The 57,671-nt window shown below is 65.6% G+C and carries 26 protein-coding genes (2 of these 26 only partly in view); 7 read left to right on the top strand and 19 right to left on the bottom strand.

The genetic code is table 11. The annotated features are described in order from the left end of the window. Window positions 1–463 carry the 5' end (the start) of an NADH:flavin oxidoreductase gene (locus FDZ84_RS26505; RefSeq protein ID WP_168588086.1) on the bottom strand. 1,577 nt of this gene lie to the left of the window's left edge, so only the first 463 of its 2,040 coding nucleotides appear in the window; the start codon lies at window positions 461–463; its stop codon lies off the left edge, out of view. Window positions 464–473: 10 nt separating this feature from the next. Beyond that, complete coding sequence (locus tag FDZ84_RS26500; RefSeq protein WP_168588085.1) at window positions 474–1,832, bottom strand: MFS transporter; 1,359 nt, start codon at window positions 1,830–1,832, stop codon at window positions 474–476. Window positions 1,833–2,030: 198 nt separating this feature from the next. Between FDZ84_RS26500 and FDZ84_RS26495 the strand changes: the two genes are divergently transcribed. From FDZ84_RS26495 to FDZ84_RS26485, 3 genes are all read left to right on the top strand, one after another. Further along, the gene (locus tag FDZ84_RS26495) at window positions 2,031–3,971 is read left to right on the top strand and encodes a GntR family transcriptional regulator (protein ID WP_246868440.1); all 1,941 of its coding nucleotides are present in this window, start codon (window positions 2,031–2,033) and stop codon (window positions 3,969–3,971) included. A 571-nt stretch (window positions 3,972–4,542) separates the two neighbouring features. Next, entirely contained in the window at window positions 4,543–4,818 is a 276-nt protein-coding gene (locus tag FDZ84_RS26490; RefSeq protein ID WP_246868439.1) for a GntR family transcriptional regulator, read from the top strand. Window positions 4,819–4,842: 24 nt separating this feature from the next. Then, window positions 4,843–5,676 (top strand): SAM-dependent methyltransferase, encoded by an 834-nt coding sequence (locus FDZ84_RS26485; RefSeq protein WP_168588084.1) that lies wholly within the window; start codon window positions 4,843–4,845, stop codon window positions 5,674–5,676. A gap of 596 nt (window positions 5,677–6,272) precedes the next feature. On the opposite strand, the gene FDZ84_RS26480 is transcribed toward FDZ84_RS26485, so the two are convergent. The 10 genes from FDZ84_RS26480 to FDZ84_RS26435 form a co-directional block, all read right to left on the bottom strand. Further along, window positions 6,273–7,304 (bottom strand): hypothetical protein, encoded by a 1,032-nt coding sequence (locus FDZ84_RS26480; RefSeq protein WP_168588083.1) that lies wholly within the window; start codon window positions 7,302–7,304, stop codon window positions 6,273–6,275. 78 nt (window positions 7,305–7,382) lie between these two features. Beyond that, window positions 7,383–17,528, bottom strand: coding sequence for a hypothetical protein (locus FDZ84_RS26475; RefSeq protein ID WP_168588082.1), 10,146 nt, complete (start codon window positions 17,526–17,528; stop codon window positions 7,383–7,385). Between the two features lie 2,075 nt (window positions 17,529–19,603). Further along, entirely contained in the window at window positions 19,604–20,785 is a 1,182-nt protein-coding gene (locus FDZ84_RS26470; RefSeq protein ID WP_210435120.1) for a hypothetical protein, read from the bottom strand. 35 nt (window positions 20,786–20,820) lie between these two features. Then, window positions 20,821–24,564: a hypothetical protein gene (locus FDZ84_RS26465; RefSeq protein WP_168588080.1), complete on the bottom strand. Its 3,744-nt coding sequence runs from the start codon at window positions 24,562–24,564 to the stop codon at window positions 20,821–20,823. Window positions 24,565–24,965: 401 nt separating this feature from the next. Further along, window positions 24,966–31,958 carry a hypothetical protein gene (locus FDZ84_RS26460; protein WP_168588079.1) on the bottom strand — a complete coding sequence of 2,331 codons (6,993 nt, stop codon included), beginning with the start codon at window positions 31,956–31,958 and terminating at the stop codon, window positions 24,966–24,968. A gap of 32 nt (window positions 31,959–31,990) precedes the next feature. Continuing rightward, window positions 31,991–41,092, bottom strand: coding sequence for a hypothetical protein (locus tag FDZ84_RS26455; protein WP_168588078.1), 9,102 nt, complete (start codon window positions 41,090–41,092; stop codon window positions 31,991–31,993). 287 nt (window positions 41,093–41,379) lie between these two features. Next, window positions 41,380–42,672, bottom strand: coding sequence for a YrhB domain-containing protein (locus FDZ84_RS26450; protein WP_246868438.1), 1,293 nt, complete (start codon window positions 42,670–42,672; stop codon window positions 41,380–41,382). Window positions 42,673–42,922: 250 nt separating this feature from the next. Next, window positions 42,923–46,267: a molybdopterin-dependent oxidoreductase gene (locus tag FDZ84_RS26445; protein WP_168588077.1), complete on the bottom strand. Its 3,345-nt coding sequence runs from the start codon at window positions 46,265–46,267 to the stop codon at window positions 42,923–42,925. Window positions 46,268–46,406: 139 nt separating this feature from the next. Beyond that, the gene (locus tag FDZ84_RS26440; RefSeq protein ID WP_168588076.1) at window positions 46,407–47,780 is read right to left on the bottom strand and encodes a phenylacetate--CoA ligase family protein; all 1,374 of its coding nucleotides are present in this window, start codon (window positions 47,778–47,780) and stop codon (window positions 46,407–46,409) included. A 5-nt stretch (window positions 47,781–47,785) separates the two neighbouring features. Further along, window positions 47,786–48,451, bottom strand: a complete 666-nt coding sequence (locus tag FDZ84_RS26435) for a TetR/AcrR family transcriptional regulator (protein WP_168588075.1) — start codon at window positions 48,449–48,451, stop codon at window positions 47,786–47,788. 1,464 nt (window positions 48,452–49,915) lie between these two features. Here FDZ84_RS26435 and FDZ84_RS41035 point away from each other — a divergent pair. Together FDZ84_RS41035 and FDZ84_RS26425 are read left to right on the top strand one after the other, a co-directional pair. Continuing rightward, window positions 49,916–50,131, top strand: coding sequence for a winged helix-turn-helix domain-containing protein (locus FDZ84_RS41035; protein ID WP_371812683.1), 216 nt, complete (start codon window positions 49,916–49,918; stop codon window positions 50,129–50,131). Continuing rightward, on the top strand, window positions 50,074–50,580 hold the full coding sequence (locus FDZ84_RS26425; RefSeq protein ID WP_168588073.1) for a transposase: 507 nt from the start codon (window positions 50,074–50,076) through the stop codon (window positions 50,578–50,580). Before FDZ84_RS41035 ends, FDZ84_RS26425 begins: the two co-directional genes overlap by 58 nt. Here FDZ84_RS26425 and FDZ84_RS26420 read toward each other — a convergent pair. The 6 genes from FDZ84_RS26420 to FDZ84_RS26395 all read right to left on the bottom strand — a co-directional run bounded on the left by FDZ84_RS26420 (window position 50,567) and on the right by FDZ84_RS26395 (window position 54,912). Beyond that, complete coding sequence (locus FDZ84_RS26420; protein WP_168588072.1) at window positions 50,567–50,734, bottom strand: hypothetical protein; 168 nt, start codon at window positions 50,732–50,734, stop codon at window positions 50,567–50,569. The two genes, FDZ84_RS26425 and FDZ84_RS26420, sit on opposite strands and share 14 nt — an antisense overlap. Window positions 50,735–51,661: 927 nt before the next feature. Then, complete coding sequence (locus FDZ84_RS26415; protein ID WP_168588071.1) at window positions 51,662–52,300, bottom strand: Imm1 family immunity protein; 639 nt, start codon at window positions 52,298–52,300, stop codon at window positions 51,662–51,664. A gap of 328 nt (window positions 52,301–52,628) precedes the next feature. After that, window positions 52,629–52,868, bottom strand: a complete 240-nt coding sequence (locus FDZ84_RS26410) for a hypothetical protein (protein WP_246868437.1) — start codon at window positions 52,866–52,868, stop codon at window positions 52,629–52,631. Between the two features lie 129 nt (window positions 52,869–52,997). Beyond that, window positions 52,998–53,834, bottom strand: a complete 837-nt coding sequence (locus FDZ84_RS26405) for a transposase family protein (protein WP_168584616.1) — start codon at window positions 53,832–53,834, stop codon at window positions 52,998–53,000. Between the two features lie 84 nt (window positions 53,835–53,918). After that, on the bottom strand, window positions 53,919–54,515 hold the full coding sequence (locus FDZ84_RS26400) for a hypothetical protein (protein WP_168588070.1): 597 nt from the start codon (window positions 54,513–54,515) through the stop codon (window positions 53,919–53,921). A 76-nt stretch (window positions 54,516–54,591) separates the two neighbouring features. Continuing rightward, on the bottom strand, window positions 54,592–54,912 hold the full coding sequence (locus FDZ84_RS26395; protein ID WP_168588069.1) for a helix-turn-helix domain-containing protein: 321 nt from the start codon (window positions 54,910–54,912) through the stop codon (window positions 54,592–54,594). Between the two features lie 259 nt (window positions 54,913–55,171). Here FDZ84_RS26395 and FDZ84_RS26390 point away from each other — a divergent pair, with 259 nt between their 5' ends. Then, window positions 55,172–55,342, top strand: coding sequence for a hypothetical protein (locus FDZ84_RS26390; RefSeq protein WP_168588068.1), 171 nt, complete (start codon window positions 55,172–55,174; stop codon window positions 55,340–55,342). 602 nt (window positions 55,343–55,944) lie between these two features. Beyond that, the gene (locus tag FDZ84_RS26385; RefSeq protein ID WP_168588067.1) at window positions 55,945–56,694 is read left to right on the top strand and encodes a VIT family protein; all 750 of its coding nucleotides are present in this window, start codon (window positions 55,945–55,947) and stop codon (window positions 56,692–56,694) included. Window positions 56,695–56,787: 93 nt separating this feature from the next. On the opposite strand, the gene FDZ84_RS26380 is transcribed toward FDZ84_RS26385, so the two are convergent. After that, on the bottom strand, window positions 56,788–57,671 hold the 3' portion of the coding sequence (locus tag FDZ84_RS26380) for a type III PLP-dependent enzyme (RefSeq protein WP_168588066.1). Its footprint extends 310 nt past the window's final position; 884 of the gene's 1,194 nt are visible here — the last part of the coding sequence; its start codon lies off the right edge, out of view; it ends in the stop codon at window positions 56,788–56,790.

Below are 57,671 nucleotides of genomic sequence, written 5' to 3'. Positions count from 1 at the left end.
CGGCCGCGTAGTCGGCTGCAATGCGTTCCAGGTCGGCGATCTCGGCCTGCTTGGTGAACGCGCGGTGCGCCGGTTCCCGGAGGTTGCCGACCGACACCGTGGGAAGCCACGACTCGGTGTAGTTGCTGGTGCGGTGGCCGAGGTGCGTGATCTGGCACATGACCGCCGCGCCCTCGGCATGCACCTCGTCGGACAACTGCCGCAGCCACGGCACGATCTCGTCGGAGTACAGGTGCAGGTTGCCGAACGACGGCGGACTGTCAACGCTCACCACCGAGCTGCCGCCGATCATGGTCAGGCCAACCCCACCGCGCGCCTTCTCCACGTGGTATGCCCGGTACCGCTCGGTGGGCATCCCGTCCTCGCCGTAGCCGGGCTCGTGCGAGGTGCTCACTATCCTGTTGCGCAGGACGAGGTTCTTGATCCGGAACGGGGTCAGCAGCGGGTCGCGGGTGACTGACATCGATTCCTCCTTAGCCGGCTCGTGCTTCGGACTGCTGCGGGACGGCAGCGGATTCGTGCAGCGCCTGCCCCTTGGTCTCCGGGGCCCAGGCCACGCACATCGCGGTTCCGATGACCGAGAGCCCGGCCCCGACGAGCATGGTCGGACCGAGCCCGATCGCTTCCAGCCCGACCGGGAGCAGGTAAGTGCCCGCGGCCGCACCGATGCGGCTGATCGCGCTGGCCACGCCGACCGCGGACGCCCGGATGTCGGTGGGGAACAGCTCTGTCGGATAGATCCACTGCAGGATGTTGCCGCCGCCCTGGGCGAGCGCGTTGACGACGAACATCAGGATGGCCAGTGCGGCGGCCATACCCGGGAACGAACCCAGCGCTGCCAGCGACACGGTCACACCCACGAAGGTCCAGATGATGACGGGTCTGCGCCCGTAGGTCTCCACCCACCTGATGCACGGCACGCAGCCGGCCAGGGTGACCAGGCTGACCACCATGGACCACAGCAGCGCGGTGTCGCCTGCTTCGAACCCGTAGGCACCGAGGATCACCGGGTAGAAGGTCCAGATGGCGAACGCGGGCGCGACCTGGCAGAGCCAGAACCCGCCGACGAACAACGTGCGCCGCAGGTAACCTCCGGTGAACACATCGGACAGTCGGGAGCTCTTCGCCGGTTCGGTCTCCGCCAAGCGCGCGAGTTCCTGCTCCGTCGGGTAGCGGCCGAGCGCCGTGCGAATCGCTTCCGCCGCGTCCTGCGGGCGGTCGTGGCGCAGCAGCCAGCGAGGGGATTCCGGTGTTCCGATGCGGGCCAGCAGGATGATCAAGCCCGGTACCGCCGCACTGGCCAGCACCCAGCGCCACAGGTCCTCCCCGCCGGCGGCAGCCACGAGGTAGCCCACCGCGTAGGACGCGGATGCACCCACGAACCACGCGGCGACCAGGGCTCCCATCGTGCGGCCCCGTCGGTGCGCGGGCAGCCATTCGGCGAGCAACGACGTGGCAATCGGGTAGTCGGCCCCCACCGCCACCCCGGCGACGAAGCGCAGCAGGACGAGTTGCCACGCCTCAGTCACGAACAACGACAGCGCCGAAGCGGCGACGAGGGCGATCAAGTCGATGGTGTACATGACCTGCCGGCCGACCCGGTCGGTCACCCAACCGAACACGAACCCGCCGAGCAGCACGCCGACCAACGCCGCGGCACCGACCAAGCCCTCGGCGAAGGACGTCAGCCCCAGCTCGCGCGTCGCCCCGGTGATGGCCACGCCGATGACGCTGAGGATGTAGCCGTCTAGGAACGGCCCGCCAGCGGAGAGGAAGAAGAGCTTGCGGTGGAAGCGCCCGTAGGGCTGGTCATCAATGATGGAACTGCTCACGAAGAGCTCCTACATCGCAGGCCTGCCCGGGCGTGGCGGACGCGCAGGGCACCGACTGCGGGGTCCGGGACCTCCGGACCCCGCAGACTGCGTCCCGTGCCTTCGCACCGCCGGAGCGGGCGGTGTCGTTGTTACCGAAGCGAACTCGCGGGTGCCTTGTGGGGCGTCGGCGGCGTGGCCACCGGATAGCGACGAAGTATGCGAACGGTCCGAGTTGTCAACAATGCCCGTGGACATCTGCTGAGCACGGCCGTTTACCTGAACCAGAAGTCCGCCTACTCTTCTGCCATGGTCGGCAGGCCCCGCAACGCCGTGGTCCTCACCGATACCGAACGGGCCGCACTGCTGAAGTGGACCCGCAGCCGGACCTGCTCGCGGGCCCTCGCGCTGCGGGCCCAGATCGTGCTGTGCTGCGAGCACGAGCGCACCAACACCGCGGTGGCCCAAAGCCTCGGCATTTCCCGCGGCGTGGTCGGCAAGTGGCGGTCCCGCTTCCTCGACCAACGGCTGGACGGCCTGCACGAGCAACCCCGTCCAGGACGGCCCCGTGCGGTCGACGACGACGCGGTCGCGACCGTCCTCATCCGCACGCTCGCCCCAGCCCCAGGTGCCAGACACGCCTGGTCGACGCGTTCGATGGCGGCCGAGACCGGTCTGAGCCAGACCACCGTGAACCGCATCTGGCGCGCCCACCGCATCCACCCGGCGGCCGGCTCCTCGCCGCGGCGCGCCGACCAGGCTTCGCTGCTGCCGGCGGAGATCCACGACGTGGTCGGCCTGTTCCTCGACCCCCCGGTGCGGGTGCTCGCCGTCTCGGCCACCCCGCATCGCACACCCCTTCGCGATCGACGGCCGGCCGGACGCGGCGCGGACCGGCGGAGCGCCGAAACGCGCAACCTGTTCGCCGTGGCGAACGCCTTCGCCTCGCTCCGGGGCATGACCGCCGGAATGTCCGGGGAGGGCGTTCCTCTGCGCGCATTCCTCGGGCACCTCGACCGCACCGTGGCCGCCAGCATGAACGTCCACCTGCTCGCCGGCGGCCTGGACGAGCCGGCTCTGCGAACGGTTGACGAGTGGCTGCACAGCCAGCCGCGCTTCCGCTGCCACAGCGCACCCGACCAATCGTCGTGGATCGATGAGATCGATTTTCTCCTGGCGAACAACCCGCTGCCCGGCCACGAGAACCTGTTCGGTTTCGCCGCGTCGCTGACCAAGGTCCGCAACGACGTCCGGGCCTGGTGCCGCACCTGGACCCCGCGCACAAGCCCGTACTCGTGGGCGAAGAGCCCTCGCGCCCTGTGGAGCGGCGACGCCGCCAACCGCCGCCTTAATAACGACTCGAAATCCGCGAGCGAGACCACGCCGGAGCAACCCGGACGCGACCTGGAGCCCACCAGCGCAATACCAGACGATCCGGCCACGGCGTCCGGAACCACCGACCGGGTCGTGCATCTGGTGCGTGAAGCACTCGCCGCGGGCCAATACCACGCCGGAGAGCGCGTCAAGGAAGCGCCGCTGGCCGCCCGGCTGGGAGTTTCGCGGGGCCCGATCCGCGAAGCCCTGCGCATCCTGGCCGAGGAAGGAACGCTCGAGCGGCTCCCAAACCGCGGAGCCGCAGTCCCCGACGTCAGCGCGACGAACATCCTCGACCTCTACGCGGTGCGCGCCTCGCTGGGAGCGCTGGTGATGCGCCGGGTCGCGGTGCTCGGCCAGGCCCACCTCCAACCGGTCAACACGGCCCTCGCCGAGGTCCGCGCCGCGGCGCGGAACAGCGACGACGTGCGCATCGGCGAAGCCGACCTGTGCTTCCAGGACGCGATCGCACGGACCGCGAACTTGCCGCAGGCTTCCTCGTTCTTCGAACGCCTCACCATGCGCCTGCGGATGTTCATCTCCGTGCTGCGACTGGGCTATGCCGAAGCCGGGGACTTGATCGCCCGCGAGAACGCCGCGATCTTCGACGCGCTCCGCAACGGCGACGGCAACGAAGCCGCGCGCCTCTGGCGCGTGAAAGTCGAACGCAGCGTCCGCTACATGGTCGCGCAGCTACCGCGGGACCACTTCGACCCGGACCTCTGGATCACCATCGCGGGCAAGCCGAACCCGCGCCCAAGCGACCCGCGAAACCTGCCGCGCTGACGCCCCGCCGACCGGCCCAGCCCCGACGATCGCCGGTGGGCTCGCACCGCTCCGCTTGATCAGCACCGTTGCTCGTTCGAACCCACGGCTTCAGGGAGGGCTGGCCGGGACCTAGTCCGAAAATCAATGGTGAGTGGGCAGGCGGTAGCACCCGGCGGAGCGCAGCGGAGCCGGGTTCGTGGTGATGTGCTGGGTCAGGCGGCTGGGGTGAGGGTGACGGTGTAGCCCAGGGCTTCGAGTTCTAGATGATTGATTCCGTGAAGATCACGTGAAGGGAGGGGTCGGTGAGTGGGTAGCGGAGAAGGGTGTTCAAGATCAATGTGTGAATAAAGAACTAAACACCCCCCTGACTGCACTCGACGTGCTCGTCGACGACCACGTTGTTCCCGCCCGCACAGGGACTCGGACGCCGCGTCGTTGCCGGCGACAGCCCTGGTGTCGACGAGAAGCAGACCCACGACCCATTGCGGCGCCGCCGCGGCGAAGGTCGCCACCTGGCCGTGAGTGATTTTGGGCGCCATAGCACCGAAAAACGCTCACGGTCCCTGGTCCTGCACCACGCTCGAAATCCGTGAGCGAGACCACGCCGGAGCAACCCGGACGCGACCTGGAGCCGCCGCTGGCCGCCCGGCTGGGAGTTTCGCGGGGCCCGATCCGCGAAGCCCTGCGCATCCTGGCCGAGGAAGGAATGCTCGAGCGGCTCCCAAACCGCGGAGCCGCAGTCCCCGACGTCAGCGCGACGAACATCCTCGACCTCTACGCGGTGCGCGCCTCGCTGGGAGCGCTGGTGATTGCTCGTTCGAACCCACGGTTTCAGGGGGAGGCTGGCAGGGACCTAGGCTGGTAATGGCGAGAGGGGGCAGGAGGCGGGATGAAGCGACCGAGTTGGGCACCGCTGGACGTCGACATGAACCAGCCGAGCATCGCCCGGATCTGGGATTGGTTCCTGGGCGGCGCGCACAACTTCGCGGTGGATCGCCAGGTCGCCGAGGAAATGCTGCAGCTCATGCCGGAGGGGCCGCAGATGGCCCACATCAACCGGATGTTCCTGCGCCGGGTCGTGCAGTTGTGCGTCGCGGAGGGCGTGACCCAGTTCCTCGACATCGGCTCCGGGATCCCGACCGTCGGCAACGTCCACGAGACCGCGCAGCAAGCCGACCCCGAATGCCGGGTGGTGTACGTGGACATCGACCCGGTGGCCGTCGCGCACACCCGGCGCTTGCTCGCCGACAACCCGCGCTGCGCGGTCATCCAAGCCGATCTCCGCGAGCCGGAGGAGATCCTGGCCGCACCGGAGCTGCGAGACCTGCTCGACCTCGACCGGCCGGTGGCCCTGCTGATGATCGCGGTTCTGCACTTCGTGCACGACGAGGAGGATCCGCTTGGCTTGATCGCCCGCTACCGGGACGCGCTGGCCGGCGGCAGCTTCTTCGCCATCGCGCACGGCAGCCGGAGCACCGAACGGATGCCTTCCGAACACCTGTACGCCGCGCGCAGCAAGTACGAGCGCTCCGTGGCCCAGGTGAGCCTGCGCTCGCAGCCGGAGGTCGAGGCGATGTTCGCCGGTTTCGACCTGGTCAGCCCCAGCGTGGTCTGGCTGCCGGTTTGGCGCCCCGCCAACGGCGAGACCCCCGAGGACAGCGCGGCGCCGAACGCCGGCTACGGCGGAGTCGGCCGCAAGCCCCGGACGAATCGTCCACAGTAGCCAGCCCGTTCCCGCTGCAGCATTTCGTCGTCGCGAATGATCAGCTGGGACGCCTCGCCGTCCGCTGCAACCACGAGGTGCGCGGTGTTCGCCATGCCTCGTCCTCCACTCGGGTTTCCGTGCACGTTCGCCGTTCGGTGTCGCTCCGCAGGGGAGGGAAAGCACACCTGCGGAGTGACACACGTACCTGTACCCAGGTGCGCCAGTTCCCGAACCACCAGCCCGATGGCAGCGCAGCTCCACCCGGACTGTCCTCACGGCGGTAACTGCTCTCGCGCCAAGAACAGAGCCCCCAGCGGCAGCCACCATGACGATCACGGCGCCACCATGAAGATCCCAGTCCCATCGGCACCTCGCGGCTGGGCTCAGGTAGCGGGATCAGCCGTCTTCCCCGTGCCAGCGCATGCACAGTGCCGCTGCGAGACAGCGGGTCAGCAGACCGAAGGCGACGGGGTTCAGGCAGGGGCACCAACGGGCACGGCCCGCTCACACGATCACGTGAACTGCGCAGTTCACGTGATCAACAGGAGCCGTGCCCGCCTCTGCCCAAGGTGTCAACAGACTCTGCCGGAGTCCCTCACCTCGTCTGATCCGGCTCAGCGGGTCCAGACCGGTTCGGTTTCCGGGGGTCGGCGTAGTACGTCCATTGCTCGGTGTATGGCCACCGTGTCCAGTTCTGGGGGAAGTAGGCCGGCGTCGCGGATGTGGGCCAGTAGGTCCGGATCTGGCGCCAGGTGGTGGTGTTCCAGGTAGTACGCGATGGTGTCCGGCCAGATCCAGGTGCCGTCGGTGCGGAAGCTCATTGGGACGACCGCTCCGCGGGTAGGATCGACGACGTCCTCCAGGGTGGCCGTCGTGATCATTAGGGCAGTGCCGGCGCGTAGGTAGTCGAGGATCTGGCCACGTTCGGCTTCATTGTCCATCCGGGGGTGGTCCGGGGCGAAGCTCGGGCCGGAAATCGGGTCCACCGCGTCGAAAACCCGCGCCACCGTGATTTCCGGCGCCTCGGTAGCGGCCCACAGGAGCGCACCGTAAGCTCGGGCCGCCTGCTGGTACGTGGGCACTGGGCCGACGGCCGGGGTGACCTCGACCTGCGGAGCCGCTTCACCGGCGGCGACGAGCGCTTCCTGCAGCCGAGCGGTGAGCGCGGGTAGGTCGTCATCGTCGGCTTCGACGACGTAGACAGGTCGCGGCGGCGGATACGGCGCGCCATCCGGGACCATTCGCCATGCACGCCACATTCCGTGCGCGGCCGGCTCTTCACCGAGGACGTCGATCAATGCCGCCACGGCGGAATCGTCTGTGGAGTCAACGGAATCCGGCGGTTGGGCGCTGAACCGCCACACCAGAGGCGGATCGTCGATCGTGGGCTCGATGCTTTCCAGGACGTCCAGCGATACACCCTCCGCCTCGGAGACGGTCACGAGCACATCCAGATCCTCCACCGTGAGCGGCAGGACGTAGCGCGCGACGGTGGAGACTACCGCGCGGGCAACCTCGTCGAACCGGTCGTCCGCGAGCCAGGCACGAGCCTGCGTGACCAACTCATCCGGTGCGAATCCGGCCTGTCGTAAAAGTACTTCGTGCAAGGCGGCCCTTACGTCCGCTTTCTGGTCAGGTGTGGTCATTTCCTTCTCCTCGAAACGTTGTCGGTACGAAAACTTGGGGGACCGCCCGGTCGCTAGCCATCAAAATCGGAACCGAGCTCAGGGGTTTCGATCCATCGCGTCCGGGGCCGTGTCATCCGGCTGGGCGCTGGGGGCATCGCTTAACCTCCCCCGGCGAAGTCTTTGGTTTGCCGTTTTGCGTTGGCGTTGCTCGTCGGTTAGCTTCGGCCTACCCGTCCATCTGATCACCGGGGTCGGATGGGTTCCGTCGGGATAGCGCGGCGGCGCCGAGCCGCCCAGCGTTACCGCGGCACCCAGGTCCGGCCCGGCCGTCCACAGTGATTCACCCTCGGAGCCCAGCAGGTCCCAGTGTCCGGTGCCCAGCCCGTTTTCGAACCGCGGCAGCAACGTGCCGTCCCCGGTGACCGTGACCTGGGTGGCGTGCACACGCTTGTCCTTGGTTTGAACCACATCGTCGGTTGTTGTCCACACCCATGTGCGCAGCGCTCGGGCGAACCGCTGCGCGAACGTCAATTCACCCGGCTCAAGTTCTCGGTTGGCGGCGCATCCCAGCAGCGCGATTGTCAGTCCCGGGACGAAACGCGGGTCTTGTCGCACCTCGTCGGCGAAGGCTTCGGGTGTCACCTTCCGGCCATCGGGCAACACCGCCAGTCCGTCGGGTGTCACGTGCACGCCGACGGGCTGGGTGCCCGGCAGGTCGGGTGCCGACCGCTCGGCCTGTGCGATCGTCTCAGCGGAATCACCGGGCCCGGCGAACAGCAGCGGTTGCGGTCGTGGCGGGTGGGTCACCTCGATGGGCGGGTCGACCGGCCACGGCCGGCTTCCGTCCTGAGCGGTCCTGGCCCCTCCCTCATCTATAGCTCGCCTGGAGTCGCCGTCCCGCGCCAAGCCCAGCCGGTAATTCCGCAAAGACTGCTCCATTTCCAGCATCCCCCCCAGCTTCGACGCGATCTTGTACACCTGCTCCAGGGGCCAACTTCCCTGCTCCGCCGCCGCCTTCGCAAGTGCGAACTGGGCCCGCACCTTCGGAAGGGAATCCGCGGGCAACGCAGCCAAATGCCCGTCCAGAAGCCCGACCAACCTCTTCAACTCAACAACCACGTCCCCCGTAATCTCGTCTAACTGCCGTTGCAGCTCCTCCCGCTCGTCCCGCATAGCCTCATCCAACGTCGGCAACTCCTGCCCCCACTGCAGAACAAAATCCCGATCCTGCAACGCAAACCAATCCTGCCGAGACTTAATCCCCTTCAGCGACGCCCGCACCTGCGCAACCCAGTCCGCCAGCGACGCCCGCGCCTGCTCATCCGACGCCGCCTTCTCGCGGGCCCCACTCTCCGTCATCTGTGCTGCATCCGGCACGCTCGCAGCAACACGCCCACCGACGGACGCCACATCAGACGATCCCGAGTCCTCCTCGATCGCCCAAAGCTCCGCTTCCTTTCTGCGGATTACCGGAATTTCCTCCTTCCGCAGGTCGTCTAACACTCCCTGCAGATCCTCGATACACCGAAGCTCCTCCTGTCGAGCCCGCTCGAGCTCCTCCTGTCGAGTCTTATCGGACCATGGCAACGCCGCCAGCCGAGCCTCAACTTCCGCCAGCCGAGCCTCAGCTTCCCCCAGCAACTTCTCCGCCTCGTCAATCAGCTTGTCCCGCTCCCTCTTGAGCCTAGTCATTTCCCGATTGTTCCGCTGTTGATCCTCTCGCTGGGCATCGCCGAGCCCCGCCCGGTAACGTTTGTCGTATTCCCTCGCCCTCTCGCGCTCTTTCTCTCGCTGGGCAGCGCTTAACCTCCCCCGGCGAAGTCTCTGGTTTTCCGTTTTGGTTTCCTTCCTTCTCTGTTCGCGTTCCTCCTCGGTCTGTGCCGCTGACGCCCGAGCCGCCTCTTCATCTCTAAGTATTTGCGCACTCGTCTCCTTCCGCAGGTCGTCCAACACCCCCTGCAGATCTCCAATACGCCCAAGCACCGCCTGCCGAGCCCCATCCCCCACCGGCAACGCCGCCAGCCGAGCCTGAGCGGCTCCCAGCAACACCTCCGCCCCCAGAACCAGCTCATCCCTCTCCCTCAGGAGCACTGTTCTGTCCCGCCGTACCTGAGCCTTTTTCTCCCTAAAGCTGGGATCCGCGGCATAACGTTGTCTCTCTGTCGCCGAGTATTTTTCCTTCTGTTCCGCAGTCTTCACGTACGAGCGCTTGCCGTTTCTCCCTGTCCATCTGATCACCGGGGTTGGGTGGGTTCCCTCGGGATAGCGCGGCGGGGCGGTGCCGTCCGGTGTGACCGCGGCAGCCAGGTCCGGTCCGGCCGTCCGCAGTGGTTGGCCTTCGGGGTCTAGCAGGTCCCAGTGGCCGGTGCCCTGCCCGTTTTTGAACTGCGGCAGCAACGTGCCGTCCCCGGCGACGGTGACCTGGGTGGCGTGCACACGCTTGTCCGTGGTTTGAACCACATCGTCGGTTGTTGTCCACACCCATGTGCGCAGTGCTCGTGCGAATCGCTGCGCGAACGTGGGTTGGCCCGGCTCTGGTGGTCGGTTGGCGGCGCATCCCAGCAGTGCGATTGTCAGTCCCGGGACGAAACGCGGGTGTTGTCGTACCTCGTCGGCGAAGGCTTCGGGTGTCACCTTCCGGTCATCGGGCAGCACCGCGAGTCCGTCGGGTGTCACGTGCACGCCGACGGGCTGGATGTCCGCCGGCAGGTGGGGTGCCGACCGTGCGGCCTGTGCGATCGTCGCGGGGGAATCCTCGGGGCCGGCGAACAGCAGGGGTTGCGGTCGTGGTGTGGGGGTCACCTCGGTGGGGGGGTCGACCGGTCGTGGCCGGCTGCCGTCGGCGCGGTGCAGCATCCATTTCGGGCCCCGGCCCCGGTTGACCCGTGCCAGCACGTCCGCGCCGGTATGGTCGCGCAGGGTGGTGACCTCGGTGTTGGGGATGATGGTGTCGTCGTGCCCGAGGACCAGCAGTGGTTTGCTGCCCTCTGGGCGGGCGGCGGCGTGATACGGCGAGCGGGTCCAGGTGGTGTAGTCGGCGGTGTCGGTGGCCCCGTGGATGGCCAGAGCTACCGGCGCGCTGCGTGCGCCCCAGCGGAAGTCGGATCGTGGCGCGGTTCCCGCTTGTGCCGGGGTGCCGGTACTGGCCAGTGCTGCGACGAGATCCGCGCCGGGAAGCCGGCGGGTGCCGCCCGCGGCCGACAGCAGGTGCCAGTGCCCGGCGGTGGCGGAGCGGACCTCGCCGCCGAGTATCGCTTCGGCGCGTTCGCTCCATGTCGGCGCCCCGCCGCGAACGAAAGACAAGTTGCCGGTGACCACTCGGCCGTCGGCGGCATGCCAGACCTCGTGATCGGCCGCGATCACGTCGACACCGAGGGTGTCGCGCAGCCGGGCCGCATCAGCGAGGTCGAAAGATCCGTCGGTTCCCACCAGCACGATCGGCCGTCTGGCCCAGCCCGGGAGCTGCTCGATCCGCGCGGCCAGTTCGGGCACGGTGAGGGTGCCGCCGGAGGCGGTCAGCCCGACCACCAGGTGGCCACGGATCTTGGGCAGCAGCCCGGCTGCGTGCTCATCGCCGGTGTGGGGTGTCCAGACCGCGGGCAGCGCGGCCGGGCCCAGGGCCGCGGCCGGGGCCGGTGCGGTAGCGGGTGTGGTCGGCTTGGGTGGGGGTCCGGGCAGGTTCTTCGCCGCGGCCTGTGTGGATTCCACCGCGAAGTACCCGCCGTTGGTGATGGTCACCTCGACCTCGGCCGTTTTTCCCGGCAGGGCAGCAGAAAAGACGCGACGCTTGGTCAGGCCGGTGATCGTGTAGACCGCCTCGGCAGCCCGGTAGACGTGGTAGAGGCCTCTCCTCTCGGTGGTGACCTCCCGGGTAGTGCCGCCGGTGAATTTCTGGACGCGCGGGTCCGACCAGGTGGCCGATAGCCCGACCGAGGGATCAAGCGTGCTGGTCTCGCCGGGAAAGAGCATGTCCCCGGTGAGCTTGCCGTGTTCACCACTGGCCCCGGGTCCGCCGCTATCGACCGTGGCCTGCCCGATCACAGCCGCGCTGGTCTTGCCGCCTTCGGACTGGACGAGCTCCTGCTCGGTTTTCTGTTCCTGGGTCAGCTCGCCGGTCGCGGTGAAAGAGTCGACGTACTCGATCCCGGTGAACCGCAGGCGCACCGCGAGACCGTGCTCGTCGTCCCAGACCATCCCGGTCTCGACCATGGCGGGGAAGACCACCGGGTCGGCCAGCAGGTCCGGCATCATCGCGGTCAAGCCTTCTTCCCCGCCGAGTTGCCACAGCATCTGCGCCGGCAGGGTGGCCGGGCGGACCCAGCCGTTGCCGGCGGGCGCCCGCATCGACCCCTCCGAGGTCTGCGGGTCGGCGTCATCGGCTGGTTCGGGTGCGGGATGCGCCAGCACCGCGGCCAGCCACGGGAACAACCGCTCGCTTCCGGGCAGTGCCAGCGGGATCACGTCCACCCCCCGCAGATCCTGCGGCAGTGGCCCCAGCCGCTGCGCACCTCCGGCGGGCACCAGCCGGCCGCCGATACGCACCGGGCGGGGGAGCGGCGGCGTGGTCGTGGTCAGGCCCCCCGGGATGATGTAGCGGGCCGTGCCCTCGCTGGTGAACCCCCGCTGGAGCGGGGTCCGGGTGTCCTCCCGCATCGCCGCCCACATTTCGATACCCTGCCTCGGCTTGTTCAGCAGCAGGGTGTTCAGCATCGCGTTCGGGGTCCACGTCCGGTACATCTCCACCTGGAACCACGTCGGCCAGGTGTAGGAGTAAGAGATCGCCTCGGTCCCCAGCACCCGCGACTTGAACGTATCGCTTTCGGAGTCGCGTTGGATCCGTGACGATTCGTTGTCGTAGCCCACCTGGGGGTGCGCGCCCCCCCGGCGCAGGTTCCCGCGGCCCTTACCGGCCACGAGCACGCTCGCGCCGCCGCCGACGGCCCGCGACCGGGCCACGGTGTGCACCCGTTTCTCGGAATGCAAAAACGACGTGTCGGACTTGGTGTCCTTATCCGGGGTGGCCACAGCGTCCGGCGCGTACCGTGCGCGGATGACGAACTCGATCGTCTCGGTGCCGCCCCGATACGGCCGGGCCGCCAGCAACGGCACCCCGGACGTCGCTTCCTGCCCGAACCGGGCAGCCAAGGCGTTCACCGACGCCAGTGTGTCCACCGACCCCGCGATCCCGGTCGGTACCTCCAGCCAGCGACCCGACCGGAAACCGGGAGCATGCTCGGAGATCATGCTCTTGATCAGCGGAGCGACCTCGTGTGCGTTGGAGATCTCGGTAACGAGGGTCGGGCCCAGCGCGGCACCGGAGAACACGAACTCCGGCGGATACCGCACCTCGGTCACCGGTGCCGGTTTCGGCTCCACCCCCGCGGGCAACTCAAGGTGCCGGGTCCGCGGGGGCCGTCCCTGCGCTGCCGGTTCCCGGACCGGGTGGGTGCGCAGCCGCTGCGCGACGATGTCGGACAGCAGGAACTCCACACCACCACCGACCACGACCGTCTCGGTACTCCCGGCAGCCCCGGACTCCCCGTAGCTGGTGATCTCGAACACCCCATGCGCCCGGTACAGATGCGTGGCCCCGGTCGTCCGGCCGACCCGCCGGCGTTGGGTGCCACGACCGAACGTGGCTCCTTCCTCCTCACCGAACCTGCCCCGCCCGGTCAACGACGGAGCCACATAGGCCCGGCTCGATTTACCCCCGAACAACATCCACGCCGAACCACGCAAACGCCCCTCGAAACCTCTGCCCCTCATCTCCTGACCGTCCAGCTTCAGCCCGCCCTCGGTACCCACTTCCAGATTCAGCTTTTTCGCGGCCGTCCCCACCGGATGAACATCGAACAGCCGCAACCGCACCCGGCTCCCCGCGATCACCACCCCACCCGGCGACACCAACTGGTCGAATTGCGCTTCCAGCGAATCCGGCGAGTTCTCACCAGCCGTGGTCAAGTCCTGCCGCTGCCCACCCGCACGGTCCTCCAGGATCGCTTCGATAGGCTCACCCAACACCGTGGACGGCGTCGCCACACCCTGCGGCATCACGAACTCCACATGCACCTGGAACGGGTTACCGTCCTGGTCGTCGTAGTCGAAGTCCCTGATGACCGTACCCAGATTCCTCAGATCACCCTGCTCGGTGATGGGTGCCAACGGCTCCGGAACCAGCACCCGCGTCCAGCCATCGACCGTGGAACCACTGACCGTCGTGGCACTGCTGGACGCCGAGGCACCACCAAAACTCCCCACACTGTCCGAGTCACTGCCCGCCGTCACGGTATCCCCGGACAACGTGTCAAGCTCGATACCACCGCTATCAGCCTCATCAGACCGCCTCCCCCACCCCCCCAACAGCCCCAGTCCCCGGTACCACGACCCCGACTGCCCGGCCTGCGACCCCTGCTGCCCGGCCTGCGACGGCTCCGGCTGCCCGGCCTGCGGCTCCGGCTGCCCGGTCTGAGACGGCTCCGGCTGCCCGGTCTCGGCAGGGATGGTCTTCGTCGACACGGAAATCGACCAGGTCACCCGCCGGTCGAAGGTGACCGCGGGCCCCACGAACCTCGCGCGCCGGTGGACCTTGTGACTTTGCCCGACAGTGCCGGTATAGCTGTGCGAGAACTGGACCGACCCGGTGGCGAGGAAACCCAGGGTGCGCCAGAAATCCTTGCGTTTGGTGCCGACCGTGGCACCCGACTCGACACCGATCCGCTGCTTCGTGCCCGCTTTCGCCTTGCCCTCGCCACGGATCGCGTTCCTCGCGGTGACATCCACATTGGCCTTCTCCACCCGACCGGTCCCGACCAGCGCACCCAGTCGCGGCCTGACCTCGATCGTCACCAACCGGTCACCGACCCGGATCGTCTCGGTCGCCCCACGCAACTCGCCACTGAACTCCCGGAACAACCCCGGCGCACCGAAAGCCGAGGACAACAAGCTCTCCACGACCGACCGCAGGTCATGGTCCAGCGACGCCAGCTCCTCACCCACCGACTCCCGCAGCAACCGCCGCACTTCCGGAAGCACCCGCTCGATCCCCGGCGCCCGATCCACCACACCACCACCGGTGCTCTTACCCGCCGCCAGCATGTCGGGCTGCCGGCGCCCACCCACCGGAATCGTGATCTCCGGACGCTTACCGTAATCAGCCAAGATCGACAAGGCGAGCTGCTCGGCCCTGTCGTTTCCCAGCCGGGCATCCCCTCCCCCGGCTTCAGCTTCGGTTACGGCTTCGGCTTCGGTTACGGCTTCGGTTACGGCTTCGGTTACGGCTTCGGTTACGGCTTCGGTTACGGCTTCGGTTTCGGTTTCGGCCGGCGTGCGGGTGACCTCTGGACGCACACGATCCACCAGGTCACGGAAGTTCTGGCTCTGCCGCAGCCTCTCCGGAACCGCGGGGGGTTCGTGCGGCCCGTCGTGCTCCTCGGCGACCCGCAGAGCGGAGTGTGCCGCGGAAATCTCCTCCAGCCGCGCGAATTCCTCCACCGGCATCCACAAAAACACCTTCTCCGCCACGGTATCCGAGCCTTCCAGCGCCGGATCCGTGGAATACCGCTGCACCCGCATGTCCAGCGTCGCCTCCACCAGAACGGAATCGCCCTCGATGCTCGCGACGGTCTTCTTCCCGGAACTCGTGCCCACCACCTGCGTCAGCGTCTCACCTGATTCCGCCGCACCGGACACCGTGAACGGTGTGATCACCGTATACGCGCCGAGACCGCGTCGTTGCTCCTTCAGTTCGGTGACCAGTGCAGGCCCCACACTCGCCGAGGCTTCAGCACTCGCCGACTGTGCCACGCTCGTGTCGGACTTCGTGTCACCGCCGGCGATCTGCCGCAGGTTCACATCCGGCACAACACGGTCATCGACCCGCCGCACCGACCGCAGTGCCGCGGACACCTCCAACGACAACGTGTTCAGCGTCGCACCCGGCAACCGCAACGGGCTCGACCGGTAACCACCACCGGTGATCTCCCCGAACTTCACGATCGCGGCGTCTTCCGCCAACTCACGCGACACCGCATCACGGACTTCCACACCCACCTTCGGCAATGGCAACCCGGCCAGAACCCGCTGACGGATCCGCCGCACCGCCGCGGCTTGCGGCACCACGAACACCTCATGCAAGGCGGAAGCGGGCACAGGCAGCACCGGCCCACCCGGGCCCGGGTTGATGGTCGCCGGTGGCACATCCTCCCCGTAAAAACGCACCAATGCCACATCACGGATCACGTCGCTGCGGTACGTCCGCGGCGGCTCCTCCCCCACCCGCACATCGATCACGAAACGACCATCGACGACGAAATGCCGCTCCGGAACCTGGATACTATGCCGCTCCGCGGGCCGGCTGTTGATCCCGCGGGAAAACTCGGTCGTCGACACCAGGTTGCGTTGCTCGTTGGTCCCCCACGACGGCCGCACCGACGGATGCAACAGCCAGCTACGAGCCACCCCTTCGGTCGCCGCACCCAGCATGTTCGGGATACCAGCGGGCAGACTGTACTGCGGGCCCCCTTCCCGCGTGATAGTCCGGCTCGCATCGGCCGAGCGAATACCCCACTCCGTGAAACCCTCACCCTTGGGCACCTGCACCGGCGTCGCCGCGGTCCGTTCGAACTTCACATGCAGCTCACGGGAATCGACCTCGACCCGGATACCTTCATCGGCAAGACGCCGCAGCGTGTCCCCGATCTTGGCCTCGGAGAACAACTCCTCGACCACCGCCCGGGCGCCCTCGCGCACACCGACCGGCAACGCCGCAAGAACCTGCTCCGGATCGATCTCGCCGGGCCTCCAGATCTTCCCGCTGCCCATCGCACCATCGCCCGTATACGACGGCAGATCGACCTGCCGGACCGTCACATCCGCGCGATCCGCCGCGATACGGGCCTGAGCCACCGCCTTGGTGGCCGTCCTGGCCGCGTCCACAGTGAAACCACGCTCGGATTCCACCCGGGCAACCGCCACAGCGATATGCTCACCCGCTTCCCGATCCGCCCTGGCCAGCCGATCAACCCGCTCCTGCACAGCGGTCAGCGCCGCTTCAGCGGTCTTCACCCGCGCTGCCGCGGCAGCGTGCTGGGCACGCAACTTCTCCCGCACAACCCCCTGGTCCTCGTCCTCGTTTCCCAGCAACTTCACCCGCTCCCGGGCCACCCTCTCCTCCGCCTGCTTCTGAACCAGGTCCTTTTGTGCCGCACCAAGATCCTGCGCTGCCGCCTTGAGTTCGGCACGCACTTCGCCCTGCCGCTGCGTGGCCGCCGTCAACTCTTGCTGCGCGGCCGTCCACTTCCCGGCTTGCCGCGCAGCACGCTCGACACTCGCCGCGGCCGAGGTAGTGACATCCGTCGCCGCCTTGACCAACACGTCGGTCTCGGCGGAACCGGCCGCCGTGACAGTCGTGGCCGGCTCCTCCGGCACCGGCGCATCCACCATGCTGTAAACCTGGGTGAGCCGGTCATCAGCCGCCGTGATCGCACTGCGAGCCTGAACCACCTTCGCGGTCTGACCGGACTCCCGCAGCCACGCCAGATCCGGCTGCGGCCCCGTCCGGAACCGCGCCGTCTCCGCACGCAAATGCACCCAGCGAGGACTCAACCCGCGCCGGCCCGGCGGCAAGGAAACATCAGACGGGGACTGCCCCGGTGGCCAAGCCTCCGGCCGGGTCGTAACCCACGGGACCTCCTCCGTTAAGTCAGGACGCAACGTGAAGTACTCATCCAAATACCAGCCACCGACCATGGATGAAAACCCCTTGGTATCCGGACCGAACCACACAAGGCCCCGCGTCCAGATCACCTCAACACCCGACGCCCCATCCAGCGCCGTCGCGAACTCCTCCGAGACCTCACAGGCATACAACCGGATCTTCCTCTTCCCGCGCAGCCCCCCTTGAATCAAACTAGCCAACCGCTGAGCATCCACACTCTTGCCGCCGAGAAGCACTCCACCGTGCCCATCACCTTTCGCCACCACCGCCAACACGCCATCCTCAACCGGCAAAGCACGCGCTACAGCAACGAGATCCTCCCCCAAATCCGACGGCGACACCATAATCCCCGCCGGAATCTCCTCAACACCCGCACCCAACACCTGCCCAGACACAGACGAAGGAAACCGCTCCGGCACCTCTGACCGTTGCTCATCGGAATCGCGAACGTTGTAATCCTCATCGAACTCCGACTGCATGTCCTCATCGGTCTCCGCCCGCGCATCGTCAGCGGACGGCGTCGGCATGTCCCCATCCTGCTCCGGACTCGCGACCGTACTGCCGGCCGTTATCGCTGCCGAAATTTCGGCCAGCTCCCCCCACAACGCGTCGACAGACTTCTCGCGTTCACTCGGTGGCAAATCAGGAGACACCGTGCTCAAGTAATCGGCCATCACGTTCACGAATTCCGGATTGGAATTCAGGGGCCACCCCAACTTCCTGGACGCGTCCTCCAAGAAACGGAGCTCGGATTCATCACCCAGCTTCTTCAACCGCGATGCGGCCGCACCGCTCAATCCCCCCAGATTCTTCAACGTCACAGCGCGAGGGTCAACAGTCGCGGCAACAACAGCCCGCCCACCAGCAGACGAAGCGCCTTCCCCACCAGACGATCCCGCAACGCGCCCCTGATCCTCCCCCAAATCCGACGGCGACACCATAATCCCCGCCGGAATCTCCTCAACACCCGCACCCAACACCTGCCCAGACACCCCACTGTCATGAGGCGCCGACACAACCGGCGGCAACGGAACATCAAAGGGGGGCTGTTCTGGTGGCGAATCGCCCCTCCGGGTCGAATTCCAGGTGCCATTGAATCCCGGAACCATCATGAGTAGATCATCCAAGTACCAACCGGAATCCGTAGCGGCAAACCCATTGACCTCAAAATCGAACACATTGTCGGGCGTCCAAATCACCTCAATACCCAACGCCCTATCCAACGCCTGCACGAACGCTTCCGAGACCCCCCGGGCATACAGCCGGATCGACCTCTTCCCGCTTGCTCTGCCCCGAATCAATCTAGCCAACTGCTGGGCATCCGCACTCTTGCCGCCGAGAAGCACTCCACCGAGCCCATCACCTTCCACCACCACCGCCAACACGCCATCCTCAACCTGCAAATCACGCGCTACAACACGAACATCCTCCCCCAAATCCGACGGCGACACCATAATCCCCGCCGGAATCTCCTCTTGCAACTGAAAATTCCGCAAATACTCCTCGAACGCCGTCCGCATCGCATCCAGCTTCGGCCCGATCCGCTGCAATTCCTCTTGAGTCCAACCCTCCTGCTGCACCGCATCCCTCACCGCCGCGACCCCGGCACGCACATCCGGAGGGAAATCCGCCGGCAACGCCGTCAAATGCTCCTCTACACGCCCCACCAACCCCGCCCGCTGAGCCATAAGCTTCCTCTTCTTGCGGGCCCTAGATTTCCTCATTGCCCTCTGGTGCTGCTCCTTGTTCGCAATCGTGGCCAACTCCTTCCGCACCCCCTCGATAATCGCATCCCACTCCGCCCTCTGATCCGTATCCGGCACCGTCAACTCCGTGAACGGCGCCCCCTCTTCTGCGGCATGCTGTGCCTGCTCTTCCGCAGTCCTGCTGGTCCGGCTTGGTCTTGGTGTGCCCGCCCACCTGAACACCGGGGCCGAGTGTGCTCCTTCCGTATGACTCGGCACAGCCCAGTCGTTGACCGCCGCCCGCAACTCCGAACCACGCGCCTCCACCTCCCTGCCGCGCAGCTCCGGCAACGCCTTCCACGCCGCCTGCCGAGCGTTGACCGCCGCCCGCAACTCCGAACCACGCGCCACCTCGCTGCCGCGATAACGGAGGGACCAATAGCCGGTTCCCTTGCCATTGTCAAACACCGGAAACATAAGACCATCCTGCGTCGCAGCCGTTTCCGTAGCGTGAATCGCAGCATCAGCGGTCTGCCACACGTCGGCCTCGGTGGCCCACATCCACTCCACACCAGACGCGTCCTCGAACAGTTTCGCAAACGAGTCCCCTCCTCCCGGCGGCTGCCGCAACGCACCACAAGCCAAAAACGCCACCGGCACACCCGGCACAAAACGCTCGTCCCTCAGCACCCGCGCTGCGAAGGCCTCAGGCGTTTCAAACACGCCATCCGCCGACTCCGCCCACCCATCCGGCGTCACATGCACACCCACCACCTGCACACCCCGCAAACCGCTGGCCAACTCCACCGCCCGCGCAACCAACCCGAGATCATCATTTTCGCCCCCGAACACAACCGGCTCCAGACGCAACCACCGCTCGAACTTCCGCATCCACCCCAGGTTCGAGGCAATCAAGCTCAGCTCCTCCGGGTCCAGTTCCCCTTCTGCGCCATCGCCCTCGCTTGCACGACCCCGGCACGCACATCCGGACGGAAACCCGCCGACAACACCGACAAATGCCCTTCCAACCGCTCAACCAACCCCACGAACTCAACAACCCCAGGCGAGCTGACAACCTCGGCCAACCACCGCTCGACCTTCCGCATCCCCGCCAGCCTCCGATCCTCCGGTGTCCAGCTCCCCTGCTGCGCCATCGCCCTCGCTTGCACGACCATGGCACGCACATCCAGAAGGACATCCGCCGGCAACACCGACAAATGCCCCTCCACACGCTCGACCAACCCCCCCAACTCAACAACCCCAGACGACCTAACAACCTCATCCAACCACCGCTCGCGCTCCCGCATCCGCTCCAGTTGCGAATTAATCAAGAGCAGCTCCTCCGGGGTCCAGTTCCCCTTTTGCGCCATCGCCTTCGCTTGTGCGACCCCGGCACGCACATCCGGACGGAAACCCGCCGGCAACTTCGACAAATGCCCCTCCAAACGCCCAACCAACCCCACGAACTCAACAACCCCAGGCGAGCTGACAACCTCGGCCAACCACCGCTCGACCTTCCGCATCCCCGCCAGCCTCCGATCCTCCGGTGTCCAGCTCCCCTGCTGCGCCATCGCCCTCGCTTGCGCGACCATGGCACGCACATCCGGACGGAAACCCGCCGGCAACTTCGACAAATGCCCCTCCAAACGCCCAACCAACCCCACCAACTCAACAACCCCAGGCGACCTAACAACCTCACTCAACCACCGCTCGAGCTCCCGTATCCCCGCCAGCTTCGAATCAATCCGGGGCGGATCCCCCCGGGTCCAGCTCCCCTTCTTCGCCATCGCCCACGCTTTCTCAACCTGGTCATGCAAATCCGGACGGAAATCCTCCGGGAACAACGACAAATGCCCCTCCACACGCCCAACCAACCCCACCAACTCAACAACCCCAGCCGGCGCCTCCCGATCCGCACCCTCATTTCCCCTGGCCGTTGCGCCGCTCCCCATATCGTCGTTCTCAATCGCGGCCAACTCCGCCTCCACGGCCGCGATACTCCCCTCCACCTTCTCCCACTCTGTCCCCGGAACCGCACCCGACTCCTCCAACTTCGCCCGCTGAGTCATGAGCGTCGCCAGCAACGTATTCGCCTTCATGCGGGCCTTATTCTTCTTCTCTATTTCCGCATTCTTTACCTTCCGCTCCGCCTCCAGTTTCGCAATCGCGGGCAACTTTGCTTGCACCTCCGCGATACGCCCCGGCAACTCCTCCAACTCCTCCAACTCCTCCCCCGAGTCTCGTTACGCGCCGTCAACGCCTCCAACTCCGCCTGCCGAGCCATGAGCTCCCTCAGCGACTGACTCTCCTGCGCCCACTCATCCTGGTAGCGTTTGTTGCTTCTAGTGTTGCGTGCGTTCCGCTGGTTGCGCGTTCGCTCGTGTTTCTGCAGCACCTCCTGCGAGGCCGCTTCATCCTCGAGCAACGCCTCCCACTTACTCCGGGACTTCTTAAGGGACTCCGGCAACCTAACCGGATTCGCCTCCAGAACCGCCGTAAACCCCGGCAACTCCTCCAACTTAGTTCGGCCAGCCCGAGCCGCCGCCAGCAACTCCTCCGCATCCGCAACCTTCCGCTTCTTCCTTTCCTCGTAGCTTTTCTGATAACCTGCACGCTTTGCCCTCCTGGCCGTCCGGTCGTCCGCGATCTTCTTCAGCTCCGCCTGCGCATCCTGTACCTCCCGCTGCAGCTCCCCCCATTGCCTCGGCTCAGTCGCATCCGGCTCCTGCGACGCCGCCAACGAAGCCTGACCAGAGTTAGCCCGCTCCACAAACGCCTCCAACTCCGCAACCCGCGCAGCCTCCTTCTTCTCCTCCTCCTTGTTGCGAGCCCTCCTCGCCCTCTCTTTTTCATTCCTTTCCTCGTTTTTCGCAGGCCTGATGGTCCGGCTTCGTCCTCGTGTGCCCGCCCACTTGTATACCGGGGCCGGGGGTGCTCCTTCCGGATGACGCGGCACGGCCGAGTCGTTGACCGCCGTCCGCAACTCCGAACCACGCGCATCCACCTGCCTGCCGCGATAACGGTGGAAGTCGTTGACCGCCGTCCGCAACTCCGAACCAAGCGCACCTACCTCCGTGCCGCGATTACGCAGGGACCAATAGCCGGTTCCCTTGTTATTGTCAAACACCGGAAATATACGACCATCCTGCGTCACAACCGTTTCCGTAGCGTGAATCAAACCATCAGCGGTCTGCCACACGTCGGCCTCGGTCGCCAACATCAACTCCACACCAGACGCGTCCTCGAACCGTTTCGCAAACGAGCCCTCTCCTCCCGGCGGCTGCCGCAACGCACCACAACCCAAAAACGCCACCGGCACACCCGGCACAAAACGCTCGTCCCCCAGCACCCGCTCCGCGAAGTCCTCAGGTGTTTCAGACACGCCAGCCGCCAACTCCGCCTGCCCATCATCCGGCGTCACATGCACACCCACCACCTGCACACCCCGCAAACCGCTAGCCAACTTCACCACGTCGGGATGAACTCCGAACACAACCGGCTCCAGACGCAACCACCGCTCGAGCTTCCGCATCCGCCCCAGGTTCGAGGCAATCAAGCTCAGCTCCTCGGGGGTCCAGTTCCCCTTCTTCGCCATCGCCTTCGCTTGCACGACCCCGGCACGCACATCCGGACGGAAACCCGCCGACAACACCGACAAATGCCCTTCCAACCGCTCAACCAACCCCACGAACTCAACAACCCCAGGCGAGCTGACAACCTCGGCCAACCACTGCTCGCCCTTCCGCATCCCCGCCAGCTTCGAATCAATCCAGGCCCGGTCCTTCGGGGTCCAGCTTCCCTGCCGCGCCATCGCCTTCGCTTTCACAACACCGGCACGCACATCCAGAAGGACATCCGCCGGCACCATCGACAAATGCCCCTCCACACGCCCGACCAACCCCTCCAACTCAACAACCCCAGGCGACCTGACAACCTCACCCAACCACCGCTCGAGATCCCGCATCCGCTCCAGTTGCGAATCAATCCAGGCCCGATCCTCCGGGGTCCAGCTCCCCTGCTCCGCCATCGCCCACGCTTCCTCAACGTGGCCATGCAAATCCGGACGGAAACCCGTCGGCAACACCGACAAATGCCCCTCAACACGCCCAACCAACCCCACCAACTCAACAACCCCAGCCGGCGGCTCCCGATCCGCACCCCCGTTTCCCCTGGCCGTTGCGCCGCTGCCCGTATCGTCGTTCTCAATCGCGGCCAACTCCGCCTCCACGGCCTCGATACTCCCCTGCACCTTCTCCCACTCTTCCCCGTGAACGTCAACCGACTCCACCAACTTCGCCCGCTGAGTCCTGAGCGTCGCCAGCGACGTATTCGCCTTCTTGCGGGCCCTATGCTTCTTCACCTTTTCCGCATTATTTGCCTTCCGCTCCGCCTCCAGTTTCGCAATAGCGGACAACTTCGCTTGCACCTCCGCGATACGCCCCGGCAACCCCGCCAACTCCGCCAACTCCTCCCCCCGAGTCTCATCACGCGCCGTCAACGTCTCCAACTGCGCCTGCCGAGCCATGAGCTCCCTCAGCGACTTACTCTCCTGCGCCCACTCATCCTTATAGCGGTCCCTGAACTTACGCTTTCGTACGGCAACCTGGTCGCGCATCCGCTCATGGTCGTGCAGCACCTCCAACGCCGCCGCTTCCTCCCGCTGCAACGCCTCCCACTGACGCCGGGGCTCCTTATAGAAGTCCGGCAACGTAGCCGGATCCGCCTGCAGAACCTCCGTAAACCCCGGCAACTCCTCCAACTTAGCTCGGCCAGCCTCAGCCGCCGCCAGCGACGCCCGCGCATCCGCCTGCCCCCTCTTTTTGCGGGCCCTTTGCTTCCTCATTCTTTCCGCATTCTTTTCCTTCCGGTCCTGCTCCTCGTTCGCAATCGTGGCCAACTCATTCCGCACCTCCTCGATACTCGCATCCCACTCCTCCAACTCCGCCCTCTGATCCGTATCCAGCACCGTCAACTCCGCCAACACCGCCAACGGCGCCCTCTGAACCATAAGCTGTTCCAGCAACTCGACCAGCTCATTCGTTTCCCTCTTCGTGCGTCCGTACTTCCTCTTGTGCGATGCCAGATTCCTTGCCTTCCGGTCCGCCTCCTTTTGCTCCACCGCGGCCACATTCGCCTGCACCTCGGCGATACGCCCCGGCAACGCATTCCACTCCTCCGCCTGCTCCGCATCCAGCCCCGGCAACGCCTTTAATTCCGCCTGCCGAGTCGTGAGCTGCTCCAGCAACGCCCGCCCATCCGCGACCAGGGCAGCCTGCTTCTCCTTGTCGCGAGCCCACCTCGTCCTCCCTCTTGCATTCCCTTCCTCGTTTTCCGCAGTCCTGCTGCGGCTGGGTCCTGGTGTGCCCGCCCACTTGAATACCGGGGCCGGGGGTGCTCCTTCCGGATGACGCGGCACGGGCGTGTCGTTGACCGCCGTCCGCAACTCCGAACCACGCGCCTCCACCTGCCTGCCGCGATCACGGTGGAAGTCGTTGACCGCCGTCCGCAACTCCGAACCAAGCGCACCTACCTCCCTGCCGCGATTACGGAGGGACCAATAGCCGGTTCCCTTGTTATTGTCAAACACCGGAAATATACGACCATCCTGCGTCACAGCCGTTTCCGTAGCGTGAATCAAACCATCATCGGTATGCCACACGTCGGCCTCGGTCGCCAGCATCAACTTCACACCAGACGCGTCCTCGAACCGTTTCGCAAACGAGTCCTCTCCTCCCGGCGGCTGCCGCAACGCACCACAACCCAAAAACGCCACCGGCACACCCGGCACAAAACGCTCGTCACTGAGCACCCGCGCCGCGAAGTCCTCAGGTGTTTCCAACACGTCATCCGCCGACTGCGCCTGCCCATCCGGCGTCACATGCACACCCACCACCTGCACACCCCGCAAACCGCTGGCCAGCTTCACCACGCCGGGATCAACTCCGAACACAACCGGCTCCAGACGCAACCACCGCTCGAGCTTCCGCATCCGCCCCAGGTTCGAGGCAATCAAGCTCAGCTCCTCGGGGGTCCAGTTCCCCTTCTTCGCCATCGCCTTCGCTTGCACGACCCCGGCACGCACATCCGGACGGAAATCCGCCGGCAACACCGACAAATGCCCCTCCAACCGCTCAACCAGCCCCACGAACTCAACAACCTCAGGCGAGCTGACAACCTCGGCCAACCACCGCTCGCCCTTCCGCATCCCCGCCAGCTTCGAATCAATCCAGGCCCGGTCCTCCGGGGTCCAGCTCCCCTGCCGCGCCATCGCCTTCGCTTTCACAACACCGGCACGCACATCCAGAAGGACATCCGCCGGCACCATCGACAAATGTTCCTCCGCACGCCCGACCAACCCCTCCAACTCAACAACCCCAGGCGACCTGACAACCGCACCCAACCACCGCTCGAGCTCCCGCATCCCCGCCAACTTCGAATCAATCCGGGCCCGATCCGCCGGGGTCCAGCTCCCCTTCTTCGCCATCGCCCACGCTTCCTCAACGTGGCCATGCAAATCCGGACGGAAACCCGCCGGCAACACCGACAAATGCCCCTCCACACGCCCAACCAACCCCACCAACTCAACAACCCCAGCCGGCGCCTCCCGATCCGCACCCCCGTTTCCCCTGGCCGTTGCGCCGCTGCCCGTATCGTCGTTCTCAATCGCGGCCAACTCCGCCTCCAGGGCCGCGATACTCCCCTGCACCTTCGCCCACTCTGCCCCGTGAACGTCAACCGACTCCACCAACTTCGCCCGCTGAGCCTTGAGCGTCGCCAGCGACGTATTCGCCTTCTTGCGGGCCCTATTCTTCTTGTCGTTTTCCGCATTCTTTGCCTTCCGCTCCGCCTCCAGTTTCGCAATCGCGGGCAACTTCGCTTGCACCTCCGCGATACGCCCCGGCAACCCCGCCAACTCCGCCAACTCCTCCCCCGAGTCTCGTTACGCGCCATCAACGTCTCCAACTGCGCCTGCCGAGCCATGAGCTCCCTCAGCGACTTACTCTCCTGCGCCCACTCATCCTTATAGCGGTCCTCGAACTTACGCATTCGTGCGACCCCCTGGTTGCGCATCCGCTCATGTTCGTGCAGCAACTCCAGCGCCGCCGCTTCCTCCCGCTGCAACGCCTCCCACTGACGCCGGGGCTCCTTATAGAACTCCGGCAACGTATCCGGATCCAACTGCAGAACCTCCGTAAACCCCGGCAATTCCTCCAACTTAGCTCGGCCAGCCCGAGCCGCCGCCAGCGACGCCCGCGCATCCGCCAGACCCCTATTCTTGCGGTCCCTATACCTCCTCATATTTTCCGCATTCTTTTCCTTCCGGTCCTTCTCCTCGTTCGCAATCGTGGCCAACTCATTCCGCACCTCCTCGATACTCGCATCCAACTCCTCCAACTCCGCCCTCTGATTCGTATCCAGCACCGTCAACTCCGCCAACTCCGCCAACGGCGCCCTCTGAACCATAAGCTGTTCCAGCAACTCCTTCCGAGCATCGACCAGCTCATCCTGTTCCCTCTTCGTACGTTTGTACCTCCTCTTCTGCGATGCCAAATTCCTTGCCTTCTGGTCCGCCTCCTTTTGCTCCACCGCGGCCACATTCGCCTGCACCTCGGCGATACGCCCCGGCAACGCATTCCACTCCTCCGCCTGCTCCTCGTCCAGCCCCGGCAACGCCTTTAATTCCGCCTGCCGAGTCGTGAGCTTCTCCAGCAACGCCCGCCCATCCGCGACCAGGGCAGCCTCCTCCGCTTTCTTGCGAGCCCTCCTCTTCCTATCTCTTGCATTCCTTTCCTCGTTTCCCGCAGTCCTGCTGGTCCCGCTTGGTCCTGGGCTGCCCGCCCACTTGAATACCGGGGCCGGGGGTGCTCCTTCCGGATGACGCGGCACAGCCGAGTCGTTGACCGCCGTCCGCAACTCCGAACCACGCGCCTCCACCTGCCTGCCGCGATCACGGTGGAAGTCGTTGACCGCCGCCCGCAACTCCGAACCAAGCGCACCCACCTCCCTGCCACCTTCACGGAGGGACCAATAGCCGGTTCCCTTGTTATTGTCAAACACCGGAAATATACGACCATCCTGCGTCACACCCGTTTCCGTCGCGTGAATCAAACCATCATCGGTATGCCACACGTCGGCCTCGGTCGCCAACATCAACTTCACACCAGACGCGTCCTCGAACCGTTTCGCAAACGAGTCCCCTCCTCCCGGCGGCTGCCGCAACGCACCACAACCCAAAAACGCCACCGGCACACCCGGCACAAAACGCTCGTCACTGAGCACCCGCGCCGCGAAATCCTCAGGTGTTTCCAACACGTCATCCGCCGACTGCGCCTGCCCATCCGGCGTCACATGCACACCCACCACCTGCACACCCCGCAAACCGCTGGCCAACTTCACCACGTCGGGATGAACTCCGAACACAACCGGCTCCAGACGCAACCACCGCTCGAGCTTCCGCATCCGCCCCAGGTTCGAGGCAATCAAGCTCAGCTCCTCGGGGGTCCAGTTCCCCTTCTTCGCCATCGCCTTCGCTTGCACGACCCCGGCACGCACATCCGGACGGAAATCCGCCGGCAACACCGACAAATGCCCCTCCAACCGCTCAACCAACCCCACGAACTCAACAACCCCAGGCGAGCTGACAACCTCGGCCAACCACCGCTCGCCCTTCCGCATCCCCGCCAGCTTCGAATCAATCCAGGCCCGGTCCTTTGGGGTCCAGCTCCCCTGCCGCGCCATCGCCTTCGCTTTCACAACACCGGCACGCACATCCAGAAGGACATCCGCCGGCACCATCGACAAATGTTCCTCCGCACGCCCGACCAACCCCTCCAACTCAACAACCCCAGGCGAGCTGACAACCGCACCCAACCACCGCTCGATCTTCCACATCCGCTCCAGTTGCGAATCAATCCGGGCCGGATCCGCCCGGGTCCAGCTTCCCTTCTTCGCCATCGCCCACGCTTCCTCAACCTGCACATGCAAATCCGGACGGAAACCCGCCGGCAACACCGACAAATGCCCCTCCACACGCCCAACCAACCCCACCAACTCAACAACCCCAGCCGGCGCCTCCCGATCCGCACCCCCGTTTCCCCTGGCCGTTGCGCCGCTGCCCGTATCGTCGTTCTCAATCGCGGCCAACTCCGCCTCCAGGGCCGCGATACTCCCCTGCACCTCCTCCCACTCCGGCCCCTGAACCGAATCCGACTCCACCAACTTCGCCCGCTGAGCCTTGAGCGTCGCCAGCAACGTATTCGCCTTCCTGCGGGCCTGACTCTTCTTCTCCTTTTCCGCATTTTTTGCCTTCCGCTCTGCCTCCAGTTTCGCAATCGCGGGCAACTTCGCTTGCACCTCCGCGATACGCCCCGGCAACCCCGCCAACTCCGCCAACTCCTCCCCCCAAGTTTCATCACGCGCCATCAACGTCTCCAACTGCGCCTGCCGAGCCATGAGCTCCCTCAGCGACTTACTCTCCTGCGCCCACTCATCCTTATAGCGGTCCTCGGACTTACGCATTCGTGCGGCCCCCCGGTTGCGCTTGCGCATCCGCTCATGGTCGTGCAGCACCTCCAGCGCCGCCGCTTCCTCCCGCTGCCACGCCTCCCACCGACGCCGGTCCTCCCTATCGAACTCCGGCAACGTAGCCGGATCCGCCTGCAGAACCTCCGTAAACCCCGGCAACTCCTTCAATTTAGCTCGGCCAGCCTCAGCCGCCGCCAGCGACGCCAGCGCATCCGCCTGCCCCCTCTTTTTGCGGGCCCTTTGCTTCCTCACTCTTTCCGCATTCTTTTCCTTCCGGTCCTGCTCCTCGTTCGCAATCGTGGCCAACTCATTCCGCACCTCCTCGATACTCGCATCCAACTTCTCCAACTCCGCCCTCTGATCCGTATCCAGCACCGTCAACTCCGCCAACACCGCCAACGGCGCCCTCTTAACCATAAGCTGTTCCAGCAACACCTTCCGAGCATCGACCAGCTCATCCTGTTCCCTCTTCGTACGTTTGTACCTCCTCTTCTCCGATGCCGCATTCCTTGCCTTCCGGTCCGCCTCCTTTTGCTCCACCGCGGCCACATTCGCCTGCACCTCGGCGATACGCCCCGGCAACGCATCCCACTCCTTCACCTGCTCCTCGTCCAGCCCCGGCAACGCCTTCTTCAATTCCGCCTGCCGAGTCGTGAGCTTCTCCAGCAACGCCCGCCCATCCGCGACCAGGGCAGCCTGCTTCTCCTTGTAGCGAGCCCACCTCGTCCCCTTTCTATTATTCCTTTCCTCGTTTTCCGCAGTCCTGCTGGTCCCGCTTGGTCCTGGGGTGCCCGCCCACTTGAATACCGGGGCTGGGGGTGCTCCTTCCGAATCACTCGGCACGGCCGAGTCGTTGACCGCCGTCCGCAACTCCGAACCACGCACCTCCACCTGCCTGCCGCGATCACGGTGGAAGTCGTTGACCGCCGCCCGCAACTCCGAACCAAGCGCACCCACCTCCCTGCCACCTTCACGGAGGGACCAATAGCCGGTTCCCTTGTTATTGTCAAACACCGGAAATATACGACCATCCTGCGTCACAACCGTTTCCGTAGCGTGAATCAAACCATCAGCGGTCTGCCACACGTCGGCCTCGGTCGCCAACATCAACTCCACACCAGACGCGTCCTCGAACCGTTTCGCAAACGAGTCCTTTCCTCCCGGCGGCTGCCGCAACGCACCACAAGCCAAAAACGCCACCGGCACACCCGGCACAAAACGCTCGTCCCTCAGCACCCGCTCCGCGAAGTCCTCAGGTGTTTCCAACACGTCATCCGCCGACTGCGCCTGCCCATCCGGCGTCACATGCACACCCACCACCTGCACACCCCGCAAACCGCTGGCCAACTTCACCACGTCGGGATGAACTCCGAACACAACCGGCTCCAGACGCAACCACCGCTCGAGCTTCCGCATCCGCCCCAGGTTCGAGGCAATCAAGCTCAGCTCCTCGGGGGTCCAGTTCCCCTTCTGCGCCATCGCCTTCGCTTGCGCGACCCCGGCACGCACATCCGGACGGAAACCCGCCGACAACACCGACAAATGCCCTTCCAACCGCTCAACCAACCCCACGAACTCAACAACCCCAGGCGAGCTGACAACCTCGGCCAACCACTGCTCGCCCTTCCGCATCCCCGCCAGCTTCGAATCAATCCAGGCCCGGTCCTTCGGGGTCCAGCTTCCCTGCCGCGCCATCGCCTTCGCTTTCACAACACCGGCACGCACATCCAGAAGGACATCCGCCGGCACCATCGACAAATGCCCCTCCAACCGCCCGACCAACCCCTCCAACTCAACAACCCCAGGCGACCTGACAACCTCACTCAACCACCGCTCGAGATCCCGCATCCGCCCCAGCTTCGAATCAATCCGGGCCGGATCCGCCCGGGTCCAGCTTCCCTTCTTCGCCATCGCCCACGCTTGCTCAACCTGCTCATGCACATCCGGACGGAAATTCTTCGGCAACACCGACAAATGCCCCTCCACACGCCCAACCAACCCCACCAACTCAACAACCCCGGCTGGCGGCTCCCGATCCGCACCCCCGTTTCCCCTGGCTGTTGCGCCGCTGCCCATATCGTCGTTCTCAATCGCGGCCAACTCCGCCTCCAGGGCCGCGATACTCCCCTGCACCTTCTCCAACTCTGTCACCTGACCCGCACCCGACTCCACCAACTCCTCCCGCCGAGTCCTGAACGTCGCCAGCAACGTATTCGCCTTCTTGCGGGCCCTTCTCTTCTCCTCCTTTTCCGCATTCTTTGCCTTCCGCTCCGCCTCCAGTTTCGCAATCGCGGGCAACTTCGCTTGCACCTCCGCGATACGCCCCGGCAACCCCTCCAACTCCGCCAACTCCTCCCCCCGAGTCTCAGTCTCATCACGCGCCGTCAACACCTCCAACTTCGCCTGCCGAGCCATGAGCTCCCTCAGCGACTTACTCTCCTGCGCCCACTCATCCTTATAGCGGTCCTTGAACTTACGCATTTGTGCGTTCACCTGGTTGTGCATCCGCTCATGTTCGTGCAGCACCTCCAACGCCGCCGCTTCCTCCCGCTGCAACGCCTCCCACTGACGCCGGGGCTCCTTATAGAACTCCGGCAACATATCCGGATCCAACTGCAGAACCTCCTTAAACCCCGGCAACTCCTCCAACTTAGCTCGGCCAGCCCGAGCCGCCGCCAGCGACGCCAGCGCATCCGCCTGCCCCCTCTTCTTGCGGTCCCTTTGCTTCTTCATACTTTCCGCATGCCTTGCCTTCCGATCCTGCTCCTCGTTCGCAATCGTGGCCAACTCATTCCGCACCTCCTCGATACTCGCATCCAACTCCTCCAACTCCGCCCTCTGATCCGTATCCAGCACCGTCAACTCCGCCAACACCGCCAACGGCGCCCTCTGAACCATAAGCTCTTCCAGCAACACCGTCCCACCCTCGACCAGCTCATTCGTTCCCCTCTTCGTGCGTTCGTACCTCCTCTTCTCCGCTGCCGCATTCTTTGCCTTCCGGTCCGCCTCCTTTTGCTCCACCGCGGCCACATTCGCCTGCACCTCGGCGATACGCCCCGGCAACGCATTCCACTCCTCCGCCTGCTCCGCGTCCAGCTCCGGCAACGCCTTTAATTCCGCCTGCCGAGTCGTGAGCTTCTCCAGCAACGCCCGCCCATCCGCGACCAGGGCAGCCTGCTTCTCCTTGTCGCGAGCCCACCTCGTCCTCTTTCTTTCATTCCTTTCCTCGTTTCCCGCAGTCCTGCTGGTCCCGCTTGGTCCTGGGGTGCCCGCCCACTTGAATACCGGGGCCGAGTGTGCTCCTTCCGGATGACGCGGCACGGCCGAGTCGTTGACCGCCGTCCGCAACTCCGAACCACGCGCCTCCACCTGCCTGCCGCGATCACGGTGGAAGTCGTTGACCGCCGTCCGCAACTCCGAACCAAGCGCACCTACCTCCGTGCCGCGATTACGCAGGGACCACTGGCCGGTTCCCTTGTTATTGTCAAACACCGGAAATATACGACCATCCTGCGTCACAACCGTTTCCGTAGCGTGAATCAAACCATCAGCGGTCTGCCACACGTCGGCCTCGGTGGCCCACATCCACTCCACACCAGACGCGTCCTCGAACAGTTTCGCAAACGAGTCCCCTCCTCCCGGCGGCTGCCGCAACGCACCACAAGCCAAAAACGCCACCGGCACACCCGGCACAAAACGCTCGTCCCTCAGCACCCGCGCTGCGAAGGCCTCAGGCGTTTCAAACACGCCATCCGCCGACTCCGCCCACCCATCCGGCGTCACATGCACACCCACCACCTGCACACCCCGCAAACCGCTGGCCAACTCCACCGCCCGCGCAACCAACCCGAGATCATCATTTCGCCCCCGAACACAACCGGCTCCAGACGCAACCACCGCTCGAACTTCCGCATCCGCCCCAGGTTCGAGGCAATCAAGCTCAGCTCCTCCGGGGTCCAGTTCCCCTTCTGCGCCATCGCCTTCGCTTGCACGACCCCGGCACGCACATCCGGACGGAAATCCGCCGGCAACACCGACAAATGCCCCTCCAACCGCTCAACCAGCCCCACGAACTCAACAACCTCAGGCGAGCTGACAACCTCGGCCAACCACCGCTCGCCCTTCCGCATCCCCGCCAGCTTCGAATCAATCCAGGCCCGGTCCTCCGGGGTCCAGCTCCCCTGCCGCGCCATCGCCTTCGCTTTCACAACACCGGCACGCACATCCAGAAGGACATCCGCCGGCACCATCGACAAATGCCCCTCCACACGCCCGACCAACCCCACCAACTCAACAACCCCAGGCGACCTGACAACCGCACCCAACCACCGCTCGAGCTCCCGCATCCCCGCCAGCTGCGAATCAATCCGGGCCCGATCCGCCGGGGTCCAGCTCCCCTTCTTCGCCATCGCCCACGCTTCCTCAACGTGGCCATGCAAATCCGGACGGAAACCCGCCGGCAACACCGACAAATGCCCCTCCACACGCCCAACCAACCCCACCAACTCAACAACCCCAGCCGGCGCCTCCCGATCCGCACCCCCGTTTCCCCTGGCCGTTGCGCCGCTGCCCGTATCGTCGTTCTCAATCGCGGCCAACTCCGCCTCCAGGGCCGCGATACTCCCCTGCACCTCCTCCCACTCCGGCCCCTGAACCGAATCCGACTCCACCAACTTCGCCCGCTGAGCCTTGAGCGTCGCCAGCAACGTATTCGCCTTCTTGCGGGCCCTATTCTTCTTGTCGTTTTCCGCATTATTTGCCTTCCGCTCTGCCTCCAGTTTCGCAATCGCGGGCAACTTCGCTTGCACCTCCGCGATACGCCCCGGCAACCCCGCCAACTCCGCCAACTCCTCCCCCCGAGTCTCGTTACGCGCCATCAACGTCTCCAACTGCGCCTGCCGAGCCATGAGCTCCCTCAGCGACTTACTCTCCTGCGCCCACTCATCCTTATAGCGGTCCTCGGACTTACGCATTCGTGCGACCCCCTGGTTGCGCATCCGCTCATGTTCGTGCAGCAACTCCAGCGCCGCCGCTTCCTCCCGCTGCAACGCCTCCCACTGACGCCGGGGCTCCTTATAGAACTCCGGCAACGTAGCCGGATCCGCCTGCAGAACCTCCGTAAACCCCGGCAACTCCTTCAATTTAGCTCGGCCAGCCCGAGCCGCCGCCAGCGACGCCAGCGCATCCGCCTGCCCCCTCTTTTTGCGGGCCCTTTGCTTCCTCATTCTTTCCGCATGCTGTGCCTTCCGGGCCTGCTCCTCGTTCGCAATCGTGGCCAACTCATTCCGCACCTCCTCGATACTCGCATCCAACTCCTCCAACTCCGCCCTCTGATTCGTATCCAGCACCGTCAACTCCGCCAACACCGCCAACGGCGCCCTCTGAACCATAAGCTGTTCCAGCAACACCTTCCGAGCATCGACCAGCCCATTCTTTTCCCTCTTCGTGCGTTCGTACCTCCTCCTCTCCGATGCCGCATCCCTTGCCCTCCGGTCCGCCCCCTTTTGCTCCACCGCGGCCACATTCGCCTGCACCTCGGCGATACGCCCCAGCAACGCATTCCACTCCTCCGTCTGCTCCTCGTCCAGCCCCGGCAACGCCTTTAATTCCGCCTGCCGAGTCGTGAGCTTCTCCAGCAACGCCCGCCCATCCGCGACCAGGGCAGCCTCCTCCGCTTTCTTGCGATGCCGCCACTCCGTCGTACTTGCTTTCTTTTCCTCGTTTTCCGCAGTCCTGCTGGTCCGGCTTGGTCCTGGGGTGCCCGCCCACTTGAATACCGGGGCCGAGTGTGCTCCTTCCGGATGACGCGGCACGGCCGAGTCGTTGACCGCCGTCCGCAACTCCGAACCACGCGCCTCCACCTGCCTGCCGCGATCACGGTGGAAGTCGTTGACCGCCGTCCGCAACTCCGAACCAAGCGCACCTACCTCCCTGCCGCGATTACGGAGGGACCAATAGCCGGTTCCCTTGTTATTGTCAAACACCGGAAATATACGACCATCCTGCGTCACAGCCGTTTCCGTAGCGTGAATCAAACCATCATCGGTATGCCACACGTCGGCCTCGGTCGCCAGCATCAACTTCACACCAGACGCGTCCTCGAACCGTTTCGCAAACGAGTCCTCTCCTCCCGGCGGCTGCCGCAACGCACCACAACCCAAAAACGCCACCGGCACACCCGGCACAAAACGCTCGTCACTGAGCACCCGCGCCGCGAAGTCCTCAGGTGTTTCCAACACGTCATCCGCCGACTGCGCCTGCCCATCCGGCGTCACATGCACACCCACCACCTGCACACCCCGCAAACCGCTGGCCAACTTCACCACGCCGGGATCAACTCCGAACACAACCGGCTCCAGACGCAACCACCGCTCGAGCTTCCGCATCCGCCCCAGTTCCGAATCAATCAAGCTCAGATCCTCCCGGGTCCAGTTCCCCTTCCGCGCCATCACCCTCGCTTGCACGACACCGGCACGCACATCCGGACGGAAATCCGCCGGCAACACCGACAAATGCCCTTCCAACCGCTCAACCAACCCCACGAACTCAACAACCCCAGGCGAGCTGACAACCTCGGCCAACCACCGCTCGCCCTTCCGCATCCCCGCCAGCTTCGAATCAATCCAGGCCCGGTCCTTTGGGGTCCAGCTCCCCTGCCGCGCCATCGCCTTCGCTTTCACAACACCGGCACGCACATCCAGAAGGACATCCGCCGGCACCATCGACAAATGCCCCTCCACACGCCCGACCAACCCCTCCAACTCAACAACCCCAGGCGACCTAACAACCTCACCCAACCACCGCTCGAGATCCCGCATCCGCTCCAGTTGCGAATCAATCCGGGCCGGATCCCCCCGGATCCAGCTCCCCTTCTTCGCCATCGCCCACGCTTCCTCAACCTGGTCATGCAAATCCCGACGGAAACCCGCCGGCAACACCGACAAATGCCCCTCCACACGCCCAACCAACCCCACCAACTCAACAACCCCAGCCGGCATCTCCCGATCCGCACCCCCGTTTCCCCTGGCTGTTGCGCCGCTGCCCATATCGTCGTTCGCAATCGCGGCCAACTCCGCCTCCAGGGCCGCGATACTCCCCTGCACCTCCTCCCACTCCGGCCCCTGAACCGCATCCGACTCCACCAACTCCTCCCGCCGAGTCCTGAACGTCGCCAGCAACGTATTCGCCTTCCTGCGGGCCTTATTCTTCTTCTCCTTTTCCGCATGATTTGCCTTCCGCTCCGCCTCCAGTTTCGCAATCCCGGGCAACTTCGCTTGCACCTCCGCGATACGCCCCGGCAACCCCTCCAACTCCGCCAACTCCTCCCCCCGAGTCTCAGTCTCATCACGCGCCGTCAACACCTCCAACTTCGCCTGCCGAGCCATGAGCTCCCTCAGCGACTTACTCTCCTGCGCCCACTCATCCTTATAGCGGTCCTCTAACTTACGCTTTCGTACGGCAACCTGGTCGCGCATCAGCTCATGGTCGTGCAGCACCTCCAACGCCGCCGCTTCCTCCCGCTGCAACGCCTCCCACCGACGCCGGTCCTCCCTATCGAACCCCGGCAACTCCTCCAACTCAGCTCGGCCAGCCCGAGCCGCCGCCAGAGACGCCCGCGCATCCGCAACCACCCGCCTCTTCCTTTCCTCGGAGCTTTTCTGATCAGCTGCATGCTTTGCCTTCTTGGCCGTCCGGTCGTCCGCGATCTTCTTCAGCTCCGCCTGCGCATCCCGTACCTCCCGCTGCAGATCCCCCCGCTGCCTCGGATTAGCCGCATCCGACTCCTGCGACGCCGCCCACGAATCCTGACCAGAGTTAGCCCGCTTCAAAAACGCCTCCAACTCCGCAACCCGCGCAGCCTCCACCGCTTTCTCGCGATGCCACCGCTCCCTCCCTCTTGCTTTCCTTTCCTCGTTTCCCGCAGTCCTGGTCCGGCTTGGTCCTGGGGTGCCCGCCCACCTGAACACCGGGGCCGGGGGTGCCCCTTCCGGATCAGTCGGCACAGCCGAGTCGTTGACCGCCGTCCGCAACTCCGAACCACGCGCCTCCAACTCGCCATCGCGAGAACGGAGGTACCACTGGCCGGTTCCCTCTCCATTGTCAAACACCGGCAACATACGACCATCCTGCGTCGGTTCCCGGTTCGCGTTCTCTTGGCGCAGCAACCGAACAGCATCGGCAACTTCCGTTGCCCGGCTGCGGATCGCGGTGGGGTCCAAAAACCCCCTTAGATTCAACCACTCCGCGATCTTGGGTTCATATTCGTCCCGCCGGTCAGTGTTTGTCTCCGCTTCCGCCAAAACCTGCCGCAGAGACCCCACCGCATCTTGCAAATCGCGGATCACAAAAACGGTGCCGCCCCAGGGCCCAGATCTGTAAAATCGCTTCCCCAAAGTGTCGTGGCTGTATTTCCCGCGACGCAGGTCCTCAAGTGCCGCATTTCGCAGCACCTCGTTGACAGCATCGTCTTGCAACCCACTCAGCGCCTTGCCAATCGTCAGGCGGCGGTTATACATCAGCTTGCCTCTAGATCTTATGTCTTCAGGCAACGGCCCCATCCCGGCGGAAAGCAAGTTGTCGGCCGTATCCGGGTCCGCACCGCCGGTCAAGTCACCAGCCAGGTAACGGGCCAGTTCCCACCGCAACTGCCGCAACTGCGGATCATCCTGCGGGTTCGTCATAAACCGCTGCAGCTGCTGATCATCCCGCAGGTTATTCCGCCTCATCAGCAACTCGTGTGCCATCACATCCCGGAAGGGCTCCGACTCCTTAAGAGGCCCCAAGACCTGGTCCGCCTGATCATACAAAAGGTCCACAGCATCTTGATCTTCGGTGCGGGCCCACTGCCGCAACTCCTGACCAACATCCTCGAATTTATGCTGTATCGAGCTAATCCGGGAAATAACGTCCAGCGCTGGATCATCAGCGAACCCGCGCACCATCGGGGCAGCAGCCTCCGCCGGATTCGCAGCACGATCTTCCTGCCAACGCGCCTCTTCCGCTTTCGCCGTCTCGAACTCGTCGAGAGTCAAACCACTGACCGCCACGCCAAGGTCAGGGTCACCGGCCAGGTAACCGGCCATAATCCCCCGCACCGCCTGAGCACCACGACGGTCACCCGGATGCTCACCCAACCACTGCGCCAGCACAGTCCGGAACCGCAACGACACCCTTAGCGACCCCAAGACCATGTCCGCATCAGCCAACAACCGGTCCACAGCATCACGACCCACGATCCCGGCCCACTTATCCAACCGCGTCGCGTCCCGCTCGTACCACTCATCCCAGTTCCGCACCGTCGTCAACTTATGTAGTTTTCGCTCGAACTTCCGGGTTTCCTCGCTATCCCCCGGATAACGCAGCATGTGGTGCGCCATCACATCCCGGAGACCGTCATGGCCCCCAAAAGATTCCATGTGCGGCTTCACTGCATCGATCAGTTGGTCTACTGGTAGCTCCTGCTGGCGCATGCTGTCCAGCCCAGCGTTCGCGTTAGTGATCAACTCACTCAGCTCGGCCGCCGCAGAAGGCTCCTCGGACCGCCCCGCTATCTGATCAGACCGACCAGCAGGCGAAGGCCCTCCCGCGCCCAACCGCGCAGCCCGCGACTTACGCTGTTGTCTCTCCCTCCATTTATTAGTGCGTTCCGCGCCCCGGGCACGCACTTGCTGATCCTTCGTCTTAAGCCCGTCGAGCACCGCCTGCCACCGCGCGATACGCCCCTGCAGCTCCTCCCCCCGCGTCCGCGAACCTGCATCCGCCTCGTCCCGCCCTAGCGACGCCTCCAACGAAGCCTGTTCATCCCTAAGCGGCTTCAGCAAATCCTCCAACTCCGCAATCTTCGTACGCCGTTTCGCAGTTGCAGTCTCGGCCCGACGCCGGTGTCCCTCCACATTGCGCGGTACTGCAGCCGACGAAGATCCCGACGGACCGCCGTCCGCGGTGTGACCCTCCGGCCCGGCTCCGGCGTGGATGACCGGTTTGCTGCGCCGCGTACCCAGCCAGTCCGCCAGTGCCCGGGAAAACTTCACCACCTGGTCCCGGTGATCCTTGCCGAGGTCGTGGTACTTGGCCGCGACCAGCGCCACCACATCCTCCAGCGGCACGACAGCATCCCCGCGAGCCAAAACCTGGACGTCATGCGCGAGCCACACAATCTGCGCCGCCGCGTCCTTTTCGTCGCTGGACAAGCCCAGCTCCCTCGCCCGGGCGATCGCGCGGACCAGTTCCTCCTGCGTCCACTGCCCGACCGGTATCCCACTGGTATCCCGTACCATGCCCGCCCCGGCACCGGGCGTGGTCGACGCGGGCTGTACCTCCCCAGCCACCGACCTCGCCTGGGCAGACCCCGTCCCGGCAGCCGGTGCCTCACCCCGGGTCTTGCCACCGGAGGCGGCCGGGACCGTTGCCGAGGCGTCCGCCAGACCGGCCACGCCCCCACTCCGCCCGCCGGCCAGCACCGCAGCACCAGGCCCGGCCAGCGACTTGGGACGAGAACGATCCGCGGGGAACACCATGAACTGCGGCTCGCGCCCGGCCTGTCCCGGCATCATCGCGACAACGTTGCGGCCCAAATCCCGCGCCAGTGCCAACCCCTGGCCCCGCGTCACCACCACACCCGCGTTCGGATCGCTGGGGGACACCAGCAGCACAGGCCCGCCCGGGGAATCCGCGCCATGGCTCCGCACGAACTCCGCCAACCCCAACCTGTCACCAGCAACCACATTCGCGGGCACCGGCACTCGCACCGTGTCCGCCGGCAAGCCCGCCGGCAGCACCGCCGCCGGATCCCGATGCAGAGACGGCGCCGCCGGCGACCCCTCCCCCGGCAGTGTCGCCGAGTCCGGCGACACCACCGCCCCGTCCTGGCGATGCGCATCTCCACGCCCCGCAACCGAGTCCGCACCGGGGTCCCCATCGCGGCCGGTCACCCCACTCGGCGACTCCGGATGCCCCCCGGACACACCACTGCCGGAGTCCGCAGCAGACCCGGACCCGACAGTCTCCGATGCCGGATGCCCCGCAGGCACACGACCGTCGGGGCCCACGACAGACCCAGGCTTGCCGGTCTCCGGGCGCGCGGCATCCGCGGGTACATCGGAAGCATGTGGGGTCACCGTCGGGGAGTCTGGTGTCTTCGAGGCAGACACCTCCAGCGGCCGCTTCCCGGGCACGGCCTGATCGCCACCGGGACCCGGACTGTACGGCGGCGGTGGTGTGCCCGGCCGGTCCGGACCAACACCCGGTACCCCACCGAAATGTGCGGGTAGCGGTGTGCCCGGCCGGTCCGGGTCAACACCCGGTACCCCACTGGAATATGCGGGTGGTGGTGTGCCCGGCCGGTGCTGCCCGGAACCGGGCACCACGGGAACATCACCGGCCGCGTCCCTGCCCGGCACACTGCCATCGGCGCCCCGCTTACCGTCCGTGCCGTCCGTGCCGTCCTTACCGTCTGTGCCGCCCACAACAACGGCAGACACCACAGCGGAACCGGGCACCACCAGGCCGTCACCAGAAGGCACCGACACCGCAGCCGAATCCACCGACCCCGTATCCGAGAACACTGAGTCCACATCAGACACACTCGAGGAATCCGAGCCGGCCCCGGAATCCGAGCCAGCCCAGCGATCCGATCGCGAGCCATCCGAGGAATCGGAGGCATCGGATGGGATGAACACGCTGTCTTTGTCTGGGGAGCCAGGGATGTCCCCTGTCTGCGACCCGGACCCTGCCCCCGGCAGCGGGGTCTTCTCCCCACCGGACCCGCCACCATCGTCGCTGCCGCCCCCGCCCCCGCCGGTGCCCTCGAGGTATGGGCTCGGGCCTTCCGGGTGCAGCTTGCCCCGCAACGCCAAACCCGCCAGGTTGCCCACACCGCTGAACACCGTCTCGAAGAAACCCGCCGTCAAACTAAACGGGTTCCAGGTCACCTTCTGGCCCGTGGCCGCCGCATACAACGCTTCCCCGAAGAACTCCGACAACGAGCCCGCCAACGCCTCCCCCACGCTATGCCCGAACCGCGCCAGCCACATCGCCCCCACCGACATCCCCGCATAGTTATCCAGGCTCTTGCCCACCGCGTCCGCGAACTTCGCCATCGCCGACACCGGATACAACTCCGCGTGCTCGGCCACCGCTTTCTTCGCCGCCGCCTCCAGGATCGCCGCGTCCACGTCATCGCCCAGGCCCTTCACCAGGACCTTCGTCAACGTGTTGCTGACCAGACCGCCCACCGCCGACATCGGCAGCGCCACCAACGCTGAGAACGCCCCCATCCCCGCCGCCTGCTCGGTCAGCGTCCTATCCCACTTCTCAGCCGATTCCTCACCCCGCATCGTTAGCTGGGCCTGCACGTCCGGCAGCACGTTGAACACCACACCACCCGCCGCCATCATCGCCAACCGCATGAACAACTGCCTCCACCAGCTCGTCAACAAAAACCGCATCACCGCCATCCGCGCCGCCAGCCACGCCAGCGTCGCGCCAGCGGTCGCCCCCGCAAACTGCATCGCCCACGACATCTCCACCGCCAGCAATTCCAAACCATAAATCGTCACCAGCTTCAGATACCGCACCTGCTGCGACGTCTTCCGCACGAACGCCGCTAAATCCAGTAACCCCGCCTGGCCCGAGGACAACAACCCATCAAAAATCCCCAACCCGTCCGCGAACCGGTCCGCCGCTTTCCCCGAAAACTCCGTCCGCACCTTCCCCACCAACTCCGCCACCAACGCCCGCACCTCACCCAGCCCCGCCGCACCCGACTCCAACACGTCCGCCACCGCGAACAACGCACCCTCATCCGCATCCGTCATATCCTCACCGGTCAACACCTGAAAAAGCCGCCTCACCCCCTCCGGCACCATGATCGACGAAAACATCACACCCACCCCACCCCAACGCCACCAACACCGGCGTTCCTGATGACACCCAAGGCAGCAACGATGTATGCGGGAACCAGCCCCGTGACCTGCCGGCGCGGTGACGCGTCAAAGCCCGGTAGCCGGGCGGCCTCAGCCGCCCGGCACCCGAACCACAACACGTCTCTCACCACGAACACACGACTCCTTCAAGCAACGTGCACCACGCCACTCGAATCCATGATGATATCACCCTCAACGGATACGCTCGCGAGCGAAAAAGGGGGACCTGCAACACGTATCCGTACTCACGAGTCAAAGCGCATGACACGGAACTCGAACGGTACGGTTTCGATGAGCGGCTGAGCACGCCCATCCATCGGGTCAAAAAGCTGAACGCCCTCGGTCTCGTTCACGGCCACCAACAGATGCCCGACGCTCTCCCGGCCCCGGGGATCCCTCCTGCGCAGCCACACCAGTGCCTGGGTTCGCGCGGGAAAAGAAGCGATCTCCTCCAGAACCCCGAACCAATGCTCGTGAACGCTGCTACCGACCACGGGTCCGAGCTCGGCCACCATAGGACCGAACCACGCTGCCTGCGCGGGCTCAGGCGGCGGCATCAACCCCGGTTTCCCGGCGTTCCAGTCATCCAGCCACGTCCACGGATCACGGTTGGGCAAACCGAACGGCTGTTCACCGGCCGCTTTCGGGACCACCACAGCCGCATCCAGCATCTGGTCACGCCAGTCGCCACTACGCTGGAAACTCCGGGTGGTACAGGCGAACAACCAGCCACGCTCGGTCTCATCGGCCGGATCAGGACCGACTAGCTCCACCTCGCCGTCATAGCGGTACGCCAGCCACGCCTGCGCCTTCTCGACAGCCCCGGCGAATTCGTCCGCCGCGGCCTCCGACGGCAGCAGCCCGCCGACCGACTCATCTTGCCGACGGCGGAAACGCGCCACCACAAGCTCAGCCACCTCGGCGTCATTCTGCTCGGCGACAGTCCCACGTAGACCGTCGAGAAAGACCACAGCGTCATCCGCGTAGTCCGCATACAGCAGGTGACCGGCCAGTTCACGCCCACCGAGCTGACGACGCAACCACACCACGGCCCGAGTCCCCACACCCCCGTCCACAATGGCCCTGCTCGCATCCGCCCACGTCGAGCAGATCAACACCTCAGCATCGGGGAAATACGCCGCCAGCATCCGATCCCACCAGCCCGGCGTCTCACCGGCCGGATCCCACGGCAGCGCCGAGGCAGGCCAGCAATTCACCGCGGCATCGGTCGCGATCACACAGTTCCGTGCGTTGACCCGCCAGCGCCACGCCCTCGGCTCGGACCGTGACACATTGAGAGCCTCATCCAGCGGACCGGCATTAGACGCGGGAAACGGATCCGCCCCGTCCCGCGGCACGCAGATCGTCGCCGCCAACATCGGCTCATCAGACTCCACATAGCGGCAACCGAAGAACGCCACCCGCTCCGTCGAGAGGATCGCCTCCTCATCCCTCAACACCACACGCTGCCCATAGGTGTCGTGCAACCAGGTACGCGCCCGCTCCGCGAGCTCGTTCATGCCGCTGCGCCCCCTCACTCACCAAACCATTTCCAGCGTAGTATGAGGCCCACCACACCCAGACCCCAAACCACTTACCCGAACGTCGGGCACAACCTGCCCGCCCGGACTACCGTCTCCCCGGTGGCGTAAACGAGAGATTCCTCTCCGTGACAGCCTCCGACGCCCGAGCGGCGGCAACGAATCGCCGGCTTGACGAGTTCGACCAAGCGGGTGTGCAGGTCCGCCTACCCACGGGCAGGCCCTCGCACTGCAGGGTTTGACGAGGTCAGGCGTCCAGCGTCAGGTCTGAGACGGGCACGGCCTGGCAGGTCAGACAGGCGTCCTCGGACAGGTCGTCGGTGGGGGCCACCAGGTGCGCTACGCGTCCGTTCAGGACGGTGACGGCACAGCTCTCGCACTGTCCGAGGCGGCAGCCACTGGGCAGTGGAATGCCGCCGTCCTCCGCGAACTGCAAGAGGGGGCCGTCGGCTTTGCGCCAGCGCAGCGTCTTCCCGGTCCGCGCGAAGTGCACCTCCGCTGCGGCATCATCGGGGATGGCCACCTCGCGGGCCGCGGCGTGGAATTTCTCCGCGAAGATCTCGAACCGGGGCACCCCGCGCGCGACCAAGCCGGTGGAGAGATCACGCAGCATCTCCTCGGGGCCGCACAGGTAGAACCGGGCGCGCTGGCGGATCAGCTCGGCATCGACCTGCCCGGCGTGCAACCGACCGCTGCGGAAGGCCGACCCTTCCCCTGCCGGACGGCTGTAGTGGTCGATGACCGTCAGTTGCGGGATGGCCCGTTGCAGTTCGCGGATCCGGTCGCCGAACGGGTGTGAGTGCTGGTTGCGATTTCCGAAGTGCAGCACCACTTTCGGCACGGTGCCACCGGTTGCGGCCAAGGTTTCCAGGTAGCTCAGGAACGGGGTGATGCCGATCCCGGCGGCCAACAGCACGACCGGCAGGTCGATTTCGGCCGGAATCACGAACGAGCCGGCCGGAGCGGCGACGGAAACCTCCGCGCCCGGCCGCAGCCGCTCGTGCACGAACGTCGAGAAGTCGCCGTCCGGGACGTGGCGCACCGCGACGGTGTAAGCGTCGCGCTCGTCCACTCGCGCCGCCCCGATCAGCGAGTAGCTGCGGGTCGTATCCAGGTGGTTGAGCGTGATGTGTTGGCCTGGCCGGAAGTCGGGTAGCACTCCCCCGTCCGACGGCCGCAACCGGAGCGCGCGAACCCCGTCGGTCTCCGCCGCGATGTCTGCGACCGTGAACGACCGCAGCCCGGGCCAGGCCGCGGTCGGTTCCGGCCGCACATCGCAGCCGAAGGACCGCATCGGGATCGACCCGCTGATCGGATCGTGCACGTCATCGCTGATCAGCAGGTTGTAGTTGTGCCCGCCCTGCTGCAGCGGGTCGGAACCGGGCAGCCCGAGGTCGGGCGCGTCCTGCCACCAGCCGTATTCGGCGACCACGACCCGCGGATGCAACGCCGGATCTATCCTGGCGCGCATCCGCACGGTGCCGTTGTCTGTCACTATCGACACCCACTGGCCGTCGCTGATCACGCGCTCCGCGGCCGCCTGCGGGCTGATGTCCACCACTGGTTCGGGCGATCGCTTCCGCAGCGAGGAGATCCCGCGATGCTGGCTGTGGCAGAAGTATCCGTTCTTGGCGCAGGTCAGCACCAGCGGAGCGGTATCCGTCCCCGGCGGCGTGACGTGCTCCGGCACCGGGGAATACCCGTGGTCGGCGAGCTGCTCGGAGTACATCTCCACCCGACGAGTCGGGGTGCCGAAGCCGAGCACCTGGCCGTCGTCACCGACATCGGCGTACTTGCGGTACCGCGTGTCCAGCGGGATCTGCATGCCGCCCGGGCGTCGTCGCAGCTCGTCCACCGTCACACCCAGCGGCGCCAACTGGTGGTTCCAGGCCGCGGTGATATCGCCGTCGAAGAACTGCTCCCCCATTCCCAACCGCTGGGCGAGGTCGAAGACGACGTCGGTGTCCGAGCGGGACTGGCCGACCGGCTCGACCAGCCGGGGACGAAGCTGCACGTGCTCCTGCGCGCGCTGGGTGATGTCGAAACCGGCCCTGATGGCCTCGCGCTCCCACGGGCTGTTCACCGGCAGCACGATGTCGGCGAAATCCGCGGTGGGGTTGGCGAACAGGTCGAGGTGCACCTGGAACTCCAGGCTGCGCAGGGCTTCTGCCGTGCGGCCGGGATTGGGTTGCGACACCAGCAGATTGCTGCCGAAACCGACCAGCGCGCGAACCCGGTAAGGCTGCCCGGAAAGCACGGACTCACACAGCGCTCGTGCCGACACCCAACCCTGCGTCGGCGGACCGAGCGGGAATTCCGACGCCCCCAGCGCCTTCTCGCGCTGTTCGGCCGTCAGCTGGCCCGGGGTGGTCACCTGGTTCACCGGTAGCTTCGGCAGCACCACGTTGCCGCCGGGAGCGTCGAAACTGCCAGTGAGCGAGTACAACGTGGCGATCGCCCGGTCTGTCTGAGTGGCATTGGCGTGCTGCCCGACACCGGTCCAACCGTAGTAGGCGACCGAGCCGGCATTCGCGAGGTCCCGGGCGAACTCGTGCAGTGCCCGGACTTCCACGCCGGTCGTGGCGCTCGTGCGTTCCAGCGGCCATGCCGCGCAGGCGGCCGCATACCGCTCGAACGCCGGGACGCACTCCACGTCGCCGTGCCGGGTAGCCACACGACGCCTGCCGAGAAGCGCGAACCGCTCGGGATGTGCTGCCGCTCGCTGCGTGTCGTAGGTGACGGCTGAGCCGATCTCCTCGTCCCACACCACGAATCCGTCGAGCTCGGGGTCCAGTTCCTCGGCCCGCAGGAACCGGCCGTTGTCGGTGCGCACCAGCAACGGACCGTTCGACCATTCACGGACGAACCCCTCGTCGTAGGCTTTGGTGCGGATCAGCTCGTTGGCCAAGCCCAGTGCGAGCGCCGCATCGGTGCCCGGCAGCACCCGCAGCCAGTGGTCGGCCTGCAGCGCGCTGGTCGACCGACGCGGGTCCACCACTGCGACCGAGGTGCCGCGCGCCCGCGCCTCGGCCAGCGCTGCCGACTGCGCCAGCCAGGACTTGGCCGGGTTGTGGCCCCACAACACCGCCAGGTCGGCGCCCGCGTAATCCGGCGTCGGCAGAGCGCAGCCGAAGGTGAACGCGTGCGCGAAGTCCTTGTGCCAGTTGCAGATCTCGGTCGCATAGCAGATGTTCGGGCTGCCGAAGAGCCGGATGAACCGCTCCACCCAATCGATCGAGTCCGACATCGGGGTCGCGCTCGGCGAGGTCACGGCGAAGGCAACCGCCTCCGGGCCGCTCGCGTCGCGGATCCGCGCGAGTTGCTCGGCGATCTCGCGCATCGCCTCGTCCCAGCCGATGGCTTGCCAACCGGGATCGGGTTCCGTCTTCGGCCTGGTGCGGCGCAACGGCTGCGTCAACCGGCGCGGACTGCGGACGATCTCCGGCGCGGCCCGCCCCTTCGGGCACAACGCCGCACCGGTCGGGTGCTCGGGGTCGGGTCGCACCGAGGTCAGCGCTCCCGCGTCGACGGTGTAGACCGCGCCGCATCGCGAGCGGCACAGCGTGCAGAAGCCCCGAACTTCCTCTGACATGCGCCGCTCCCGGGAAGTCGTTTGCCGGTGACACGGTATTTCCGGCCAGGGGCCTGAGTCCAGCGGCTTCTCGTCTCAAGCGGAGGGGGCAAGCGCGCCGAGGGAACCTGCAATGCGAAGTCGGTCTGCGGTAGAGCCGTCAGGGCTTGGTCTGCGGGATGATCCGGCGGAACTTCCCGCCGGGTTCCTGCTGCGGGGCTTCGTCGGCGCGTTCGAGCGTGACGTCGGCGACCTCGTGCTCTTTGAGCAGGTGGGTGATCTCGCCCCGCACGGTCTGCCAGACCTGCTCGGCGGCGGCGCTGTCGGCGGGCCGCAGGCGCACGCGCAGCGTGCTGGACGCGGTCTGGACGACCTGGTACTGCCCGATGCCGGTGACGCGATCCAGCACGGTGCCGAAGAGCATCGGTGACATGGTGACGGGCTCGCCGTCCTCGGCGGGGAACGTAAGCAGGTCGGCGGCTCGGCCCTGGACCTGGATGGCGGGGAACACGCTGCCGCAGGGGCATGGGTCGGGACGGAGCAGGATGCTGTCGCCGAGGTCGTAGCGCAGGAATGGCTGCACCCGGTTGGCGAGGTTGCTGAGCAGGACCGTGTGCGACAGCTCGCCGGGCGGGGTCGGGCGGTAGTCGGCGTCCACCGGCTCCAGGACGGCCCAGTCGCTGCTGACGTGGTACCAGCCGTGCGCGCAGCCCATGGAGAGGAAGCTGCACTCGGTGGCGGCGTAGGCGGCCCGGACCTTGGCGCCGAATGCGGTGGCGAGCCGCTTCCCGAGGCCCGTGGTCAACGTCTCGCCGCCGGGGATGATCAACGCGGGGCGGATGCGCAGCCGACCGGCTTCCTGCTCTCCCGCCAGGAGCGTGAGCATGCCGAGAAAGCCGCTGAGAACAGCGGGATTGAACCGGTTGAGCTCCTCGACCAGCTCCGGAAGCGGCCGGTGGATCGAGAAGACCCGCAGCCTCCGGCCGAGCCGCGGGTGGTCGCGTTGGAACCGGGCCGTTCCCGCCACGGTGAAGAAATGGCCGCCGGGTGCGGTGACGATGGCGGTCCGGCCGCCACGGGCGAGCATGCGGATGGCGTCGCCGGCACCCAGCACGCCGCTGGCGCGCGTCCCGAGGGCGCCCTCCATGTTCATGCTCCGCTCGTCCAGCAGGAAGAGGCCGCGCAGGCCGCTGGTGCCGGACGTGGTGGCCACCAGGTACTTGTCCAGGAACCGCTTCCCCACGGCGTCGGGGTCGGCCACGAACGCCTCGGCCTTCTCCCGGGTCACCTCGCGGTCGGTCACCCAGTCGTCGAACCGGGCCATCAGTTCCTTCTTGCTGGTGACCGGGAGCACGGTCGGGTCGTCGACCCCGTCAGGCAGGTCCCGGTAGAGCTCGCGGTAGTACGGCGAGTTCGCGCGCGCATGAGCCACCAGGTCGGTCAGGTGGGCGCGCTGGTGCCGTGCGATTCCCACAGGACCTTCGCGGACGGCCTGCCGGGCGTCGCGGGCGAGCTCTCGAACGCTGTCCCCCATGCTCGTCAGATCCTCTCTTCGGTTTGTTTCTGATCTCTGGTTCGTGGCCGCACCGAGAGCAGGCCATTCGTGGCGATGTCGAGGGCGTGCTCGGCGGCCTCCCACAGCTCCTGCTGCGACCGACCCAACTTGGCGCTCGCAAGGCTGGCCTGCTGGATTGCGCCAAGCACGGATCCGGTCATCGCCGCCGCGGTGACCGGATCCAGCTCGCCGGGGAAGGCGTTGAGCAGCTCGGCCGCGATCCGCTGCTGCAGGTCCAGCAGGAGGTACGCCCCCTTCGCCTGCAGCGCCGGCGTCGTCAGGGCCAGCCGGGCCGCCGCCGACACCTCCGCGGGCTCCCGCCGGGGAACGTTGGGCCTGCGATGGGCGGCGTACTCCTGGACCGCCCTCCGCAGCACCTCACCAGGGCTCTCTTCGGATCTGCGGTCCCGGATCGCCGCGAGCAGGACGTCGAACTCCAAGTCGAGCTCGTTGAACAGCACCTCGTCCTTGGTCCGGAAGTAGTTGAAGAACGTCTTCGGATCGACATCCGCCGCCTCGGCGACCTGCGTCACCGTGGTCTCTTCGTACCCCTGTTTGTCGAACAGCCGGATCGCCGCCAAGACGATCCGCTGCCGGGTCAAGCGCTTCTTGCGTTCACGCCGCGACTCCTCCACGCCACGAACGTACACCGACTAGAAATTTCCATCAACTGGAAAAATAGCGCGACCGGGAATTCTCCAGCGGCGATCCAGGTCTGCACGAGAAAGCTGACCTTTCAGAGCTCCGATTTACGGAACCTGCGTCCACACAGGACGGTCCGACCCGGCTTCGAGGGCGAATGATCGACGCATCCGTGCCCGCGCACGCCATTGAGGTCCTACGGCGAAGCCGCGGCAACAGTCATGTCGTGCTCGATCCAGAGGCCAGTCGGCGTCAGAACCCGTTGGCACAGATCAGGATTGGACATACTTCCGTAGGAAAAACCGTTGCCGATCGGTCGGGAATCTGTCCATCCCAGGGCTTTTTCGATTTCTGAAACTATTCCGTGATCCACGGATGATACTCCTTTGGTTGCGCAGCAAAGAGAACGGCGGCGACAGGACAGGCGCCCTGCCGCCGCCGATCATTATTGATAGGGAACTCAAGGGTGTGATCTTCGTTGGTCTGGCGGGATCGCTGGTGTGCGGGATGCGCGGAGGTTATCGCCTGAGGTGCAGGAGGATCTGCGGCGTAGGGTGGTCGCGGCGGTGCATGGGAGGCAGGTCGAGGCGGCGCGGGTGTTCGCGGTAGCGCCGCAGTCTCTGTCCGGATGGGCGCAGGTGTGGCGGAAACAGGGTTCGAAGGGTCAAGCACGACCAGCTCGCCATTGCGGTGCCGGTTCGCCCGGCAGCCGACCTGATCGACCTACTCGCTTCGTGCGGCGTGAGTTGTCTCTACGAGGCGAAGCCAGGGCATTCCGCTCGCGTCCGGGTGGCCTGAAGGTGTCATGTCGTTCTTCCTGAAGCGCAGGGCGGTCGGTGACCGGGCGCGTGGGGCATTCGCGCCGGGTCACCGGGGAAGGGCTGGTGCGGCGGAGGCCGGGGGAGGCGCTGCACCGGCCCGGCTTGGGGAGGTCAGGTCTCGTGAGTGATCCTTCCGGTAAGAACCGGAAGGATCACTCACGAGCGTTCAGACACACAGGTGGTGCCACCCGGTGGGCTCCTCCCGGGGCGCCGAGCTCGCCTCGGTCGGCTGGGGAGATCCCGGTGGTCTGGGGAGGTGTTCTTGTTCCGCCCGGTGTCTTCGGTGCGGGTTTCGGCTTCGATGCCGGCTATGAGGTGCCAGACCGTGGCGGCTTCGCCGCCTCCGGCGTGCTGGCGGATCGAGAACGCGAGGCCTCTTGCGGGTAGCTGGGTGGAGAATATGGCGAAGATCAGCAGGCTGAACAGGACGAACGTGCTGAGCTGGATTCAGGACATCGGTGGTTCTCCTTCGGTGGGGCGAGGGTGGTGCCAATTTCGCGAGAAATTGACGTTCACCCGGGTGACGGTCAATTTCTCGCGAAATTGCGCCCTCCTCGGGTGACCACAGGCGGGTGGTGAGGGTGTGCCGACAGCGCATGCGGGTGTCCTCGCGGATGCAGTCCCATTTCGGCTCCGCCGCGTTCGGCTGGGGTGGTGTGGACCCGCAAGGCGGTGGCCGAGTTGATCCGGGTGCGCCACGGCGTCGTGTTGAGTTTGCGCACCGTCGGCGACTCTCTGCGCTGTTGGGGTGTGTCGCCGCAGAGACCGATCCGCAGGGCCTACGAGCGGGACCCCGAGGCCGTGTGCTGGTGGCTGGAGGAGGCTATCCGGCCATCGCCGCCCGCGCCCGCCGCGAGGGCGCGGTGATCTTGTGGCTGGACCAGACCGGGATCCGCTCGGATGCCGCAGTGGGCCGAACCTGGGCACCGGCCGCCCGGACACCGGTGGTGGGCAAGACCGGGGAAACGGTTCAGCGTGATCACTTGGACCGTCAGGTCCAGGTGATCGTCGACGGTCATCCTGTCCACCGCCGCAAGACCGTCCGCAAGTGGGTGGACGATCACGCTGCGGCGATCGAGATGCACTTCCTGCCCGGATACAACCCGGAGCTCAACCCGGACGAGATCCGGGGTGCCGACCTCAAGCGGACCATGTCCACCGGCACAGCCCAGAAAATCCGCGACGAGTCGAAACAAGCGGTCCGCTCCTTCCTCCACCGGCTCCACAAGTCGCCTGACCAAGTTCGCTCCTACCTCGGCAAACCCGACGTCCGCTACGCCCGCCTGACATCACACAATTGCCCTACGAATCAATAACTGGCCACTCCGGGATGTTCAGCCCGTCGCCACCCTGTTCACCGTGGCCGTCGCCACCGCCGGACTTGGACGGGTCGCCGTGCACGAGATTGAGCCGGTCCTGCACGACCGACCGCTGCCGGACGCTGATCACCAACAGTTCCTGTTCTTCCATCGGGATCCCCTCCTTCCTGCTTCCACGCGGCTTGCGCCGCTCTTCCTTCCACCCCCAGCTACGGCGTGACAGCCGCAATCCGGGTGATCCAAGGGGCCACCGGATCACCGGTATCGAGTAGTCGGATCACCGATACCAAGTAACCGTCTTCCGGCGCGGCCCGTACCGGCGCCCATTAGCCGGTTACGGCAGTACCGCGCTTTTCCGTGCAGTTCTCGGCGCCTCCCTGCGCGTCAGTGCGCATCTTTCGGAGCACTTCCGTACCCGCCCGGACAAGGTTCTCCAGGGCCGCTTCAGTGACGATCATGTCGGTCGGCTACGAGTACCAGATCCAACGATGACCTGCATCGAGATCGGACGTAACGAGCTGTGGAATGCTGTTGCCGACACCCGGATTCTCGGCGAGTCGGGAATCCGGACCTGACCAACTACAGTGAACGTGTGCTGCTGGAACGCGACATTGACCCGATCACCACCGAGCTGATCTCGATGGCCATCGAGCGGCGGCTGCGGCCGTTATGCTGACACATCGAGCCGGGCGCAACCGGCACCACGGCGACCGGCTACGTCACCGTATCCCTGCTGCATGAGGCCGAGTTGATCCGCCGCGCGTGGGCAGACGCCCTGAACCTGCACGCGACTTTCGATGGCTACGCGGGCAACGCCGGAGCACTCATCGTCCGCTTGCCTGCCGCGATCGACCCTGACGAGCACTGCCGAGTCTGCACCCGTCCGTTCGATCCCCGGGATACCCGGCCGGCCGGGCGCGCTCGGCACCAGAGTGGCGACGTGTGTCGATCCTGCGTCAAATCCGGGTGGGACTGACCAGTGTCACCACTCGTTCCCTGCAGCGTGGTCGTGACCAGTTCGGGTACCAACCGCCGAAACTCCGCCGGGGATTTGCACTGGCTGGTATGTAATAACGCCCTAACGTCGGCGCCCGTCGGCTACGACCTGGCCAAACTCCTGGTCACCACCGCCATGACCTACGGTCGCCTCGCTCGGCGTGCCGCCGACGAAGTGGTAGCCGCCTACACCCGCGAGCTCGGAGAACCCTGCCCTCACAGCGACATCACCTCTGGGCAGAACGGTCGAAACCTGCCAGCCCGTACCGAAACAGCACGGGCTCGGGAGTTGCTGGGTGCGTGCGAACTCGCGCAGTGCCTCGTGAACTCGCGCGATGGGAAGTTCAGCATGAGGAGACATGACCATCATGTGCCCGTCCATGGTGAAGTAACCGACGTACCCGGCATTCGTGCCATCAGCGGGAACGAGGGCGGATGTGGCGTCGAACCACATGAGCGACCCGATCGTGCCGCGCACACCGAGGGTCAAAGTCGGCGCATCCTCGTCGGGCTCATGGAGGAGAAACCACGCAAGGCCAGCCTCGGGACGTTGGCACTCTTGATCGTGCTCGGCGAGCCCGCGGATGATTTCCTCGATGTCCATCGTCGGGGTGAGCAGAACCTCTTGGTCATTGAGAACGTCGGCCCAGAAACGTTCATGCTTGCCCCCTGTAGATCTTGGAGAACGGCCTGCCGTCGTAGTGGTGCCGTGAACGGTCAACGTGTACTCCTTGAGTAGGAGTCGTTTAAGCACTTGATCGCACCCGCGTTTCTTACCCGGCTAACCACACGAAACATGGTTGATCACCAGCTCGCTGCGACGTTCGGTTTTTCGATGATCGTAAGAAAGTGACACGGCACGTGGTGGAGAGCGCACACGTGAGCGGTGGGACCGCTTTCGCTGGGAAGCGGCCCCACCGTTGTTTCGTGCTTATTGTGTGGCCGCCGGACCCTCCTCAGATTCTGGGGCATCGATAGGTAGGTCGAACCAACACAGGTCACCCATTTCAGGCTCGGTGTCGTTGGCGATCAGGTCGGCTACTTCTTGTTCAAATGCGTGCGGCCGATTCGTCGGGACTGGTAAGCCACGGGGTGAAGCCCTCAGCTTTGGTAAGATTTCCTGGAACCACGGCACGGTCCCTGACAAGTTGAGCTGCGGCTTCTCCGGCTTTTCTCAGCAGGTCATCTGCCGATCCTGTGATGTCGCGAATCATGACCTTGAGTTCGGCGAAATACACCCAGTCGTCTTCGATTGCTTCTATAAGAGATTTTCGAAGTTCATCAATCATCGGAAATCCATTTGTCCTTGTTGATGTGGATTTTGATTTTATCGTTGCCCAGTGTATTGATGTATATCGTCGGTTCGACCGAGGTTCTGGATTTGGTTCGATAACCAATGAATTGATCTCAGTAGGGGGTTATGCGAGTCGGCCGTGTTCGAATTGGGTGAGTACGAGTGCGGCTTTGACGATGAGGCCGATTTTGCGGGGGCTGGTGGTGAAGTGTCGTAGGACGCGCCAACGGCCGGTGAGCAGGGCGAATCCACGTTCGCCGAGGGCGCGCAGGCCGCGCAGCAGTTTGTTGTAGGTCTGGTTGTCGACGTCGAGTGGGCGGCCTTTGCTGGTTTTGGGGCGTTTGATCGGGGTGAGGACCCCGGCTCCGGCACCCTGGTAGCCGCCGTCGGCCAGGGTGGGTAGGTTGAGCTGGGAGTAAGCCCAGTACAGGGCGCCGAGGACGTGGTTTTCAGCGGCGGTGATGTCGTGGATGGACCCGGGCTCGACGTCGGAGGCCCACAGCGGGAACCCGTCCGGGTCTGTCAGTGCTTGGATGTTGCCGGCTTGTTCGCGGGTTTTCCCGGAGTACCACAGGTCGATCTCGGCGCCTTTGGCGCTGGTGGTCTTTTCGCCGAGACGGTCGGAGGAGAAGTTTTTGCCGTCCAGGATCAGATAGGCGTCGCCGTTGTCTTTGGCCCGTTGCAGGGCGTCGTGCAGATCCGGGGCCTGCGCGGCCAGTGCCTTGATGCCCTCGTCGACATACCGGTAGCCGGTGGCACGGGCGACACCGTGATCGCGAGCCAGTTTGGTGATGTCGGTATCGTCCCGGAACCACCGCAGGACCAGCACAGCCTGCCAGAACGTGGTCAACGCCCGGCGCCCCTTGCGGGTCCCTTTCCGGCGGCGTTCACCGGCCAACAGCCGGCTGAGGAAGACCACCAGTTCACGGGGAACATCGAGTTTGGCAGAATACGTGACCACGTGGGGCCCTCCCTGGTCGAAGATCCTTTCTTGGTCGAACTTCTTCTACCAGGGACCCCACGTCCCACTCTCCCCGGGCCAGCCCTACCCGATCACACACCCATTCCGGCAGGCCGCCCTCCAGAGACTTCTTACTGAGATCACCTCAATGTTTGTGTCATCTGGAAGTTTCACCATTCTTCCTGGATATGCCGGCTTGTCGAGTTCTTTTCCGCTGACGGACAGCGCGGTAAAAAGCGCGTCCAGTTCTTCCCGCGACGCTACCTCGCGCACGTGGTTGCGCGTGGATCTGCTGTTGGGTCTGCGGCCGATGTCTCGTCCGGTTTCCTCAGCGTGGACGGCAGCGGTTCGGCGTAACCATGTTCCCGGCTCGGGTGGGGTCGGGACAGCGGCGCTTGTGGCTGAGCTGGTGAAGCCGGCTCCGATGCTCGCCAGGTAGCCCTGGACCGTCGATTGGGTCTTCCAGATGATCTTAGCGGCATCGGCAACCGTGAAAGGTGCGGCGGCAAGAGCGCCAAGACCGTCTACCACGTCCGATGCCACTGAGCCGGTCAGGGCGTGGGCTGTCAGTTCGTGGGCTTCCTCGGCCAGCTCTTGGGCCTTGGTGAGCCATGTCTGGGCGTGGTCGCACTTTCCTAAGAACAGGTAGAGGCACGAGACAACTTCCCCCAGCGATGACACGCACCGCTCCTTTCTAATTGCTGACAATCATCATGGCCGCGCGGCCCGTGCCCAGTCCACTTGCTCTTGCTCTTGCTCACGGATGCTTAGGGGACGTCACGTCGGGCGGAAGATCACTGCGACGCAGACCGACCGCAGCGCCTCCACTGCCCGGCGCGGTTCGGCGTCGCGGAGGTTCTCGCGGTAGGGCTGGCTGGCAAGTCAGCATTTCCACGGGAACCCGCAAGGCGCGCGCCACGTTCGCGAGCACAGCATGGGTCGCGGCGTGCCCGCCGCATTCGATTTTGCCGAGAAGCGACAGCGAAACATCAGCCATCTCAGCGAGTCTGACTTGAGTCATACCGTATGCCTTGCGGCGCAACTTGATCGCTGCGCCGACGTGCTCGATCTCGTGCATGGGTCGCTTCCTGTTCCTGATGCCGCTCGCCGCCTGGTCGCTGCCCAGCGCGGCAACGTGTGTGGCTTTTGTGAACGTCCGCGATCTCTCCCGGGTCGAAACTGTGTGTGCCTTGCCAAGCACAGACAGTACCCACCATGTAGGGAGAACTCCGTGAAGATGGATGAGCTGTTCCGCGGCGAACTGGTGGAAGGCACGCCGTCGGCCGCCGAGGCGATGGGCACCAAGGCGCCTGGCCCGACCCGGACTACCACGATCGGTGACCCACCCGACCCATACCAAGAACTTCCTCGGGCTCATGCAGATCGGGCTCCGGCCGCTGGCCCCGCCGGCACCCGAAGAGGCCGGGCCCTTCGCCTCCCGGATCGACACCGCCAGCCTGCATGCCGAGGTCACCACACGGGTCGTCTGGCCCCCGAGAAGCACCTGACCACCATGTACAGGGAGTGGAGACGCCACGACACCGGTGAGCGCCCCACCGACGTGATCACCCGCCGCGTCCTGCCCGCTGAAGTCCTGACGGCCCACCTCGCCGAGTCTGGGTTCGAACTTCTGGAGCAGTTCCCGGACCGCCCACCACAATACGGACAGCCATATCTCGGCGCGGGCAGTCTTCACCGCCGCCCGCTACCGCGGCTGACACGACCCGCCCGGCGTTGGCCGATCAGCTCGTCGTGCTCGATCCCCAGGGCCGTAAGCCGGTGGTCTGGTCAAGGCGCATCCGCGCGTAGGATCACGACCGTTTTCGGGAACCACACCAAAACGCCGCAGACAATTCACCTGAGAGGGGCACTCCCTATTTCGAATGGCCCGCAGTTCACCGTCCGCGCGCAAATCAGCTGAGGCTTGCCTGGGACGGGAATCCCCTTGTCTGCAACGACCTTGGCAGACCGGATCCATACCCTGAGCCGGAGCCCAGAAGAGGCTTCCCTACTCAAAGCAAGCCTTTCCTAATTGCACGACAAATGACGGAAATAAGGTAAGACTTTCCTTGATTGCAACCCGGATAATACCGGGATAACGTCCCTAATCGTGGCTATCACGGATATCGCTGATCACTCCCTCGATGCGGATTCTCCCGAGCTGGATCGGCCGCGCACCGTCCCGCTCGAACAGCGGCTCAACGCGCTGCGGGCCGGCGTTCTCGGCGCCAACGACGGGATCGTCTCGACCGCGGCAGTCCTTGTCGGTGTGGCGGGCGCGACGGCCTCCACGGGACCGATTCTCACGGCCGGGCTTGCCGCAGCGATCGGCGGGGCGGTGTCCATGGCCCTCGGCGAGTACGTGTCGGTCTCCAGCCAGCGCGACAGCGAACGCGCGCTCATCGAGCGGGAGCGCCGTGCGCTGAACGAGGACCCGGCACGCGAGCAGCGGGTTCTCGCCCACCTCTACGAGCAACGAGGAATCTCCGCGGACACCGCGCACCGGGTCGCCGAGGAGCTCTCCGCGCACGACCCGCTCGCGGCACAGGTGCGCGAGCGGCACGGCATCGACCAGGACGACGTCGCCAGCCCGTGGCACGCCGCCATTGCCTCATTCGTCTCCTTCGCGATCGGCGCCGTCCTGCCGATGCTCGCGATCCTGCTGCCCGGTCCCGGTTTGCGCGTGCCGGTGACGTTCGCGGCCACGCTCGCCGCGCTCGCCCTGACCGGCGCGATCGCCGCCTGGATTGGTGGCGGGTCCCGAGCACGAGCCGCGGTCCGGGTCGTGGCCGGCGGCGCGCTGGCACTCGGCGCTACCTACGCCGTCGGCGCGCTGCTGGGCACAACTGGAGTGCTTTGAGCCGATCCGATCAGCACGCTGCACTCGGAGTCGTTTCCACTGCGATCAGCGGCCCCAGCAGGGCATCGCGAGCACTCCCGCCGTCCGTTGACTTCACCAGATGTCGCCGTAGTAGACGTGTTCCGGATGCGGGTGGCTGAGGAAGTCGTGGTGCGAGATCTCCCAGCCGTAGGCTCCGGCGTGGCTGAAGACGAGCACGTCACCCGCCCGGATCTGCGCCACCGGCACGTCGCGCGCGAGCACGTCCTTGGGGGTGCACAGCTCGCCGACCACGGTGACCCGGGCGTCGCGAAGCACCGGACGCGGTGCGCTCGACGACCACTGCTCCAACGGCAGCACGGTGAAAGGGTGGCTGTGCTGCCAGGAAGCCGGGAGCCGGAATTGGTGGGTGCCGCCGCGCACCAACGCGTAGTCCACGCCGTGGTTGCGCTTCACGTCGAGGACTTCGACCGCGTACGAGCCGGATTCGGCGACCAGGTACCGGCCGCACTCGAAGTCGATCTCTCGCAGGTGGTCCGGGAATCCGGCGACCACCGCGGGCAGTCCGCGGGCGAAGTGCGGCCAGTCGAACTGGTCGTCCAGGTCGCCATAGTTCACCCCGATCCCGCCGCCGACGTTGAGCACCTCGCAACGCAGTCCGAACTCCCCTTCCCACTTGGACACGGTGCGCCGGTAGTGCTCCAGGAGTTCCAGATGTGCTGGCGCGGAAAGGTTGTTGGACAGCGAATGCAGGTGGAAGCCGGTCAACCGCACCCCGGGAAGGGTCTGCGCCGCGATGATCGCATCCGGCAGGACCCGTTCGGAAATCCCGAACTGGGTGGGGCGCCCGGCCATCGCCAGGGTTGCGCTCGGGAACGGGCCGGCCAGGTTGACCCGCAGCAGCACGTCCGCGGTGCGCCCGAGCCGGGTCGCGGCTTCGGAGATCCGGTGCAGTTCCAGCACACTCTCCGCGTGCAGGCGGGTGACTCCCTGCACCA

The organism is Saccharopolyspora sp. ASAGF58 (assembly GCF_012277335.1).
GTDB lineage: Bacteria > Actinomycetota > Actinomycetes > Mycobacteriales > Pseudonocardiaceae > Saccharopolyspora > Saccharopolyspora hattusasensis.
This window is presented reverse-complemented; position numbering and strand designations above follow the sequence as displayed.

Bases quoted from the DNA above. Each gene is read 5' to 3' on its own strand.
- FDZ84_RS26495 (WP_246868440.1), top strand. From the start codon at position 2,031: ATGCGAACGGTCCGAGTTGTCAACAATGCCCGTGGACATCTGCTGAGC.
- FDZ84_RS26485 (WP_168588084.1), top strand. From the start codon at position 4,843: ATGAAGCGACCGAGTTGGGCACCGCTGGACGTCGACATGAACCAGCCG.
- FDZ84_RS26480 (WP_168588083.1), bottom strand. From the start codon at position 7,304: ATGACCACACCTGACCAGAAAGCGGACGTAAGGGCCGCCTTGCACGAA.
- FDZ84_RS26475 (WP_168588082.1), bottom strand. From the start codon at position 17,528: ATGCCGACGCCGTCCGCTGACGATGCGCGGGCGGAGACCGATGAGGAC.
- FDZ84_RS26470 (WP_210435120.1), bottom strand. From the start codon at position 20,785: ATGAAGGCGAATACGTTGCTGGCGACGCTCATGACTCAGCGGGCGAAG.
- FDZ84_RS26455 (WP_168588078.1), bottom strand. From the start codon at position 41,092: ATGTTTTCGTCGATCATGGTGCCGGAGGGGGTGAGGCGGCTTTTTCAG.
- FDZ84_RS26445 (WP_168588077.1), bottom strand. From the start codon at position 46,267: ATGTCAGAGGAAGTTCGGGGCTTCTGCACGCTGTGCCGCTCGCGATGC.
- FDZ84_RS26440 (WP_168588076.1), bottom strand. From the start codon at position 47,780: ATGGGGGACAGCGTTCGAGAGCTCGCCCGCGACGCCCGGCAGGCCGTC.
- FDZ84_RS26420 (WP_168588072.1), bottom strand. From the start codon at position 50,734: ATGGAAGAACAGGAACTGTTGGTGATCAGCGTCCGGCAGCGGTCGGTC.
- FDZ84_RS26410 (WP_246868437.1), bottom strand. From the start codon at position 52,868: ATGATTGATGAACTTCGAAAATCTCTTATAGAAGCAATCGAAGACGAC.
- FDZ84_RS26395 (WP_168588069.1), bottom strand. From the start codon at position 54,912: ATGCACGAGATCGAGCACGTCGGCGCAGCGATCAAGTTGCGCCGCAAG.